This is a genomic window from Kitasatospora sp. NPDC093550 (assembly GCF_044764985.1).
Classification (GTDB): domain Bacteria; phylum Actinomycetota; class Actinomycetes; order Streptomycetales; family Streptomycetaceae; genus Kitasatospora.
On sequence record NZ_JBIWJF010000005.1, the window covers coordinates 113,838 to 169,622 of the forward strand.

Annotated in this window: 50 protein-coding genes (1 of these 50 cut by a window edge); 22 read left to right on the forward strand and 28 right to left on the reverse strand. The window is 74.8% G+C overall.

Translation table 11 applies throughout. The features are described 5' to 3' along the window. Positions 1-1,204 carry the 5' portion of an MFS transporter gene (locus ACIRD3_RS09595; protein WP_402213650.1) on the reverse strand. Its footprint begins 182 nt before the window's first position, so the window shows 1,204 of its 1,386 coding nt (coding positions 1-1,204); it begins with the start codon at positions 1,202-1,204; the stop codon falls past the left edge of the window. 22 nt (positions 1,205-1,226) lie between these two features. After that, positions 1,227-1,400 (reverse strand): hypothetical protein, encoded by a 174-nt coding sequence (locus tag ACIRD3_RS09600; RefSeq protein WP_402213652.1) that lies wholly within the window; start codon positions 1,398-1,400, stop codon positions 1,227-1,229. A 367-nt stretch (positions 1,401-1,767) separates the two neighbouring features. Here ACIRD3_RS09600 and ACIRD3_RS09605 point away from each other — a divergent pair, with 367 nt between their 5' ends. The 3 genes from ACIRD3_RS09605 to ACIRD3_RS09615 are packed head-to-tail and all read left to right on the forward strand — an operon-like array spanning position 1,768 to position 6,282. Further along, positions 1,768-4,884, forward strand: coding sequence for an adenylate/guanylate cyclase domain-containing protein (locus tag ACIRD3_RS09605; RefSeq protein WP_402213654.1), 3,117 nt, complete (start codon positions 1,768-1,770; stop codon positions 4,882-4,884). Continuing rightward, a complete protein-coding gene (locus ACIRD3_RS09610; protein ID WP_402213656.1) occupies positions 4,881-5,741 on the forward strand; it encodes a S8 family peptidase in 861 nt (286 codons plus the stop codon). Before ACIRD3_RS09605 ends, ACIRD3_RS09610 begins: the two co-directional genes overlap by 4 nt. After that, entirely contained in the window at positions 5,725-6,282 is a 558-nt protein-coding gene (locus ACIRD3_RS09615) for a GAF domain-containing protein (protein ID WP_402213658.1), read from the forward strand. The genes ACIRD3_RS09610 and ACIRD3_RS09615 overlap by 17 nt, the downstream gene beginning before the upstream one ends. Here ACIRD3_RS09615 and ACIRD3_RS09620 read toward each other — a convergent pair. The 7 genes from ACIRD3_RS09620 to ACIRD3_RS09650 form a co-directional block, all read right to left on the reverse strand. Further along, positions 6,273-7,160 (reverse strand): virginiamycin B lyase, encoded by an 888-nt coding sequence (locus ACIRD3_RS09620; protein ID WP_402213660.1) that lies wholly within the window; start codon positions 7,158-7,160, stop codon positions 6,273-6,275. The genes ACIRD3_RS09615 and ACIRD3_RS09620 overlap by 10 nt on opposite strands. 144 nt (positions 7,161-7,304) lie before the next feature. Beyond that, positions 7,305-8,381: an AI-2E family transporter gene (locus tag ACIRD3_RS09625; RefSeq protein WP_402213662.1), complete on the reverse strand. Its 1,077-nt coding sequence runs from the start codon at positions 8,379-8,381 to the stop codon at positions 7,305-7,307. A 119-nt stretch (positions 8,382-8,500) separates the two neighbouring features. Further along, positions 8,501-9,604 (reverse strand): winged helix DNA-binding domain-containing protein, encoded by a 1,104-nt coding sequence (locus ACIRD3_RS09630; protein ID WP_402213663.1) that lies wholly within the window; start codon positions 9,602-9,604, stop codon positions 8,501-8,503. After that, a complete protein-coding gene (locus ACIRD3_RS09635; RefSeq protein ID WP_402213665.1) occupies positions 9,601-10,323 on the reverse strand; it encodes a glycerophosphodiester phosphodiesterase in 723 nt (240 codons plus the stop codon). Before ACIRD3_RS09635 ends, ACIRD3_RS09630 begins: the two co-directional genes overlap by 4 nt. Then, on the reverse strand, positions 10,320-10,757 hold the full coding sequence (locus tag ACIRD3_RS09640; protein ID WP_402213667.1) for a hypothetical protein: 438 nt from the start codon (positions 10,755-10,757) through the stop codon (positions 10,320-10,322). Before ACIRD3_RS09640 ends, ACIRD3_RS09635 begins: the two co-directional genes overlap by 4 nt. A gap of 78 nt (positions 10,758-10,835) precedes the next feature. Next, positions 10,836-11,252, reverse strand: a complete 417-nt coding sequence (locus tag ACIRD3_RS09645) for a molybdopterin-binding protein (protein ID WP_402213669.1) — start codon at positions 11,250-11,252, stop codon at positions 10,836-10,838. Between the two features lie 253 nt (positions 11,253-11,505). Beyond that, positions 11,506-12,711, reverse strand: a complete 1,206-nt coding sequence (locus ACIRD3_RS09650; protein WP_402213671.1) for an ROK family transcriptional regulator — start codon at positions 12,709-12,711, stop codon at positions 11,506-11,508. Positions 12,712-12,831: 120 nt separating this feature from the next. Here ACIRD3_RS09650 and ACIRD3_RS09655 point away from each other — a divergent pair, with 120 nt between their 5' ends. From ACIRD3_RS09655 to ACIRD3_RS09685, 7 genes are all read left to right on the forward strand, one after another. Continuing rightward, complete coding sequence (locus tag ACIRD3_RS09655; protein ID WP_402213672.1) at positions 12,832-14,073, forward strand: MFS transporter; 1,242 nt, start codon at positions 12,832-12,834, stop codon at positions 14,071-14,073. 252 nt (positions 14,074-14,325) lie between these two features. Further along, the gene (locus ACIRD3_RS09660) at positions 14,326-14,886 is read left to right on the forward strand and encodes an RICIN domain-containing protein (protein ID WP_402213674.1); all 561 of its coding nucleotides are present in this window, start codon (positions 14,326-14,328) and stop codon (positions 14,884-14,886) included. A gap of 77 nt (positions 14,887-14,963) precedes the next feature. After that, complete coding sequence (locus tag ACIRD3_RS09665) at positions 14,964-15,659, forward strand: TVP38/TMEM64 family protein (RefSeq protein WP_402213676.1); 696 nt, start codon at positions 14,964-14,966, stop codon at positions 15,657-15,659. A 127-nt stretch (positions 15,660-15,786) separates the two neighbouring features. After that, positions 15,787-16,299, forward strand: a complete 513-nt coding sequence (locus ACIRD3_RS09670) for a DinB family protein (RefSeq protein WP_402213678.1) — start codon at positions 15,787-15,789, stop codon at positions 16,297-16,299. A 283-nt stretch (positions 16,300-16,582) separates the two neighbouring features. After that, positions 16,583-16,975, forward strand: coding sequence for a cell division protein SepF (locus ACIRD3_RS09675; protein WP_402213680.1), 393 nt, complete (start codon positions 16,583-16,585; stop codon positions 16,973-16,975). Between the two features lie 155 nt (positions 16,976-17,130). Continuing rightward, on the forward strand, positions 17,131-17,742 hold the full coding sequence (locus ACIRD3_RS09680; protein WP_402213681.1) for a TetR/AcrR family transcriptional regulator: 612 nt from the start codon (positions 17,131-17,133) through the stop codon (positions 17,740-17,742). Next, positions 17,739-19,331 carry an MFS transporter gene (locus ACIRD3_RS09685; RefSeq protein ID WP_402213683.1) on the forward strand — a complete coding sequence of 531 codons (1,593 nt, stop codon included), beginning with the start codon at positions 17,739-17,741 and terminating at the stop codon, positions 19,329-19,331. The genes ACIRD3_RS09680 and ACIRD3_RS09685 overlap by 4 nt, the downstream gene beginning before the upstream one ends. 87 nt (positions 19,332-19,418) lie before the next feature. Here the strand turns inward: ACIRD3_RS09685 and ACIRD3_RS09690 are convergent, their stop codons facing one another. The 3 genes from ACIRD3_RS09690 to ACIRD3_RS09700 form a co-directional block, all read right to left on the reverse strand. Continuing rightward, positions 19,419-21,941: a SpoIIE family protein phosphatase gene (locus ACIRD3_RS09690; protein ID WP_402213685.1), complete on the reverse strand. Its 2,523-nt coding sequence runs from the start codon at positions 21,939-21,941 to the stop codon at positions 19,419-19,421. 148 nt (positions 21,942-22,089) lie between these two features. Further along, positions 22,090-22,710 carry a TetR/AcrR family transcriptional regulator gene (locus ACIRD3_RS09695; protein ID WP_402213687.1) on the reverse strand — a complete coding sequence of 207 codons (621 nt, stop codon included), beginning with the start codon at positions 22,708-22,710 and terminating at the stop codon, positions 22,090-22,092. Between the two features lie 99 nt (positions 22,711-22,809). Then, the gene (locus ACIRD3_RS09700; RefSeq protein ID WP_402213689.1) at positions 22,810-24,408 is read right to left on the reverse strand and encodes a 4-coumarate--CoA ligase family protein; all 1,599 of its coding nucleotides are present in this window, start codon (positions 24,406-24,408) and stop codon (positions 22,810-22,812) included. 198 nt (positions 24,409-24,606) lie between these two features. On the opposite strand from ACIRD3_RS09700, the gene ACIRD3_RS09705 reads away from it, so the two are divergent. Both ACIRD3_RS09705 and ACIRD3_RS09710 read left to right on the forward strand, forming a co-directional pair. Beyond that, entirely contained in the window at positions 24,607-25,329 is a 723-nt protein-coding gene (locus ACIRD3_RS09705; RefSeq protein WP_402213691.1) for a hypothetical protein, read from the forward strand. Continuing rightward, a complete protein-coding gene (locus ACIRD3_RS09710) occupies positions 25,316-26,020 on the forward strand; it encodes a class F sortase (RefSeq protein ID WP_402213692.1) in 705 nt (234 codons plus the stop codon). Before ACIRD3_RS09705 ends, ACIRD3_RS09710 begins: the two co-directional genes overlap by 14 nt. Positions 26,021-26,109: 89 nt before the next feature. Here the strand turns inward: ACIRD3_RS09710 and ACIRD3_RS09715 are convergent, their stop codons facing one another. Genes ACIRD3_RS09715 through ACIRD3_RS09730 form a run of 4 tightly spaced genes read right to left on the reverse strand, consistent with a single transcriptional unit; the run spans position 26,110 to position 32,582 of the window. Further along, entirely contained in the window at positions 26,110-27,282 is a 1,173-nt protein-coding gene (locus ACIRD3_RS09715; RefSeq protein WP_402213694.1) for an acyl-CoA dehydrogenase family protein, read from the reverse strand. 12 nt (positions 27,283-27,294) lie between these two features. Next, positions 27,295-29,217, reverse strand: coding sequence for an acetyl/propionyl/methylcrotonyl-CoA carboxylase subunit alpha (locus ACIRD3_RS09720; RefSeq protein WP_402213696.1), 1,923 nt, complete (start codon positions 29,215-29,217; stop codon positions 27,295-27,297). A gap of 15 nt (positions 29,218-29,232) precedes the next feature. Continuing rightward, entirely contained in the window at positions 29,233-30,831 is a 1,599-nt protein-coding gene (locus tag ACIRD3_RS09725; protein WP_402213698.1) for an acyl-CoA carboxylase subunit beta, read from the reverse strand. Further along, positions 30,828-32,582: an acyclic terpene utilization AtuA family protein gene (locus ACIRD3_RS09730; RefSeq protein ID WP_402214031.1), complete on the reverse strand. Its 1,755-nt coding sequence runs from the start codon at positions 32,580-32,582 to the stop codon at positions 30,828-30,830. Before ACIRD3_RS09730 ends, ACIRD3_RS09725 begins: the two co-directional genes overlap by 4 nt. Before the next feature lie 434 nt (positions 32,583-33,016). On the opposite strand from ACIRD3_RS09730, the gene ACIRD3_RS09735 reads away from it, so the two are divergent. Then, complete coding sequence (locus ACIRD3_RS09735; protein WP_402213700.1) at positions 33,017-34,882, forward strand: hypothetical protein; 1,866 nt, start codon at positions 33,017-33,019, stop codon at positions 34,880-34,882. Positions 34,883-35,036: 154 nt separating this feature from the next. On the opposite strand, the gene ACIRD3_RS09740 is transcribed toward ACIRD3_RS09735, so the two are convergent. Both ACIRD3_RS09740 and ACIRD3_RS09745 read right to left on the reverse strand, forming a co-directional pair. Beyond that, complete coding sequence (locus ACIRD3_RS09740) at positions 35,037-35,774, reverse strand: alpha/beta fold hydrolase (protein ID WP_402213702.1); 738 nt, start codon at positions 35,772-35,774, stop codon at positions 35,037-35,039. Between the two features lie 79 nt (positions 35,775-35,853). Next, positions 35,854-36,588, reverse strand: coding sequence for an SDR family oxidoreductase (locus ACIRD3_RS09745; protein ID WP_402213704.1), 735 nt, complete (start codon positions 36,586-36,588; stop codon positions 35,854-35,856). Positions 36,589-36,658: 70 nt separating this feature from the next. Between ACIRD3_RS09745 and ACIRD3_RS09750 the strand changes: the two genes are divergently transcribed. From ACIRD3_RS09750 to ACIRD3_RS09760, 3 genes are all read left to right on the forward strand, one after another. Next, positions 36,659-37,597: a LysR family transcriptional regulator gene (locus ACIRD3_RS09750; RefSeq protein WP_402213706.1), complete on the forward strand. Its 939-nt coding sequence runs from the start codon at positions 36,659-36,661 to the stop codon at positions 37,595-37,597. A 140-nt stretch (positions 37,598-37,737) separates the two neighbouring features. Then, positions 37,738-38,151, forward strand: coding sequence for a VOC family protein (locus ACIRD3_RS09755; protein WP_402213708.1), 414 nt, complete (start codon positions 37,738-37,740; stop codon positions 38,149-38,151). A gap of 172 nt (positions 38,152-38,323) precedes the next feature. Then, entirely contained in the window at positions 38,324-40,750 is a 2,427-nt protein-coding gene (locus tag ACIRD3_RS09760) for an ATP-binding cassette domain-containing protein (RefSeq protein WP_402213710.1), read from the forward strand. Between the two features lie 20 nt (positions 40,751-40,770). Here ACIRD3_RS09760 and ACIRD3_RS09765 read toward each other — a convergent pair whose 3' ends face one another. The 4 genes from ACIRD3_RS09765 to ACIRD3_RS09780 all read right to left on the reverse strand — a co-directional run bounded on the left by ACIRD3_RS09765 (position 40,771) and on the right by ACIRD3_RS09780 (position 45,147). Continuing rightward, positions 40,771-41,289: a GNAT family N-acetyltransferase gene (locus tag ACIRD3_RS09765; RefSeq protein WP_402213712.1), complete on the reverse strand. Its 519-nt coding sequence runs from the start codon at positions 41,287-41,289 to the stop codon at positions 40,771-40,773. 188 nt (positions 41,290-41,477) lie between these two features. Next, positions 41,478-43,346 carry an endonuclease/exonuclease/phosphatase family protein gene (locus ACIRD3_RS09770; protein ID WP_402213713.1) on the reverse strand — a complete coding sequence of 623 codons (1,869 nt, stop codon included), beginning with the start codon at positions 43,344-43,346 and terminating at the stop codon, positions 41,478-41,480. Positions 43,347-43,570: 224 nt separating this feature from the next. Further along, positions 43,571-44,524, reverse strand: a complete 954-nt coding sequence (locus ACIRD3_RS09775) for a Gfo/Idh/MocA family protein (protein ID WP_402213715.1) — start codon at positions 44,522-44,524, stop codon at positions 43,571-43,573. Positions 44,525-44,688: 164 nt separating this feature from the next. Next, positions 44,689-45,147 carry a MarR family winged helix-turn-helix transcriptional regulator gene (locus ACIRD3_RS09780; RefSeq protein WP_402213717.1) on the reverse strand — a complete coding sequence of 153 codons (459 nt, stop codon included), beginning with the start codon at positions 45,145-45,147 and terminating at the stop codon, positions 44,689-44,691. A gap of 63 nt (positions 45,148-45,210) precedes the next feature. On the opposite strand from ACIRD3_RS09780, the gene ACIRD3_RS09785 reads away from it, so the two are divergent. Together ACIRD3_RS09785 and ACIRD3_RS09790 are read left to right on the forward strand one after the other, a co-directional pair. Next, positions 45,211-45,579 carry a VOC family protein gene (locus tag ACIRD3_RS09785; protein WP_402213719.1) on the forward strand — a complete coding sequence of 123 codons (369 nt, stop codon included), beginning with the start codon at positions 45,211-45,213 and terminating at the stop codon, positions 45,577-45,579. Between the two features lie 105 nt (positions 45,580-45,684). After that, positions 45,685-46,191, forward strand: a complete 507-nt coding sequence (locus ACIRD3_RS09790; protein WP_402213721.1) for a hypothetical protein — start codon at positions 45,685-45,687, stop codon at positions 46,189-46,191. A gap of 175 nt (positions 46,192-46,366) precedes the next feature. Here ACIRD3_RS09790 and ACIRD3_RS09795 read toward each other — a convergent pair whose 3' ends face one another. From ACIRD3_RS09795 to ACIRD3_RS09810, 4 genes are all read right to left on the reverse strand, one after another. Continuing rightward, positions 46,367-46,759 (reverse strand): sigma-70 family RNA polymerase sigma factor, encoded by a 393-nt coding sequence (locus tag ACIRD3_RS09795; RefSeq protein ID WP_402214033.1) that lies wholly within the window; start codon positions 46,757-46,759, stop codon positions 46,367-46,369. A gap of 6 nt (positions 46,760-46,765) precedes the next feature. Then, positions 46,766-46,933, reverse strand: a complete 168-nt coding sequence (locus ACIRD3_RS09800; protein ID WP_402213722.1) for a hypothetical protein — start codon at positions 46,931-46,933, stop codon at positions 46,766-46,768. A 73-nt stretch (positions 46,934-47,006) separates the two neighbouring features. Next, positions 47,007-47,888 carry an SDR family NAD(P)-dependent oxidoreductase gene (locus tag ACIRD3_RS09805; protein ID WP_402213724.1) on the reverse strand — a complete coding sequence of 294 codons (882 nt, stop codon included), beginning with the start codon at positions 47,886-47,888 and terminating at the stop codon, positions 47,007-47,009. Between the two features lie 402 nt (positions 47,889-48,290). Next, positions 48,291-48,866 carry a TetR/AcrR family transcriptional regulator gene (locus ACIRD3_RS09810; protein ID WP_402214035.1) on the reverse strand — a complete coding sequence of 192 codons (576 nt, stop codon included), beginning with the start codon at positions 48,864-48,866 and terminating at the stop codon, positions 48,291-48,293. 384 nt (positions 48,867-49,250) lie between these two features. On the opposite strand from ACIRD3_RS09810, the gene ACIRD3_RS09815 reads away from it, so the two are divergent. Continuing rightward, entirely contained in the window at positions 49,251-50,087 is an 837-nt protein-coding gene (locus ACIRD3_RS09815) for an RICIN domain-containing protein (RefSeq protein ID WP_402213726.1), read from the forward strand. Between the two features lie 18 nt (positions 50,088-50,105). Here the strand turns inward: ACIRD3_RS09815 and ACIRD3_RS09820 are convergent, their stop codons facing one another. Then, positions 50,106-50,651: a TetR/AcrR family transcriptional regulator gene (locus ACIRD3_RS09820; RefSeq protein ID WP_402213728.1), complete on the reverse strand. Its 546-nt coding sequence runs from the start codon at positions 50,649-50,651 to the stop codon at positions 50,106-50,108. A 115-nt stretch (positions 50,652-50,766) separates the two neighbouring features. Between ACIRD3_RS09820 and ACIRD3_RS09825 the strand changes: the two genes are divergently transcribed. After that, on the forward strand, positions 50,767-50,970 hold the full coding sequence (locus tag ACIRD3_RS09825) for a hypothetical protein (protein ID WP_402213730.1): 204 nt from the start codon (positions 50,767-50,769) through the stop codon (positions 50,968-50,970). A gap of 305 nt (positions 50,971-51,275) precedes the next feature. On the opposite strand, the gene ACIRD3_RS09830 is transcribed toward ACIRD3_RS09825, so the two are convergent. Beyond that, positions 51,276-52,187: a LysR family transcriptional regulator gene (locus tag ACIRD3_RS09830; protein WP_402213732.1), complete on the reverse strand. Its 912-nt coding sequence runs from the start codon at positions 52,185-52,187 to the stop codon at positions 51,276-51,278. 218 nt (positions 52,188-52,405) lie between these two features. Here ACIRD3_RS09830 and ACIRD3_RS09835 point away from each other — a divergent pair, with 218 nt between their 5' ends. Continuing rightward, positions 52,406-53,839: a TolB family protein gene (locus ACIRD3_RS09835; RefSeq protein WP_402213734.1), complete on the forward strand. Its 1,434-nt coding sequence runs from the start codon at positions 52,406-52,408 to the stop codon at positions 53,837-53,839. Between the two features lie 244 nt (positions 53,840-54,083). Then, entirely contained in the window at positions 54,084-55,673 is a 1,590-nt protein-coding gene (locus tag ACIRD3_RS09840; protein WP_402213735.1) for a TolB family protein, read from the forward strand. Positions 55,674-55,785 lie beyond the last annotated feature (112 nt).

The window sequence follows — 55,785 nt, forward strand, 5'->3', positions numbered from 1 at the left end:
CGCTCTGCACCCGGCCGATCCGGTCCGGCGGCGCGGCGAGCAGCATGCCGGAGACGAAGCCGATGCTGGCGATGGTGGACAGGCACATGCAGGCCGCGCAGAGCAGCCCGATCACCAGCGGCACCCGGGTGACCGTCAGCACCCCGGCGGTCAGCGCGGAGGCCCAGCAGGCGATCGCCACCAGGCTGCCGTCGCGCGCCCGGGCGCCCAGCTTCGGGGCGAGCAGCGCACCGGCCAGGGCGCCGGCCGCCGTGCAGGAGACCACCGTGCCGCCGCCGATCCCGGAGTGCCCGCCGTCGGAGGCCACGGCCAGGGTGGCGAACATCAGCGCGCTGAACGCGAAGTTCATCCCCAGGCCGAAGATCAGCAGCAGCGTCCGCAGATAGGGCTGCTGCCAGATGAAGGCCAGCCCGGCGGTCAACTCCCGCTTGCCGAAAACCGATCCGCTCGTCTCGGCGGGTGTGGAGCGGGTCCGCATCAGGGCCACGCACACCGTGGACAGCAGCAGTCCCACGCCCTCGGCGAGGAACGGCAGCACCGGGTGCCAGGCGAACAGCGCCCCGCCGCCGAGCGGGCCGACCAGCCGGGCCGCGGCGCCGCGCGCCTGCATCCGCGCGGAGGCCTCCCGGGCGTGCTCGCGCGGCACCACCGTGCGCAGCAGGGCGCCGGCGGCGGGCCCGTAGACGCTGGAGATCAGCGCCCCGGCGGCGGCGACCAGCAGGACCAGCGGCAGCGGCGCGCTTCCGCGCAGCACCGCCACCACCAGGGCGGCGACCGCCAGCAGGCTGCCGACGTCGCAGATCCGCATCAGCCGACGTCGCTCGATCCGGTCGGCGAGCACACCGCCGGGCAGCATGGTGAGCAGCAGCGCACCGACCGAGACGGTGCCGATGGCGCCCGCCCGGGCGGCCGACCCGGTCTCCCGCAGCACGAGCAACGGCAGCGCGATCGAGGCGAGTTGGGAGCCGAGCGAGGCCAGCAGGCCGCCGACCCAGAGCAGCCGGAAGTCCCGGTTGCGGGCGAGCGGGGTGGGCTCCGGGGCGGTGGGCGCCATGGCCGTCCTCCGTGGGGGGGTGGTGGCGGGATCGGGCCGGGGCGGTCCCGTCGTGACGGGACCGCCCCGGGGGCCTTGCTCCAGGTGCGGGAGGCCGTACGGCCGGCGGCCGGGGGCGGTGGTGCGCCCGCCCCGTGCGCGGCCCGGCATCCGGCCTGGCGACCGGTGTCGGTCAGGCGCTGGTCTCGGCGCCGCCGACGTAGCTGATCAGGCTGAAGCAGTTGCCGTCCGAAGCCTCGGCGAGGACCTTCATCGACTGCAGGTCCAGGACGTTGGCGGCGTGCGCCTCGACCTCCGGGGTCTCCTCGCCGTTCTCGCCGAGGTTCTGGTCCATGTTCTCAGCCATGGTCGAACTCCCTTCCACAGGTGGGACGCCGCAGGTGGGCCGTCACGGTGGCGGCGGGCGACCGCCCGCCGTGCCGACCATCGTCGGCGGGGCCGGCTGCGCCCGGCTTCGGGGCCGCCTGGCCACCGGTATGGCCGCAGGTCGCGGGGGTGCCGGCACCGCAAGGCGAGCGCCGCGGGGCCCTGCCGGAGACCACCGCGCCCCGCCCGGGCTGCGGCCATACCGACCGCCAAGCGCTCCCCAACCGGGCCCGAAGCCGCCCCGGCCACCCTGACCCGGAACGCCCGGACACCGCGGCGCCGTACCCGCCCGCGCCCCGTACGCCCGTACGCCCCGCCCAGCGGAGGACGACCGAAGGACGGCCACCATGCCCTGCCCACTCTGCGCCCAACTCGTCGCCACGAACGACCAGTTCTGCCCCTCCTGCGGCACGCCCCGGGCGGCCGCCCTCGACCTGGCCGCCGAGGAGCGCAAGCTGGTCACCGTGGTCTTCTGCGACCTGGTCGACTCCACCGCCCTGTCCGGCGCGCTCGACCCGGAGACGCTGCGGGAGGTGATCCTGCGCTACTTCGAGCGGATGCACCGCCAGATCGAGGCGCACGGCGGCACGTTGGAGAAGTTCATCGGCGACGCCGTGATGGCCGTGTTCGGCGTCCCGGTGATCCGCGAGGACGACGCCCACCGGGCGCTGGCCGCCGCGCTCGCCATGCTGGAGGACCTGGAGGACCTCAACACCGAGCTGGACGCCACCCTCGGGGTCCGGCTGGACGTCCGGATCGGCGTCAACACCGGCCAGGTGGTGGCGGGTTCGGACGCCTCGGCGCGCCAGGCGCTGATCTCCGGCGAGACCGTGAACATCGCCGCCAGGCTGCAGACCCGGGCCGCCCCCGGCCAGGTGCTGATCGGCCCGCAGACGCTGCGCGCGGCCGGCCCGGCCGCCCAGGTGGACGAGGTGGGCCCGCTGCAGCTCAAGGGCAAGGCCGAGCCGGTCACCGCCTACCGCCTGGTCGGCCTGGACGAGGACGACCCGGAGCTGCTGCGCCGCTTCGACGTCCCGCTGGTCGGCCGGGAGCGCGAACTGGCCGAGCTGGACGCCGCGTTGGCCCGGGTGGCGGGCGGCTCCGGCGCCGAGCTGCTGCTGGTGGCGGGCGAGGCCGGGATCGGCAAGACCCGGCTGGTGCGCGAGTGGCGCGAGCGGGTGGGCCGGCGCACCGCGCGCTGCGGCACCGCCCGCTGCCGCAGCTTCGGCGAGCAGGGCGCGCTGGCGCCGCTCGCCGAGGCCGTCCGCACCCTGCTGGACGAGCCCGAGGGCGCGGCCCCGGCCGAGGCGCTGGCCCGGCTGGACGAGGCGACCGCACCCGGCATCGGCGCCGGGCAGTCGCTGGAGCTGCTGGCCGCGATCCTGCGCGGACGCACCGTGGAGCGCCCCGCCGTGCTCGTCCTGGACGACTGCCAGTGGGCCGGCCCGGCCCTGCTGGACGCCGCCGAGCGGCTGACCGAGGTGCTCGGCTCCGCCCCCGTGCTGCTGCTCTGCCTGGCCCGCCCCGAGCTCCCGGCCTCCCGCCCGGAGCTGCCGACGCTGCCGGTCGGCGGCCTGTCCTGGGACGAATCCGCCCTGCTGGCGGCCCAGTTGACCGAGCTGAGCGCCCACCAGGACGCGGTGCCCACCCGGCTGCTGGAGCGCGCCGAGGGCAACCCGCTGCACCTGGAGGAGCTGCTGGCCGCTCTCACCGAGGCCGACGGCCCCGCGCACGCCGACGAACTCCCGCCCAGCGGGCGGGCGTTGCTCAGCGCCCAGATCGACGGACTGGAGCGCGACGAGCGCGCCACCCTGGACCTCGCCGCCGTCCTCGGCCGTGCCTTCACCGCCGCCGAGCTGGCCGAACTCACCCACGGCGGCACCGACCAGGACGCCTTCGCCGACCCGGAGGACGACGTCTTCACCGGCCCGATCGACGGCCTGCCGGCCGGCCCGCCCACCGCCGGCGACGACACCCCGCCCCGGCTGCACGCCGCGCTGGCCCGGCTGGCCGAGCGCGGCCTGGTCGAAGCGGCCGGCACCGGCTACCGGTTCAGCAGCGGCCTGGTCCAGGAGTCGGTCTACCAGTCGATGTCCAAGCGGGCCCGCGCCGAGCGCCACGAGCGCGCCGCCGACCTGCCGGCCGTCCGCGCCGCCGGGGACGCCGCCGTCGGCGGCCACCTGGAGCGCGCCCACCGCTACCGGCTGGAACTCGGCCTGCTGGACGCCCGCACCGACGCCCTGCGCACCCGCGCCGCCGCCGCCCTCGGCGCCGCCGGGGCCCGGGCCCTCGCCCGGGCCGACCTGCCCGCCGCCACCGACCTGCTGGAGCGCGCGGTCCGGCTGCACTACCCCAACGAGCGCTCCGCCGGCCCGGTGCTGCGCCGCCTCGGCGAGGCCCGGCTGGCGCTCGGCCGCGCCGACGAGGCGCTGCCCGTCCTGGCCCAGGTGCGCGACGCGGCCGCCGACCCGCTGGACGCCGCGCACGCGCGGCTGGCGCTGGCCGCCCGCGGCCTGCCGCCCGGTCAGGACCAGCCCGCCGCCACCGCCCGCGCCGTGCTGCCGCTGTTCACCGACACCCGGGACGACCTCGGCCAGGCCCGTGCCCGGCTGCGGCTGGCCGAGGAGCACCTGCTGGCGGGCCGGCACACCGAGGCCGAGCGGCTGCTCGACCAGGCGCTCGACCACGTCTCCCGCACCGACGCCGAGTTGGACCGGGCCGCGGTGCTGGCCGCGCTGGCCGCCTCGCTGCTGGCCGGCCCCGAGCCCGTGCCGAACGGTACCTTCCGGCTGCGGGCCCTGCTCGCCGACCACGGCGCCGGCCGCCGGACCGTCCGGGTCGCGCTGAACGGCCCGCTGGCCGTCCTGCTGGCACTGCGCGACCGCCCCGAGGAGGCCGAGCTGCTGCTCGCCGAGGCCAACGGCCTGGCCGGGGAGCTGTCGCTGGCCGAGGCGATGGTCGCGCTGCCCGCGCTGACCGCCCAGGCCGCGGCCGCCACCGGCCAGTCCCACCAGGCCCTGGACCTGCTGGCCGACGCCGCCGAGATCGCCCGCCGCCAGGGCACCGCCGCCCCGCTGCCCCGGCTCGCCCTCACCACCGCGCGCGTCCTGCTGGACACCGACCGCCCGGCCCACGCCGCCCGCCACCTGGACGGCGCGGACGCGGCCGGCGCGCTGCCCCCGGTGCTCGCCGTCGAACTGGACGCGCTGCGCGGCCGGCTCGCCGCCGCCCGGGGCGAGGCCCAGCCCGCGCTGGACCTCACCGCGGCCGCGCTGAGCGCCGCCCAGGCCACCGAGTCGCTGCTGCTGCAGGCGCTGACGGCGCTGGACCGCGCGCACGCCCTGCTGCTGCTGGACCGCCCCGCCGAGGCCGCCGCGGCCGCCGCCACCGCCCGGGACCGCTTCGCCGCCAAGGGCCACCTGCCCGGCATCCGGCGCGCCGAGCGGCTCGGGGGCACCCGGTGAGCGGCCCGGACGGACTGACCTGGAGCCTGCGCGACCGCACCCCCGACGAGCTGACGGTGCTCGCCGACGCCGTCGGCCCGGAGGGGGGCGGCGCCGCCCCCGCAGAGGGCACCGGCCGGGGCGTGCGGGTCTGCGTGGTCGACTCCGGCATCGAGCCCGACCACCCGCTGGTCGGCCCGCTGGAGGGCTCCTGGGCGGTGGTCAAGGACCCGGTCACCCGGGAGCTGGCCGTCCGCCCGGACACCGCGGGCGACACCTGCGGCCACGGCACCGCCTGCGCCGGCATCATCCGCCGCACCGCCCCGGACTGCGAGCTCTACAGCGTCCGGGTCCTCGGCGAACGCTTCTCCGGCACCGGCGACATGCTGATCGCCGGGCTCCGCTGGGCCGTCCGGCAGGGCTTCGACGTCGTCAACCTCAGCCTCTCCACCACCCGGACCCGCTTCCTGGAGGAGCTGCACGCGATCGCCGACGACGCCTTCTTCGCCCGCACCGCGATCGTCGCCTCCGCCCACAACACCCCGGTGGAGAGCTTCCCGTGGCGGTTCTCCTCGGTGATCTCGGTGGGCAGCCACCAGGAGGACGACCCGGCCCTGCACCTGTACAACCCGACGCCGCCGGTGGAGTTCTTCGCCCCCGGCCAGAACGTCCGGGTGCCCTGGCTCGGCGGTGCCACCATCCGCACCACCGGCAACAGCTTCGCCACCCCGTACGTGGCCGGGCTCTGCGCCCGCCTCCTGTCCCGGCGGCCGAGGCTGACCACCTTCCAGCTGAAGAGCGCGCTCTACCTCACCGCGGCCAACGTCAAGGTCCCGACCACCCCCACCCCGGAGGCGCCCGATGACCCTCAGCACTGACCCCGCCGTCGATCCGCTGGCCCGCGAACTGCTGCAGTCCGTGGTGGACGTCGCCCGGGCGATCTTCGGCGCCCAGGCCGGCTCGGTCTGCCTGCTCGACGAGGCCGCCGGGGAGCTGGTCTTCCAGGCCGTCTCCGGGCGCGGCGAGGAGTCCCTGGTCGGCCGCCGCTTCCCGGCCGGCCGGGGCATCGCCGGCTGGGTCGCCGCCTCGGGCGAGCCGATGGTGGTCGACGACCTGGGCGCCAACCGCACCTTCGACCGTGACTTCGCCGAGTCCACCGCCTACGTCCCGAACGCCCTGATGGCCGCCCCGCTCACCCACGGCAGCCGGGTCCTCGGCGTCCTGGAGGTCCTCGACCCGGCCCCGCAGGCCCGCTCCAGCCTTCCCGAGCTGGACCTGCTGGCGCTGTTCGCCCGTCAGGCCGCCGCCGCCCTGCGGGTGATCGCCGAGCGCGCCCCCGCCCCGGAGCCGGTCCCGGACCGCGCCGCCGCCCTCGGCCTGCTCGCCGACCTGGAGGAACTGCTGCGCCGTCAGCCCTGAGCCCGCCCCGGCGCGATCCGGAGGATCTCGCCGCGCTCCAGCGCCGCGTACACCGCACCGTCCGGGGCGACCGCGATGCCGTGCGGCTCGGCGCCCCCGCCCGGGATGGGGTGGCCGTCGAGCCGCCCGTCCGGGGTGAGCACCCCGATCCGTCCGGCGCCCCACTCGGTGAACCAGAGCCGGCCGTCCGGCCCGGCCGCGATCGCGTGCGGCTTGGCCGCCCGGTCGGCCAGCGGGTACTCCGTCACCGCGCCGTCCACGGTGATCCGCCCGACCAGCCCGCCGCCGATGCCCACGTACCAGAGCGCGCCGTCGGCGCCGGCGGTGATCCCCACCGGCGCGGTCCCCTCCGTGGGCAGCCGGTGGACGGTCACCTCCCCGTCCGTGCCGACCCGGGCCACCGCGTCCGCCTGGTTGAGCGTGCACCACAGCGCGCCGTCCGGCCCGGCCGTGATCATCGAGGGGAAGGCCCCTGCGACCGGCAGCGGGTACTCCGTCACCTCCCCGTCCACGGTGATCCGCCCGACGGCACCGGCGTTCATCTCGGTGAACCACACCGCCCCGTCGGGCCCGGCCGCGATCCCGTACGGCCCGGCGCCCCCGCCCGGCAGCGCGTACGAGCCGGCCGTCCCGTCCCGGTCGATCCGCCCGATCCGGTGGTCCCGCATCCGGCTGAACCACAGCGCCCCGTCCGGCCCCGCCGCGATCACCGCCGGCCCGCACTCGGGCGCCCCGAGCCCGTACCGCTCCACCGTCCCGTCACCCGCCAGCCGCCCGACCTCCCCGCTGTGCACCAGCGTGAACCACACGCCCCCGTCCGCCCCCACGGCCACCCCGTACGGCCCGGCCCCCTCGCCCGCCACCGTGAACAGCTCCATGCGCGCACCCCTCCACTCATCGCTATCGCGACTCGCGTCGCATTAGCAATGCTCGCACGCCTCCGCCCCGGGAACAACCGGATACCAGCCACCGGCCGGCCGCGGCGGCGGAGCCAGGCGCAGCGGGACGTCAGCACGGTGGCCCTACTCCGCCGCCTCGGCCGTCCGCCCGGGGAGGCCGCGCAGGACGGAGACCACGCCGGCGGCCGCCGCGCAGACCGGGACGGCGAGCAGGGCGCCGATGATGCCGGCGATGCCCGAGCCGGCCACCACGGCGACCATGATGGTGGCCGGGTGGAGTTCGACGGTGCGGCTCTGGATGACGGGCTGGAGGATGTTGCCCTCGATCATCTGCACGGCGAGGACCACGCCGAGCGCCCACAGGGCCGTCCCGAGGCCGCCGTCGGCGAGGGCGACCAGGACGGCGACCGCTCCGGACAGGAAGGCGCCGACGAAGGGGATGTAGGCGCCCATGAAGACCAGGGCGCCGAGGCCGGGCGCGCCGGGAACCCCGAGGGCGAGCAGGCCGATGGTGATGAAGGCCGAGTCGATCAGGGCGATCAGGGTGGTGCCGCGCATGAAGCCGGCCATCGCGTCGAATGCCCGCTCGGCGCAGGCGATGACGGTGTCGGCGCCGCGACCGGGCAGGTAGGAGCGGATGGCGTCGCCCGTGCGGTGGCCGTCGCGGAGGAAGAAGAAGACCAGGGCGAGGGCCAGCACCCCGCCGGTGATCACCTGGGTGAGCAGGCCGAGCCCGGAGAGCACGCCGTTGGTGAGAGTGGAGACGAAGGAGTTGGTCTCGCCCCTGGCGTTGGCGAGGGCGTGCTGGATCTTCTTCCCGAGCGGGCCCAGCCACTCCTCCAGCCGCCGACCGGCCGCGGGCAGCGCTTCGGCGATCTGCGGGGCGCTGTGCACCAGGGAGTTGACCAGCAGGGCGATCACGGCGCCGACCGCCACCACCAGGACGGTGCAGGTCAGCCCGGCGGCGAGGCCCCGGCTGAGGCCGCGCCCGACCAGCCAGGGCACCACCGGCTGGAGCAGCGAGGCGCCGAGCAGCGCGAGGACGAACGGCACGGTCGCGGCCCGCAGCTCGACCAGGGCGAAGACCACCAGCGAGGCGACGGCGATCAGCAGGATCACCGCCGCCGACCAGGCCGCCGCCCGCCGCACCGCGGGCGGCAGCATCAGGTACGGCGGGCGGCGGTCGGGCGGTCGTTCCACGGACACGGCCACCTCCGGCGAGCTCGTCGACGAGTCCGAACCGACCCATCTCAGCAGAGAACGTGACGGTCCGCCCGTTGTGCCGCCCGTCGTGCCGTGACCGCGCCGCTACGGCACCGCTACGGCACCGCCTCGATCCGGACCGTCCCGTCCCCGCCTCCGCCCGCGAAGGCCAGCACCCGCCGCGCCTCGGCCTCCGCCGCCTGCCGGTCGGCCCGCCGCAGCGCCGCGAACGGCTGGACGACGACCTCCCGCTCGCCCGTCAGCCGCCAGCTCCCGGCGACCAGGCCGTCCACCAGCAGGCTGCCCAGCACGATCCCGTTCTGGGTCATCACCCGCCCCCGGTACTCCTCGGGCAGCACCCGGGTGCGGTCGGCGTGCGAGAGCAGCAGGTTGTCGAAGGGCGCGACCAGCCGGACCGGCGCCGGGGTGTCCGGCTCCGGCCGGGGCGCCTCCGGCAGGTCGTACAGCAGCCGGCCCCGTTCGTCCCGGAAGGTCAGCAGCCGGGGCGCGAGCCGTTTCAGCACCGGGGCGAGCCGGCTGAGCCCGCACCACTTCTGGGCGTCGGCGACGGTGGCCGGGCCGAAGGCGGCGAGGTAGCGCAGGACCAGGTCGTCCGGGGTCGGCGCCGGGTCGAGCGGGCGGCCGAGCCAGGCCTCGGCGGTGGTGTGGGCGGCCGGGCCGCCGCGCCCCCACAGGCCGCGCGGCGGCACCTGGACCAGCGGCAGCCGGCAGCGGGCCGCCTGGGCGAGCGCGGCCGGATCGCGGTCCGGGCGGGTGGCGGCGAGCAGCGTGCCGAGCTGCTGGAAGGTGCGCGGCTCCTCCTCGACGTGTGCACGGGCCTCGGCGGCGAGCGCGTCCAGGTCCAGCCCGTCGAGCCGTTCGCCGTAGGTGGTGCGCAGTTGCTGGTCCAGCAGGGGCTGGAGCAGCGGGCGCAGCGTCAGGCAGTCCTCGGCGGTGACGAGGTGGATGGTGCCCCGGTGGAGGGCGATCCGGACGGCCGCCCGCCGCTCGATCAGCGCGCTCAGCGGTTCGGGGGTGAAGCCGTCGAGGCGGGCGAGCAGTCCGAGGTAGGGCGGCTGGGGTGCGGCCTGGGCCTGGAGGCCGCCGAGGTGGTGGATCATCGCCGCAGGCGTCAGGTCGGTGCGGGCGAGCAGGTGCTGACGGGCCAGCAGGGCGCGGCCGAGCGCCCTGGCGGTGAGGACGGGCCCGCGCTCGGTCACCGGCGGCCGTCCAGCACCGAGCGCAGCACGCCGATCCGGTTGGTGGTGATGGAGGCGACTCCGGTGTCCCGCAGCCTGCGCATGGTGCGGCGCAGGTCGGCGGTCCAGGTGGAGACGGCGAGGCCGGCGTCCGCCGCGGCGGCGGTGAACTCGGGGGTGACCAGGCCGAACGGCGGGTTGAGGTAGCGCGGGCGCAGGTCGGCCAGCAGGGCGGGGACGGGCAGCCGCGGCTGCTTCCAGGTGAGCGCGATCTCGGCGTCCGGGGTCAGCTCGCGTACGGCGAGCATCGCGGAGACGGGGCCGCAGAAGGCGACGTGCCGCTCGGCGCCGAGTCCGGTGACCACGGACCAGGTCGCCGCGGCCGGCCCGGGCTCGTCCAGGTCGATCAGCAGGCGGCGGTCCTCGGCGGCCTCGGACCGACCGGTGACCGCCTTGACCGCCTCGGCGAGGGTGGGGATGCCCAGCTGCCCCTGCCGCAGTCCGTCCAGCTGCTCGGCGGTGACCCGGTCGATCGACCGGGGGTCGCCCCAGAGCCGTTCCAGGGTGCGGTCGTGCAGCAGGACGGGCACCTCGTCCCGGGTGAGCCGGACGTCGACCTCGACGGCGTCGGCTCCGGCGGCGAGCGCGGACTCGACGGAGGCGAGGGTGTTCTCGCGGTACCGGTAGGGGTCGCCGCGGTGGGCGACGGCCTGCACGCGGGGGCTGCGGTGGGTGGTCATCGGATCCTCCCCGCGAGCCAGGGGGTGAGGTCGTGCACGCCGATGCCCTCGCGGTGGCTCGGCTCCCCGGGGACGGTGACGATCAGCGTGGTGGACGGCGGGAAGGTGCGCGCCTCGACGTGCACCAGGTCGGACCAGACGGCGTCCAGGAAGCCGGGGACGCGGTCGCGGTCGACGTCGAAGGCGACGCCCTCGACGGTCACCGTGACCTCGTCGTGGGTGAACAGCCGGACGCCGACCGCCGGGCTGCCGTCGAACTCCAGCAGCGCCTCGTGCGGGACGGCGTCGAAGCCGCCGTCCGCTTCGACCAGTCCGGCGAAGGTCCGGTCGGCGCCGATGTCGTGCCGGGCGCGGACGCTCCGGCCGTGCCGCCGCGCGACGGCTTCGACGGCGAGCACGGCGCTCTGGGTGGTCGGCAGGTGCGGGGGTGGCATCCGGGCCTCTCGTTCGCTTCCGTTCGGTTCCGGCACTCGTCGTCGGGACGTCGGCGGCGCACGGGCCGCCGTGGTCGGTCAGCGCCGCTCGACCATCACATTGGTCGACTTGATGACCGCCGTGGCGGGCGCGCCGGGGACGAGGTTGAGCTCCTCCGCCGACTCCCGGCTGATCAGCGACACCACCCGGAACGGCCCGGCCTGGATCTCCACCTGCGCGGCCACGTCGCCGAGCACCACGTCGGTGACGATCCCGGGGAAGCGGTTGCGGGCCGAGGACGGGCGGCCCTCGGCCTCGGCGTTCTCCGGCCGGGCCAGCTCGCGGGCGAAGGCGGCGAGCTCGGCGCCGGGGATGATCCGGTGCCCGTGCTCGTCCCGGGCGGCGGCGAGCCGCCCCGCGTCCACCCAGCGCCGCATGGTGTCGGCGCTGACGCCGAGCAGCGCCGCGGCCTCACCGATGCGGTACGGGTTGACCGGCACCTCGGGCTGGCCCATGAGCGACTCCTGACGGTGGTTCGAGGGGATCGGGGGGACGACGGGTCGGGTCGGATCCTCCCGCCGCCATCCTGCCGCACGGGCGGCGGCAACCGGAAAGCGCGGTCCGCCGGAGGGCCCACGGCTCGGGGTCGACGGCTCGGGGGCCGACGGCCCGGGGCGACGACTCGGGGCGACGACTCGGCGCGTCGACCCGGGGCGACGACCCGGGGCGACGACTCAGGTTCGAGGCTCATGATCGACGGCTCGGGGACTACGGCTCGCCGAAGAGGTCCCGGCGGACCGCGTCGCCGGCGGTGAGCACCGCCCCGGCGAGCACCGCGCCGCCGCCCGCCGTACCGGCCCGCACCTCGGTGCTCAGCGGGGAGAGCCGGGCCAGCCGACGTTCCACCCGGCCGGCCAGTTCGGGGCCGCCGGCCCGGCCGATCTCCCCGCCGAGCACCACGCAGCCGGGGTCGAGCACGACGCAGACGCTCGCCGCGCCGATCGCGATCCGCTCGGCCAGCTCGTCCAGGAAGCGGCCGGCCGCGCGGCCCTCCTCGCCCTGTCCGCCGGCCGTCGCCACCGCCGTGCGCACGACGGCTTCGGCGGCGGGTGCGTCCCCGGCCGGGTCGGCGGGCAGCCCGTGCTCGCGGGCCAGCACGCAGATCGCGGCGCTGCCGACCAGGTCGTGGAAGCCGCCCTCGCAGCTGTCGGCGCGCGGCAGTCCGACGGTGCCGGGGACCGGCAGGAAGCAGATCTCTCCGGTACCGCCCGAGAAGCCGCGGCGCAGCCGCCCGTCCAGCATGACGGCGGCGCCGACGCTGTGGCCGAGCCACATCAGCACGAAGGTGTCCCGGTCGCGGGCCGCGCCGACCCGGTGCTCGGCGCGGCCGGCCAGGTTGACCTCGTTCTCCAGGATCACCTCGGTACCGGGCAGCTCCCGGAGGGCGGCGAGGAGTTCGGCGTGCCAGCCGGGGAGGTTGCCGGTGCTCTGCAGCCGTCCGGTACCGGGGTCGACGAGGCCGGGGGCGCCGACCGCGACGGTGTGCAGCCGCTCGACGCCGGCGCCGCGCGCGGTCTCCCGCAGGGTGGCGGTGATCGCCGCGGCGGTGTCCGGTCCGCCCTCGCCCTGGACCGGGACCTCGGCAGTGGCGAGGGCGTGTCCGGCCAGGTCGGCGACGACGAGGCTGACGCCGCCGGAGCGGACGTCGAAGGCGGCGATGTGCGCGCGGGAGGCGACCAGCGCGTAGACCCGGGCGTTGGGGCCGCGCCGCTGTTCCCCGCGTTCGCCGACGACGGCCACCAGCCCGGTGCGCTGGAGGCGTTCGAGCAGGTCGGCGACGGTCGGCCGGGACAGGCCGGTGAGGTCGCGGAGCTCGGTCGCGGTCAGGGGGCCCTGTTCGAGCAGGAGGTTGAGCGCCAGCCGGTCGTTGATCGCCCGGGCGGTGCTCGGCGTGGCCGTACGCACGGTGGTCATGACCGGTCATCCTTTCAGAGTGTTTCTATCAGGGTCCCTTCCTGATAGTTTATCGAACCGTCCGGCCGAGCGGCCCGACCGCACCGTCCGACCGCACCACCCGCCCGGGAGGGACCACCGATGACCCGCACGCCCGCACCGCCGCCGGAACCGCTGACCGCCCCGCGCCGGGCCCGGGCGAGCATCGCCCTGGTCTTCGGCGTGCACGGCGCCGTCAGCGGCAGCTTCGTCACCCGCATCCCGTGGATCCAGGACCGCCTGGACCTCTCCGCCGGGCAGCTCGGCCTGGCCCTGGTCATGCCCGCCGTCGGCTCCTCCCTCGCCATGCCGCTGGCCGGCCGCTTCGTGCACCGCTACGGCGGGCGGGCGGCGGTGCGCGTCCTGATCGCGCTCTGGTGCCTGGCCCTCGCCCTGCCCGCGCTCGCCCCCTCCCTGCCGGCGCTCTGCGCCGTCCTGCTGGTGTACGGGGCCGCGGCCGGCACGGCGGACGTCGCGATGAACGCGCAGGGCGTGGAGATCGAGGAACGGCTCGGCCGCTCGATCATGTCCGGCCTGCACGGCATGTGGAGCGCCGGCGGTCTGCTGGCCTCCGGCTTCGGCATCCTCGCCGCCCACCTCGACCTCGACGCCCGGCTGCAGCTGGCGGTCACCTCCCTGGTCCTGCTCCTCGTCGGCCAGGCGGTCTGCCGCGGCCTGCCCGACCTGCGGGCGCAGGAGGGCGCCGAGGAGCCGCCGCGGTTCGCGCTGCCGCCGCGCAGCTCCCTGGTGATCGGGCTGGTCGGCTTCTGCGCGGTCTTCGCCGAGGGCGCCTCGATGGACTGGAGCGGCGTCTACCTGCGGGACGTCACCGGCGCCTCGGCCACCGTCGCCGCCGCCTCGTACACCGCTTTCTCGCTCACCATGGCGGCCAGCCGTCTCGCCGGGGACGCCGTGATCCGCCGCCTCGGCGCCGTCCGCGCCACCCGGATCAGCGGCGCCGTCGCCACCGCGGGCGGCCTGCTGGTGGTCGCCGCCGACAGCCCCGCGCTGGCCATCCCCGGCTTCGCGCTGATCGGCATCGGCATCGCCGTCGTCGTCCCGCTCGCCTTCGCCGCCGCCGGCCGGATCGGCCCGAACCCCAGCCAGGCCATCGCGGGCGTCGCCACCGTCACCTACACCTCCGGCCTGATCGCCCCCGCGGTGATCGGCGCCCTCGCCCAGGCCACCTCGCTGACCGTCTCCTTCGGGCTGGTCACCGCCCTCGCCCTCGCCCTGCTGCTGGGCGCCGGCGCGCTGCGCCGGGCCGAACGGCACTCCCCCGGCGAGGACGTGACCGCACGGGAATCGGACCGCACGTCCGGAAAGGACCTCTCCACGATCTGACGGGGAATCTTGCGGGAGTTCCCCCGGCAACCCGAACGCTCCGGGCGCGGCCGCGCCCGGAGCGTTCGGGGGCGCGCCGTACGGCTTCTTCGAGCTCCCGGCCGTCGGACGCTCCGCCGTCGCCCCGGGCTCCTGGCGACGCCTGCTAGGTTTCCTCGCCGGGCCGCGCTGAACCGCCGTCCCACTGTCGGCGCGCCACCGGGCGTCCGCTCGGCGGCCGACACTCCATGACCACGTCCCAGGGGGGAACACATGACCGCCGCACCCGACCGAACCCGCCTCCGAACCGCCGTCGGCGCACTCGCCGCCGTCGGCGCACTCGCCGCCGCCGGCGCCCTCGCGCTCGCGGCGGCCACCCCGGCCGTCGCGGAGGTGAGCGCGCCGGGGACCGAGGACACCCCGCGGGTGATCACGGCCTTTTCCGGCAAGTGCCTGGAGGTCGCCGACTGGCGCACCGACGACGCCGCCCCCGTCCGCCAGTGGAGCTGCACCGGCGGCGCCAACCAGCAGTGGATCTGGGGCGCCGACGGCCGGCTCGTCAACGCCCACAGCGGCAAGTGCCTGGAGATCCCCGGGTTCAGCACCACCTGGGGCACCCAGGCCGACCAGTGGGAGTGCGACGGCGGGGCGAACCAGCAGTGGAAGATGGTCATCCTTCCGCGAACGGCCACCTTCTACCTGCAGAACGTCGCCAGTCAGCTCTTCCTCGACGTCTCCGGCGGCAGCACCGCCGACGGCGCCCCGGTCATCCAGTGGCAGCCGACCCAGTCGGCGACCAACCAGTACTGGCGCTACGACCCGCCGTGGCGCTGACCCGGGAGCCCCGGCCGGGCCTGCCAGGACACCGGGCCGGGGCCCGGGCAGCCCGCCGCCCCGGTTAGGCTCGGGCGGTGCCCCAGCCAGAAGCCACCCCCGCACCGCCCGCCGCACCGCGTTCGTCCCGGTGGCGGCCGGCGCTGCTGATCGTGCTGCTCGGCGCGGCGGCCGGGTCGCTGCTGCTGTGGAATCCGACGCAGCTGCTGTCCGGCGACCTCGCCGAGCGGATGCCCGGGTACTGGCTCGGCCCGCTGTTCGCCCTGGTGTACGCGGTGGGGACGGTGGCCTTCGTGCCCCGGCCGGCCCTGAACGCGGCGGCCGGACTGCTGCTCGGCGTCCAGCAGGGCGTCGCGATGGCGGTGCTCGGCACCACGCTGGGCGCCGCCCTCGCCTTCGGCCTCGGCCGGGGGCTCGGGCGCGACGCGCTGCGTCCGTATCTCAGGGGCAGGGTGCTCGGCGCCCTGGACCGGCGGTTCACCGAGCAGGGGTTCCGCAGCGTGCTGGTGCTGCGGCTGCTGCCCGGCGTGCCGTTCCAGGCGATCAACTACGGCGCCGCCTTCTCCGGGACGCGCTTCCCGCACTTCGTCCTCGCCACCGCGGTCGGCTCGGTGCCGACCACGGCGGTGGTGGTGACGGCGGCGGCCACCGCGGGCCGGCCCGGGTCGGCGGGCTTCCTGCTGTCGGCGGGCGTGCTCGCGCTGCTGGGGCTGGGCAGCCTGGCCGGGCTGCTGCGGACGGCCCGGGCCCGCCGCCGGGCGACCGCCGCCTGACCGGCGGGCCGCCGGCCTGCCTGGCCGGCTGCCCTGTCCGGTCGGCTGCCCACCCGACCGGGCGAACGGGCCGAGGCGCGAACAAATCGTTCGCGCGGGCGCGGCGCCCGACGCCAGGATGGCCGCCATGACCGAATCGAACCCGCGGATCGACCCGCCCATGGCCGCCGACGAGGCCGCCACCCTCACCGCCTTCCTCGACTACCACCGCAGCACCCTCGCGCGGAAGTGCGAGGGCCTGACCGACGACCAGCTGCGCCTGCGCTCCGTCCCGCCGTCCAACCTCTCGCTGCTCGGCCTCGTCCGGCACATGGCCGAGGTGGAGCGGTACTGGTTCCAGAGCGTCCTGCTCGGCGCGGAGATCGTCGGCCACTTCTGGACCGAGGCCGATCCGGACGGCGACTTCGACCACGTGGACACCGCGGACGTCGCGGCCGACTTCGCCACCTGGCGCGCCGAGGTGGACGCCGCCCGCAGCGCCGCGGCCGGTCTGCCGCTGGACACCGTCGGCAAGCGGCTGCGCCGCGGCGAGGAAGTGACGCTCCGCTGGATCCTCGCCCACATGGTCGAGGAGTACGCGCGGCACAACGGCCACGCCGATCTCCTGCGCGAATCGGTGGACGGCTCGACCGGCGAGTGAGTCACCGCGTGAAATCGTTCCCGCATTGTTGACAGAAGGTCAATTAACCGGTGACCGCTACCGATATGGTCTACGCGCGCAACCGTACGACCGTCCGCCGCGTCTGCTCTCTTTGCCCGGGTCCGCCCGGGTTTCCGGCGCGGCACGACTCGTACGGGGGTCGCGAGCGGGCACGGGACCGGTGAACAGTGCGATACTCGGACAGTTCCGACGAGTGGATGACGTGTCAAAACACGACACGCACCCCCGGGGGACCAGACGGGACGAGGCAGGGAGGCGCGGCATGGGAGCACTTCGCGACGAGCACCACAACGGGTGGCTGATGCCCTCGGGGAACTACCCGGCCGCGGTGTACGACGACGAGTGGGTGGATCAGGAGACGGTGCCCTCCGTCGCCGCGCCCGCGAAGATCGTCTCCCTGCGGCCGACGGGCTTCGAGGCGGCGCGCACGGTCGGTGAGCACATCCGGGCGAGCATCCCGGTGGTCATGGACCTCACCGAGATGGAGGAGGCCGAGGCCAAGCGCATGGTCGACTTCGCCTCCGGGCTGATCTTCGGCACCCGGGGCGGCATCGAGCGGATCGCCCGCCGGGTCTTCCTGCTCACCCCGTCCGACGTCGAGGTCACGGTGATCGACCGCCCGATCGACGACACCGGCTTCTACAACCAGAGCTGAGTCGCGGCGCCCGAGGGCGCAGCGGCACCCCGACCGGGGACGGCACCCGCCGTCCCCGGTTTTTTGCTGCCCGAAGACCGTGCCACCGGCGATCCATCTGAGACCCAGGATTTTATTTTGAGACATCCATGTCTCATCTGCACTACACTCGATTCATGGCCACCGACCGCGACACCGTCCTCGAAGCCGCCGTCGGCGTGCTTTCCCGCCGCCCGACCGCCCACCTGGACGAGATCGCGCGCGCCGCCGGCATCAGCCGCGCGACGCTGCACCGGCTCTTCCCGGGGCGCGAGGCGCTGATCCGCGAGGTCGGCCTGCTCGGCCTGCGCCGCTTCGCCGCGGCCCTGGACACCGCCGGGGTCGAGGAGGGGGACGCCGAGGCCGCGCTGCGCCGCCTGGTGCACGCCTCGGTACCGGACGCCATGCTCTGCGCCTTCCTGGCCGGCGAGAACCAGCTCTACGAGCACGACGACATCAACGACCTCTGGGAGCTCCAGATCGCCCGGCTGCACGCGCTCTTCCTGCGCGGCCAGCAGCAGGGCGCGTTCCGGATCGAGCTGAGCGCCGCCTGGCTCAGCGAGGCCTTCTTCGACCTGGTGGCCGGCGTCGGCTGGGCCATCCAGGACGGCCGGCTCGCCCCGCGCGACGCCGCCTTCTCGCTCACCGAGCTCTTCCTCGGCGGCGCCCTGCGCAGACCGGGCGCCGCCGCCCCCGCCCCCACCACCCCCAGCACTTCGGACCGCAGACCGGACACCGATACGCCATGAACACGCCCCTGACCGCCCGCCAGCGCTGGACCGGCCTCGCCGTCCTCGTCCTGGCCGTCACCGTGGTCGCGCTGGACGCGACCGTCCTCTCCCTCGCCATCCCCTCGATCAGCGAGACGCTGCGCCCCAGCGGCACCCAGCTGCTCTGGATCGGCGACTCCTACTCCTTCGTCCTGGCCGGCCTGCTGGTCAGCATGGGCGCGCTGAGCGACCGGATCGGCCGCAAGCGGCTGCTGCTGGCCGGTGCCACCGCCTTCGGCGCCGCCTCGCTGCTGGCCGCCTACGCGCCGAGCGCCGGCTGGCTGATCGTGGCCCGCGCGCTGCTCGGCGTCGCCGGGGCGACGATCATGCCGTCCACGCTGTCGCTGATCCGCAGCCTCTTCCCGGACGACCGGGAGCGGGCGACCGCGATCGGCGTCTGGGGCGCGGCCGCCACCGCCGGCGCCGCGCTCGGGCCGGTGGTCGGCGGGGTGCTGCTGGAGCACTTCTGGTGGGGGTCGGTGTTCCTGCTGAACATCCCGGTGCTGCTCCTGCTGCTGGGCTTCGGCCTCTGGCTGCTGCCGGAGTCCAAGGACCCGAAGCCGGGCCGCTGGGACGTGCTGAGCGTCGCGCTGTCGATGGCCGGGGTGATCGGCGTGGTGTACGCGGTCAAGGAGGCCGCCGCGCACGGGGTGGCCCGCTGGGACGTGCCGGTCGCCTTCGTCCTGGGCGCCGCCGCGCTGACCGCCTTCGTCCGCCGCCAGCTGCGGCTGGAGACCCCGCTGCTCGACGTCCGGCTGTTCCGCGACCGGCGCTTCACGGCGGCCGTCTCGGCCTCGCTGATCTCCCTGGTCGGGCTCTCCGGCGTGATCTTCGTGGTCTCCCAGTACCTGCAGCTGGTGCGCGGCTACCAGCCGCTCCAGGCGGGCCTGGCCGAGCTGCCGGCCTTCGCGGGCTCGGTGGTCGGCGGTCTGCTGACCGCCCGGGTGGCCCGGCGCTTCGGCGCCCGGACGGCGCTGACGGCCTGTCTGCTGGCGATGGGGCTGGGCGTCGGCGCGCTCGGCTGGTTGGAGCAGGACACCACCTACCTGCTGCTCGCCGCCTCCTTCCTGCTGGTCGGCACGGCCGAGGGCGTGGTCTACACGCTCGGCGCCGACCTGGTGCTCGGCGCCGCGCCCGCCGACAAGGCCGGGGCCGCCTCGGCGGTCTCCGAGACGGCGTACGAGCTGGGCACCGCGCTCGGCATCGCCCTGGTCGGCTCGGTGGTCGGCTCGATCTACGCCAACGGGCTGGTCGTCCCGGCCGGGACGGACCCGGCCGCCGCCGCCCGGGCCGGCGAGTCGCTGGGCTCGGCGGTCGAAACGGCCCAGGGACTGCCCTCCGAGGTGGCGCAGCCGCTGCTGGCGAGCGCGAAGCAGGTCTTCGTCGGCGGCATGAACAGCGCCGGGCTGCTGGCCGCCGCGCTGCTGGTCGGCGCGGCCGTGATGGCCTGGCGGCTGCTGCGCGGGCTGTCCGAGCCGGACGCGGCCGCCGGAGTGCCGGCCGAGGCCGCCGAGGCGCCCGCGCCGAGCCCGCACAAGGCCCCGAGCCCGGAGAAGGCCCGGGTCTGACCGGCCCTCCGGCAGCCTCCGGCGGTCCCTCCGACGGAACGGCCGTTCTCCCCAGGAGAACGGCCGTTCCGTCGTGGGCGGCCCCGGCTACTTCGCCCCGAAGGGCAGCTCCAGCTCGGCCCAGACCACCTTGCCGTCCCGGGTGAGCCGGCTGCCCCAGCGCTGGGCCAGCTCGCTGACCAGGAACATCCCGCGCCCGCCCTCGTCCTGCTCGGCGAAGGGGCGCAGCTGCGGGGTCTGACCGCCGGCGTCGGAGACCTCGACGGTGAGCACCCGGTCGCGGAACAGCCGCAGCCGGCGCGGGGCGTCGGCGTGCAGCAGGGCGTTCGTGACCAGCTCGCTGACGAGCAGTTCGGCGTAGTCGGTCAGCGCCGTGAGGCCCCAGGCCTCCAGGGTCGCGCGGGTGAAGCGACGGGCCTTGCCGGGCAGCCGGCCGCCGCCGCTGAGCGGGAGGGTGGCGATCCGGTCGGCGGGCAGCGGCAGCACCCGCGCCATGATCATCGCGATGTCGTCCTCGGTGCCGTCGGTGACCAGCGCCGCGAGCACCGCGTCGCAGCTCTCCTCCAGGGTCCGGCCGGGCCCGGCCAGGGTGCGGGCGAGCAGGTCGATCCCGGCGTCCAGGTCCTGGCCGCGCCGCTCCACCAGGCCGTCGGTGTAGAGCGCGACCATGCCGCCCTCGGGGATGCTGAACTCGATCGACTCGAAGGCCACCCCGCCGACGCCCAGCGGCACGCCGGGCGGCACCTCGACCTTCTCGGCGGTGCCGTCGGGGGCGACCCGGACCGGCGGCAGGTGCCCGGCCGCGGCGACCTGGACGGTGCGCTCCAGCGGGTCGTACACCGCGCAGATGCAGGTGGCGAACTGGCCCTCGCCGATTCCCGAGGCGGTCTCGTCCAGCCGGGTGAGGACCTGCTCGGGCGGCATGTCGAGGGTGGCGAGGGTCCGGGCGACGGTGCGCAGCTGGCCCATCGTGGCGGCGGCCCGGATGCCGTGGCCCATCACGTCGCCGACCACCAGGGCGACCCGCCCGCAGGACAGCGGGACCACGTCGAACCAGTCGCCGCCGACCTCGCTGACCACGCTGCTGGGCAGGTAGCGGTAGGCGATCTCCAGGCCGAGGGTGCGGTGCACCTCCTGCGGCAGCAGGCTGCGCTGCAGGGTGAGGGCGGTCTCCCGCTCGCGGCGGTAGAGCCGGGCGTTGTCGAGCGCCAGGGCGGTGCGGGCGACCAGCTCCTCGGCGAGGGCGACGTCGGCGGCGGTGAAGGGCTCGGGGTTGCGCATCCGGATGAACTCGGAGCCGCCGAGCACCATGCCCCGGGCGGTGATCGGCACCATCAGGTACGAGTGGATGCCCGCCGCCATCCCGGGGGCCACCCGGTCGTCGCTGGAGACCAGCCCGCGCAGCACCTCCTCGTCCACCTGGGCCCGCAGCAGCGGCTTCCCGCTGCGCAGGCACTGGGTGTAGCTGCGGTCGGGGGCGTACTCGGAGGTCTCGCCGACGACGTCGACGGCGCTCGCGAGGCCGGTCTCGTAGGACTCCCCGACGGCGACGGCGCGCAGGGTGACGGTCCGGTCGGCGGGGATCGGGGTGGGCTCGGCGCCGCGCAGCACCGGCTCCAGCAGGTCGACGGTGGCGAAGTCGGCGAACCGGGGGACGACGGCCTCGATCAGTTCCTCGGCGGTGCGCTGGAGGTCGAGCGTGGTGCCGATCCGGGCGGTGGCCTCCGCGATGGTGGCGAGCCGCTCCTGGGCCCGGGCGGCGCGGGCCTCGGCCTGGAAGCGCTCGGTGACGTCGATGATCGAGGAACAGACGCCGAACACCCGTCCGGTGGAGTCCTCGAGGCGGAAGTAGGAGGCGGACCAGGCGCGGTCCCGCTTGGGGTCCCCGGGGACGCGGCCGTGCGAGCGGGCGTCCACCACGGGCTTGCCGGTCTTCAGGACCTGCCGCATGGTCTGCTCGATCTCGGCGGTGTTGATGCCGGGCAGGACCGCCGATATCCGGCGGCCGAGGTGGGCGGCGACCGGGACCCCGTTCATCCGGGCGAGCGCCTCGTTGATCCTGACGAACCGCAGGTCGGTGTCGTAGACGGCCATGCCGATCGGGGAGCGGCCGAAGATGCCGTCCAGCACCGCGAGGTCGGCTTCGACGGCGTGCAGGGCACGGATGTCGGAGGCCGTGGCGAGCAGCAGCAGGGTGCCCGCCGGGCCGGCTACCGGGTAGGCGCGGAACTCCAGGTCGACCGTGTGGCCGTCGCGGTGGCGGACCGGGAAGACGCCGGACCAGCCGGAGCCGCCCATGATCCGTTCGAACAGCGCGAGCACCTCGGCGCGGTCGCCGCCGTCGGTGAGCAGCTCGGCGGCGTAGCTGCCGACGGCTTCCTCGGTGGTGTAGCCCAGCAGGGCCTCGGCGTCCTCGCTCCAGTGCAGGATCAGGCCGTCGGCCTGGAGCAGGGCCGTGGCGAGCGGGACGACCCGGTGGCCCTCGGTGCGTGTGTCGTCGGTAGCCGGCCCGCCTCTGCGGGCGCCTTCGGGACGTGCCCCCTCGGGACGTGCCGCGTCGCCGCCCGGTGCCGGGTCGGCGGCGGTCGCGTCCCACTCGTGTCCGTGCATGATCAGGCAGCACCCCGGTTCGGCTCGTGCCCGGCCGGGTGGGCCTCGCGGTCCGTGCCGGCCGGGGTTCTTCTCCAGACTGCACGGACATCGGTCGCCCGGCGACCCCTTGGTCAGGGGTCGTCCGGCCGCTCGGGATGTCCGGGCGTCATGGGCGTACCGGGCGCAGCGTACTCTCCAGAACGCCCGCCCACTGCCGGATCACTCCGGATCGTCGGAGGCTGTCGTCGGTGAGCAGGTTGGCCAGGCCGAGGCCGCGGGCGAGGTCCAGCGTGGCCTGCACGGATTCGCGCACGCCGGGGCGGCTCTCGTCGGCGTCCAGGAACTCCACCGCGGCCCGGTGGGCCTCCCGCCCGACGTGGCCCTCCAGCGCGATGATCCGCTCGCGCAGCGCCTGCTCGGTGGCGGCCGCGGTCCACAGGTGCAGGGCGGCGCGGAACAGCGGGCCGGTGTAGAGGCGGACGATCATGTCGACCACGGCGCGGGTGCGGTCGGGACCGGCGGCCGGCAGCTCGTCCGCGTGGGCGCGGACGGCTGCCAGCCGCTCGGCGGTGACGTGCTCGACGGCCGCGGTGAAGAGGTCCTCGCGGGTCGGGAAGTGGTGCTGGGCCGCGCCCCGGGAGACGCCGGCCCGCTCGGCGACGACGGTGACGGTGGAGCCGTGCCAGCCGAGTTCGGCCAGGCAGTCCACGGCCGCCGCGAGCAGCCGGGCCCTGGTCGCGCGGCTGCGGTCCTGCTGGGGGGTGCGGGCGGTGGCGTGGCTGGTCATGGCGGTGGGCGGCTCCTGTTCCGGAGGGGGGCGCGGCGGGTCGATCCTCACAGACGGGCGGCGGTGTCCGGCGGCCGGGGGCCCGGCCCGCGGGACGCCCTACCGGACGGCGGCCCGCTCGGCCTCGCGGGCGCGCAGTTCGCGGCGGAGGATCTTGCCGGCCGCGGACTTGGGGACGGCGTCCACGAACTCCACCGCGCGCACCTTCTTGTACGGGGCGACCAGCGCCGCGACGTACCCGGTGACCTCCTCGGCGGTCAGCTCGCTGCCCTCGGCGCGGACCACGAAGGCCTTGGGGCACTCGGTGCCCTCGGCGTCCGGGACGCCGATCACGGCGGCGTCGGCGATCTGCGGGTGGCCGAGCAGCACGGCCTCCAGTTCGGCGGGGGCGACCTGGTACCCCTTGTACTTGATCAGTTCCTTGACCCGGTCGACGATGTGCAGGTACCCGCGTTCGTCCACGTAACCGACGTCACCGGTGTGCAGCCAGCCCTCGGCGTCGATCACGGCGGCGGTCTCGCCGGGGCGGCCGAGGTAGCCCTTCATCACCTGGGGCCCGCGGATCAGCAGTTCGCCGCGCTCACCGGCGCCGAGGTCGCCGTCGGAGCCGTCCAGGGCGACGACCCGCAGCTCGGTGGAGGGGACCATCCGGCCGACGGAGCCGAGCGAGGGTTCGCTCTCCCGGGGCGAGACCACATGGGTGACCGGCGAGAGCTCGGTCATGCCGTAGCCCTGGAGCAGGTGCGGCAGACCGAGGCGGCGGGCGCAGGCGGCGGCGAGCTCGCGGTCCAGCGGGGCGGCGGCGCACAGCAGGTACTCGACGGAGGAGAGGTCGAAGCGGTCCACGGCCGGGTGCTTGGCCAGGGCGAGGGCGATCGGCGGGGCCACCACCAGGGCCTGCACCCGGTGCTCCTCGACGGCGCGGCAGAACTGCTCCAGGTCGAAGCGGGGCAGCACCACCACGGTGGCGCCGCAGCGAAGCGGCTGGTTGAGCAGCGCCGCGAGGCCGTAGATGTGGAAGAACGGCAGCACGGCGAGCACCCGCTCGCCCACGGCGGGGCGGTAGAGGGCGTCGCACTGGGCGAGGTTGGTGGCGATCGACCGGTGGGTGAGCATGACGCCCTTGGGCAGGCCGGTGGTGCCGCTGGAGTAGGGCAGCACGGCGACGTCCTCGCCCGGGTCGAAGGCGATCTCGGGGGCGGGGCCGGGCGCGGCCAGCAGGTCGGCGAGCGAGCGGTGGCCGTCGGCGCCGTCCAGGACGACGATCTCGGTCAGCGGGTGGTCCTGCTCGCCCAGCAGGTCGGCGGCCGCGCGGGCGGTCGGCAGGAAGGGGGAGACGGTGACCAGCCGGCGGGCGCCGCTGTCGCGCAGCTGGCCGGCGAGTTCGGTGGGCGTGGCGAGCGAGGAGACGGTGGTCACGGTGGCGCCGGCCCGGGTGGCGCCGTAGTAGGCCATCGGGTAGGCGATCGAGTTGGGGCTGAACAGGGCGACCACGTCGCCCCGGCGCACGCCCGATCCGGCCAGTGCGGCGGCGACCCGTTCGACCGCGTCGGCGAGCCGCGCGTAGCTGACCCGCTCCCCGGTGAGGCCGTCGATCAGGGCGGGCCGGTCGCCGTACCGGGCCGCGGCGCCGAGGACCGCGTCATGGATCGGCAGGTCGACCACGGGGACGTCCGGGAACTCGCTACGGAACACCAAGGTAAGCCTCCAGTAAGGAAGTTGACGCGGCAACAAAAGCTGCGAGGGCGCGTTCAGGAGCATACGGACAGTGCGGGGCGGGGCTGGGCCATTGTGGGGAACCGGGGGCGGGGCTCGCGTGGCGCAGTTGCTCCGGGGGGCGCCTGCCCGGACGGTGTTGCACCACGGCCGCCCGCCCCCGGGAGCGGCCCCCGGACCATGGAGCACCCCACCGTGCGCACCACCTCCCCTCCCCTGCCCCCGGCCCGCCGGCTGCTCGCCGCCGCGGGCGCCGCGCTCGCGCTGACCCTCGGCGCGGCGCCGGCCGCACTGGCCGCGCCGGGCGACAACGGCGACGTGAAGATCCACAACGACACCACTCCGGTGGCCGACACCCGCGACGAGCCCAAGGTCTGCCGGTTCTACCTGGACGCCTTCGACTTCGACACCGTCCAGCTGGTGACCTGGACCATCTCGCAGCAGCCGCCCACCGGCAACGCCCTGGTGCTGGCCGGGTCGATCGTCCTGACCAACGGCACCGGCAGCACCCAGACGTACAGCCTTCCGGACGGGCACTACAAGCTCGAATGGACCTTCGTCGGCGAGAACGGGAACGCGAAGCAGAAGGTCTTCGACGTCTCCTGCGCCACCTCCTCGCCCTCGTCGTCCCCGTCCTCGTCGCCGTCCTCCTCACCCTCCTCCTCGCCGTCCTCGTCCCCGAGCGGCTCCCCGAGCTCCTCGCCCTCCCCCGGCCACTCCCCGAGCCACTCCCCGAGCCACTCGCCGAGCGGCGGCCCGCACGGCGGGGTGGGCACCGGTGGCGGCGGCACCTCCGGGGCGAACGCCGCCGAGGTGATCGGCGGCGTCGCCCTGGTCGTCGGTGCCGGCGGACTGGCCGTCCGCGCCATGCGCCGCCGTCCCGGACCCAATGCCGAATCCTGACCGTCCCGCCCGCGCGCCCCGCGGCGGCCCCGGCCCCGCCCTCTGGCGGGCCGGGGTCGCCGCGCTGGTGCTCGCGGCCTGCGGCACCTGGCTGGTCCACGACGGCGCCGCCGGCCGGCACGGACCGCCGCTACCGCCCGCGCCCTCCACCCCCGCCGGCTCACCGGCCGCCGGGGCGGCACCCGCCACCGCGCCCACGCCGCCCCCGGTGCCCGCCGCGCCGCCGCTGCCGGCCTCGGTGCCGACCAGGATCCGGATCCCCGCGATCAAGGTCGACGCTCCGGTGACCGGCCTCGGCCTCACCGCCGCGCAGCAGTTGGCCACCCCGCCGATGGAGCAGCGCAACCTGACCGGCTGGTACCGGGACGGCGCCGCGCCCGGGGCCGGCGGGAACGCGATCGTCGTCGGGCACGCGGACAACCGCAGCGGGCCGGCGGTCTTCTACCGGCTCGGGCTGCTGCGCCCGGGCGACACCGTCGAGGTGGTCCGCAAGGACCGGCACACCGCCGTGTTCACCGTCGACTCCGTCCGGGTGTTCCCGAAGCAGGACTTCCCGGACACGCTGGTGTACGGCGGCGGCAGTGCCGACCGCGCGGAACTGCGGCTCATCACCTGCGGCGGGAAGTTCGACCGGAAGACCGGGTACGAGTCCAACACCGTGGTGTTCGCCCACCTGTCGGCGAGCCGCTGAGCTGCTGAACCGCTGCACCGCTGCACCGCTGCACCGCCGGGCCCCGGCACGACCGGGCCGCCGGGCCGCCGTCGGGACGGCGCGGCGGTTCAGTACGACTTCGGCAGGCCGAGGGTGTGCTGGGCGACGTAGTTGAGCACCATCTCGCGGCTGACCGGGGCGACCCGGCCGACCCGGGTGGCGGCCAGCAGCGCGCCCAGCCCGTACTCCTGGGTGAGGCCGTTGCCGCCGAGGGTCTGCACGGCCTGGTCCACGGTACGGGCGGCGGCCTCGCCGGCCGCGTACTTGGCCATGTTGGCGGCCTCCCCGGCGGCGACGTCCTCGCCCGCGTCGTAGAGCAGCCCGGCCTTCTGGGTCATCAGCCGGGCCAGCTCGATCTCCACCGCGCACTGGGCGAGCGGGTGGGCCAGGCCCTGGTGGGCGCCGATCGGGGTGGACCAGACGGTCCGGGTCTTCGCGTACTCGACGGCCTTGCCGAGGGCCTGGCGGGCCAGGCCGAGCGAGAAGGCGGCGGTGAGGATGCGCTCCGGGTTGAGGCCCGCGAACAACTGCAGCAGACCCGCGTTCTCGTCGCCGACCAGGGCGTCGGCGGGCAGCCGGACGTCGTCCAGGAAGACCTGGAACTGCTTCTCGGGGGCGACGAGTTCCATCGGGATCGCCCGGTACTCGAAGCCCGGGGTCTCGCGCGGGACGACGAACAGGCAGGGCTTGAGCGTGCCCGTACGGGCGTCCTCGGTGCGGGCGACGAACAGCACGTCGTCCGAGTGGTCGATGCCGGAGACGAACACCTTGCGGCCGGTGAGCAGCCAGTCCTCGCCGTCGCGGCGGGCGACGGTGGAGATCCGGTGCGCGTTGGAGCCGGCGTCCGGCTCGGTGATGCCGAAGGCCATCCGACGGGTGCCGTCGGCCAGTCCGGGCAGCCAGCGGCGCTTCTGCTCGTCCGTGCCGTAGCGGGCTATGACCGTGCCGCAGATCGCCGGGGAGACGATCAGCAGGAGCAACGGGCAGCCGGCGGTGCCGAGTTCCTCCAGGACGATGGCCAGGTCGGTGATGCCGCCGCCCCCGCCGCCGTACTCGGCGGGCAGGTTGACGCCGAGGTAGCCGGCCTTGCCGGCGTCGGCCCACAGTTCGTCGGCGGGTTCGCCGGCCCGGGCCTTGGCGAGGTAGTACGCGGAGCCGTAGCGGCGGCCGAGGTCGCCGACGGCCCGGCGCAGGGCCTGGCGCTCGGGGGTTTCGAGGAGCTGACTGCCGGTGGCGGACATGCGGGTCCTTCCTCAGGCCTCTTGGGGGGACGTGACGACGGCGAGCAGGGCGCCGAGTTCGACCTGCTGCCCCGGAGTGGCGCGGAGTTCCGAGAGAGTGCCGTCGGCGGGCGCGGTGACGCTGTGCTCCATCTTCATCGCCTCAAGGAACAGCAGCGGCTGCCCGGCGGTGACGGTGTCCCCGGCGGCGGCGGTGATGCGGACGACGGTGCCGGGCATCGGGGCGAGCAGGGCGCCCGGCTCGGTCTGCGCGGTGGGATCGGGGAAGCGGGGCACGGCGGTGAGGGCGGTCGTGCCGTCGGGAGTCTCGACGTAGACGTCCTCGCCGTAGCGGGCGACGCGGTAGGTGCGGCGGATGCCGCCGTGGCGGAGGGTGACGGCGTCCGGCTCGTGCGCGACGAGGGCCGTGTCCGGGTGGTCGTCGGCCCGCAGGCCGTCCCGGGTGAGGCGGTAGCGGACCTCCAACTCCTCTGCGTCGGCCGTGCGGTAGCGCTTGACCTGCGGCTGCGACGGCAGGTTGCGCCAGCCGGACGGCAGAGGGGTGCGGCGCGACGCGGCGTCGGCGAGGGCGGCGGCCAGGGCTGCCCGGGCGGCGCCCTTGTCGTCCGGGGCGGTGAGGTCGGCCGCGTGCTCGGCGAGGAAGCCGGTGTGCAGGCGGCCCTCCAGGAAGGCCGGATGGCGCAGCGCGCGGACGAGCAACTCCCGGTTGGTGGTGGGTCCGTGGAGCCGGGCGCGGGCGACGGCGTCGGCGAGCCGGCGGGCGGCGGCGGTGCGGGTCGGGGCCCAGGCGATCACCTTGGCGAGCATTGCGTCGTAGTGCGGGGTGATGGTGCTGCCGTTCTCGACGCCGGAGTCGAGGCGGAGAGTACCGATGAACTCCTCGTGTGGAACGGTGAGTTCGAAGTGGTGCAGGGTGCCGGTGGCGGGGCGGTGGTCGTGCGCCGGGTCCTCGGCGTACAGGCGGACCTCGATCGCGCAGCCGTCCGTGGGCGGGGGTGTGGCGGCGAGCTTCTCGCCCTCGGCGACGGCGAGTTGGAGTGCGACGAGGTCGAGTCCGGTGACGGCCTCGGTGACCGGGTGTTCGACCTGGAGGCGGGTGTTCATCTCCAGGAAGTGGAAGCGGCCGTCCTCGGAGAGGAGGAACTCGGCGGTGCCCGCGCCGACGTAGCCGATCGCGCGGGCGGCGGCGACGGCCGCCTCGTGCAGCGCGGTGCGCGCGCCGTCGGGGATCCCGGGCGCCGGGGCCTCCTCGATCACCTTCTGGTGGCGGCGTTGTAGCGAACAGTCGCGGTCGCCGACCGCCCAGACCGTGCCGTGCGCGTCGGCCATCAGCTGGACCTCGACGTGGCGTCCGGCGGGCAGGTAGCGCTCGCAGAACACCTCGTCGGAGCCGAAGGCCTTGGCCGCCTCGGCCTTCGCGGCTTCGATCTCGCCCGGCAGCTCCGCCAGCGAGCGCACGACGCGCATGCCGCGTCCGCCACCGCCGGCCGCCGCCTTGACCAGGAGCGGCAGGTCCGCCTCGGTGGGCTCGGTCAGGGCGTCGAGGACGGGCACGCCCGCCCGCGCCATCAGCCGCTTGGCGGCCGTCTTGGAGCCCATCGCGGCGATCGCGGCGGGCGGCGGGCCGATCCAGGTCAGGCCGGCGTCGAGCACGGCCTGCGCGAACTCCGCGTTCTCGGACAGGAATCCGTACCCCGGGTGGACGGCGTCGGCGCCCGCGTCGAGGGCGGCCCGGACGATCAGGTCGCCGCGCAGGTAGGTGTCGGCGGGCGCGGCGCCGGGCAGCCGGACGGCGGCGTCGGCCTCGCGGACGTGCGGGGCGTCGGCGTCCGGGTCGGAGTGGACGGCGGTGGTCGCGATGCCGAGGGCCCGGCAGGTGCGGAAGACCCGGCGGGCGATCTCGCCGCGGTTGGCGACCAGCAGGTTGGTGAGCATTGTCAGGTCCCCTCACTACATCCGGAAGACGCCGTAGCCGCGCGCGCCCTCGACCGGCGCGTTGTGGATCGCGGAGAGGCACAGGCCGAGGACCGTCCGGGTGTCGCGCGGGTCGATCACGCCGTCGTCGTAGAGCCGGCCGGACAGGAACACCGGCAGCGACTCCGCCTCGATCTGCTGCTCGACCATCGCGCGGATCGCCGCGTCCGCGTCCTCGTCGTACGACTGCCCCTTCGCGGCGGCCGACTGGCGGGCGACGATCGACAGCACCCCGGCGAGCTGCTGCGGGCCCATCACCGCGGACTTGGCGCTCGGCCAGGCGAACAGGAACCGCGGCTCGTACGCCCGCCCGCACATGCCGTAGTGACCGGCGCCGTAGGAGGCGCCCATCAGCACGGAGACGTGCGGCACGGTCGAGTTCGCGACGGCGTTGATCATCATCGCGCCGTGCTTGATGATGCCGCCCTGCTCGTAGTCCCTGCCCACCATGTAGCCGGTGGTGTTGTGCAGGAACAGCAGCGGGGTGTCGCGCTGGTTCGCCAACTGGATGAACTGGGCGGCCTTCTGGGACTCCGCGCTGAACAGCACGCCCTGCGCGTTCGCCAGGATCCCGACCGGGTAGCCGTGCAGGCGGGCCCAGCCGGTGACCAGGCTCGGGCCGTACAGCGGCTTGAACTCGTCGAAGTCGGAGCCGTCGACGATCCTGGCGACCACCTCGCGCGGGTCGAACGGCACCTTGAGGTCGCCCGGGACGATGCCGAGCAGCTCCTCCTCGGCGTACTTCGGCGGCTCGGCACGCACGTCCGGGGCCGGGCCCGGCTTGCGGTGGTCGAGCCGGGCGACGGTCCTGCGGGCCAGGCGCAGCGCATCCGCCTCGTCGACGGCGAAGTGGTCGGCCAGGCCGGAGGTGCGGGCGTGCATCTCGGCGCCGCCGAGCGACTCGTCGTCGGCCTCCTCGCCGGTGGCCATCTTGACGAGCGGCGGGCCGCCGAGGAACACCTTGGCGCGCTCCTTGACCAGCACGGTGTGGTCGGACATGCCCGGCACGTACGCGCCGCCGGCCGTCGAGTTGCCGAACACCACGGCCACGGTGGGGATCCCGGCGGCGGACAGGCGGGTGAGGTCGCGGAAGAGGGCGCCGCCGGGGATGAAGATCTCCTTCTGGCTGGGCAGGTCGGCGCCGCCGGACTCGACCAGGTTCACCAGCGGGAGGCGGTTGTGCAGTGCGATCTCGTTGGCGCGCAGGGCCTTGCGCAGCGTCCACGGGTTGCTGGCACCGCCGCGCACGGTGGGGTCGTTGGCGGTGATCACGCACTCGACGCCCTCGATCACCCCGATGCCGGTGACCAGCGCGGCGCCCACCGGGTGGTCGCTGCCCCAGGCGGCGAGCGGGGAGAGCTCCAGGAACGGCGAGTCCTCGTCGATCAGCAGCTCGATCCGCTCGCGCGGCAGCAACTTGCCTCGGGCGTGGTGGCGTTCGACGTACCGGGGGCCGCCGCCGGCCAGCGCCTTGGCGTGCTCGGCGTCCAGCTCGGCGAGCTTGTCGAGCATCGCGGCGCGGTGCTCGGCGTACTCCGGCCCGGCCGGGTCGACGCGGGTGGGCAGGACGGTCACAGCGGCGTCTCCGGGGTGTCGAGGAGGGCGGTCGGGATGTCCAGGTGGCGCGAGCGCAGCCACTCGCCGAGGGCCTTGGCCTGCGGGTCGAAGCGGTGCCGGGCGGCGGCGCCCTCGCCGAGCAGACCGGCGACGGTGAAGTTGACCGCGCGCAGATTCGGGAGCAGCTGCCGGGTGACGTCCGACCCCGCCGTCTCGGGCAGGAGTTCACGCAGCCGGTCGACCGTGAGGGTGTGCGCGAGCCAGCGCCAGCCCTCTTCGGTACGGGCCCAGATCCCGAGGTTGGCGTCGCCGCCCTTGTCGCCGCTGCGGGCGCCGGCCACCAGGCCGAGCGGGGCCCGACGGGTGGGGCCGGGCGGCAGCGGCTCGGGCAACTGCGTTTCGCCGCCTCCGCCTTGGGCGGTGAGCGGTCGGTCGCGGGGCGATAGGTCGCAGGAGGATCGGTCGATGGGTGATCGGTCGCGGGTCGGTCGGTCGCGGGTCGGTCGGTCGCCGGCCGAGCGGTCGCTGACGGGCGCGGGCGGCACGGCGATCCGGCGGCCGTCCGGCAGCACGGCGGTGTGCTCGACGGCCTTGGCGTCGACGTACGCGGCGGTGAACACCCCGTACGGCGCGCCCGGCCCTGGCGGGGCGGTGAGGTGGAAGCCGGGGTAGCCGGCCAGACCCAACTCCACTGCGGCCTTGCCGAGTTCGCGGCCGACCTTGGCCGGGTCGGCGTCCCGGGCGGTGAGCCGGAGGAGCCCGGAGGCGGCCTCCTCGGTCGGAGCGTCCGGGTGGTCGGTGCGGGCCAGCGTCCAGCGCAGCTCGGCCGGGCGGGCCGCGGCCGGCAGGGCCTGGGCGAACTGCCGTCGCACCAGGGCCGCCTTGGCCTCGATGTCCAGACCGGTGAGGACGAAGACCACCTCGTTGTGGTGGCCGCCGAGCGCGTTGAGCCCGACCTTCAGGGTGGACGGCGGGGCCTCGCCCCGGACGCCGTCGATCCGGACCCGGTCCGGGCCCTCCTCGGCGAGCCGGACGGTGTCCAGCCGGGCCGTGACGTCCGGGCCCAGGTAGTGCGATCCGCGCGTCTCGTAGAGGAGTTGGGCGGTGACGGTACCGGTGGTGACGGCGCCGCCGGTGCCCGGGTGCTTGGTGATCACACTGGAGCCGTCGGCGTGCAGTTCGGCGAGCGGGAAGCCGGGGTGGGTCACGTCGTGCTCGCGGAAGAACGCGTAGTTGCCGCCGGTCGCCTGGGCGCCGCACTCCAGGACGTGCCCGGCGACGACCGCCCCGGCCAGGGCGTCGAAGTCCGTCGGCGCCCAGCCGAAGTGGGCGATCCCGGGCCCGACGACCAGCGCCGCGTCCGTCACCCGGCCGGTCACCACCACCTCGGCGCCCTCACGCAGACAGGCCGCGATGCCGAACGCGCCGAGGTAGGCGTTGGCCGCCAACAACCCCTGCGGCAGGCCGAGTTCCTCCCGGCGCGGCAGCAGGTCGTCACCCTCGACGTGCGCGACCCTCGCCTCCACCCCCAGCCGCCGGGCCAGCTCGCGCAACTCCTCCGCCAGCCGGGCCGGGTTGAGGCCACCGGCGTTCACCACGATCGACACCCCGCGCTCGCGGGCCAGGCCGAGGCACTCCTCCATCTGCCGCAGGAAGGTCCGGGCGTACCCGCGCGACGGGTCCTTCAGCCGGTCCCGCGCCAGGATGAGCATGGTCAGCTCGGCCAGGTAGTCCCCGGTGAGCACGTCCAGCGGCCCGCCGGTGAGCATCTCCCGCACCGCGGCGAAACGGTCCCCGTAGAACCCCGAGGCGTTGCCGATCCGCAGTACCGTGCGCTCGCGCACCAATGCGCCTCCCCTGCCGGTGAGTTGGCGGCGCCCCCACACGAACGCCGCCGGGCAGCAGCGTGGCACCGGGCAGAGAAAAAAGCAATCACGCCTGCTTGTTTTCCTCCGAGCGGACAGACGCGTCCCGACCCCCGGGTCCGCAAGGTGCTGCGCCGGGTCACCGGGCCCGGGCCGCCCGCAACGGTCGGGCAGCGCAGGTCAGGAGACGGACGCGCGGCGGCCCCGGTCCGGGCCCGGGCCGCACGTCCGGCTTCCGCAGTCGCCGTGCGCGGCCCCTGGGCCCGGCGTCGCCCCGGCGCTACAGTGCCCACACCGCAGACGGGCTTGCGGACGGGCGCGGGTGGGAGGCGGCGGGGATGGGCTCGGGGGTCCTGGCGAAGCTCGGCGGAGGGATCGGCGGGCGGACGGCCGCGCTGATCGTCACCGGAGGACTGACGGCGGCCGGAGCAGGCGTCTGGTGGGCCGTCCACGGCCCCACGCTCCAGGTGGTGCAGCGCAGTGCGCAGGTCGTGGTCGCGGGCGGCGGCGAACAGGCCGCGGTGGCCGGATGTGCCAAGCACGAGACCGCGCTCGGCGGCGGGTACGCCGTCGACGGCGCCGGGTTCCCCACCACCAGCGAGTTCGCCGGCAGCTCCGCCTGGCTGGTGTCCGCGTACAACCCCGGGGACACCTCCGTGACCCTCACCACCTACGTGCTGTGCGTCAACGCGCCGGTGGAGTTCGCCCCGCGCGGCGAGTACACCCAGCGGGCGCACGCCTTCCAGGACCGCGTCGGCGACAAGATCGGAGGCGGCGACCTGACCGAGCGGGGCCCGTTCGCCGGACTGACCTCGAGGCCGCTGGCCCAGCCCGACTGCGGCGGCGGCGGGTTCATCGAGCTCGGCGCGGAGTTCCGGGCCACCCGCCTGGTCACCGGACGGCCGGTGGCTCCCGTGCCACTGGCCGAACTGAACTCGGCCGCCGCCGACATCGGTTCCAGCATCCCCATCTACTTCGCCGCCAAGACCAACCCCGGGACGGCACTCAGCACCCGCCCGTTCCCCCTGGGCAACAGTGAGGGCGCGGAGCGCATGACCCAGATCGTCGACCCCCAGCCGTCCGAGGCCAACTACGCGGTGGGTTTCCGGCCGATCTGCGCCAAACTGCCCTCCGCCACCATCGTGACCAGCGCGGCGGACGTTCCCGCCGGTGGAACCGCCGGGGCCGCCGTCGCCTGCCCCAAGGGCCGCTTCGTGGTGGGCGGCGGGTTCAGCTTCCGTGAGAAGTCGGTCGGTGGGGCCGAGCGCTTCCACAGCGACGGCTGGCTGTACGCCCCGGCCTCCGGGCCCACCCCCGGCGCCAGCGGGCACGCCGTCAAGGACTGGCGGATCACCGGCCGCAACCGGCAGCAGGCCGGCGCCCAGTACGAGGACTCGGTGTGGATCGAGCACAGCGACCGCGAAACCGCCACCGGCAACGTCTACCTCGACAGCCACCCGCACAGCCCCGACGACCAGCTCCTGCGCGGCACCACCGCACCGGACAGCCAGCACATGGTCGCCGCCGCCGTCTGCGCCACCATCGACGCCGAACCCACCGAGCCGGGCGCGGTCCACGTCGCCACCGGGCTGCCGCAACCGCCGCCCGCCGTGGACGTCCCGGGCGGGATCGCCTCACCCACCGCCGTGGCGACGCTCCCGCCCTCCGCCTCGCCGTCGACCGCGCCGTCGACCTCGCCGTCCGAGTCTCCGCAGTCGCCGCAGTCGCCCTCGCCAAGCCCCTCCACCGCGCCGAGCACCCCGTCCAACCGGCCCGGCAGCCACAGCCCGACCGGGGCCCCGCCCAGCACCCCGTCCGGTCAGCCCGGCGGCCACAGCCCGACCGGAGCCCCGCCGACCACTCCGAGCAGCTCACCCACCGCGAACCCCGAACCGCAGCCACCGGCCGTCACCATCGAGCAGCCCGCGTCCGGCGGCACCCTGCGGCGTGGCTGCGAGGAGCACGTCAGCGGCACCGCCCGCACCCGGCCCGGCAACCAGCCGATCACCGACCCGCAGGCCACCACCTGGCAACTGATCGGGCCCAACGGACCGTTCACCCTCGGCCACGGCACCACCGCCACCTTCACGGTCCCCCTGCTCGCCGACGGCACCTATCCGCTCGTCCTCACCGCCCGTGACTCCGCCAACGGCCTCACCGGCCGGACGCAGATCAACGTCCGCATCACCGGCTGCCTGCGCTGAGCTGCCCGCACCGAGCCGCCCGCCCTGAGCCGCACCGCTGCCGCCGTGGCCCCGGCGGGAACTGCGGGAACTGCGAGAACTGCGGGAACTCTCGGGCACGCCATGCCGACGTGGGGTCGCGTGGTCCCCCACCGCGCATGGGCGCGGCCCTGACTCAGAGCCTGCTCAGCGCCGCCTTGACGAGGTCCGCCGTGCGGCGCGGCTGGGCGATGAAGGCCGCATGGGAGCCGTCGACCTCCTCGGTGGTCGCGCCCATCCGCTCGGCCATGAAGCGCTGGGCCCGAGGGGAGAGGGCGTTGTCGTGCCGGGCGATCTGGTACCAGGACGGGACGGTCTTCCAACCGGCCGCGGTGGCCTCCTCGGTGAACGCCGCCGCCGCGATCGGCCGTTGGGCCAGGCTCATGGCCAGGGCCGACTCGGCGGGAAGGTCGGCACAGTACGACTCGTGGAAACCGTCCGCGTCGATGTACAGGTCCGGGCCGCCCGCGGCGCCGTACGCCTCGTAGGAGGTCGGCCGTACGGTCTCGGCCAGCATCGAGGGCGGGAAGCCGGCACCGAGGCCGGCGCAGCTCTCGCCCTCGTCGAGGCCGAACGCGGCGAGGTAGACCAGACCCGCCACGTTGTCGAGGCCCGCGGAGGCCTGGGTGATCACGGCACCGCCGTAGGAGTGCCCCACCAGCAGGACGGGGCCGTCGATGCCACCGACGACCGCGCGGATCACGGCCGCGTCGCCGGCCAGGCCCCGCAGGGGGTTCGGCGGCGCGACGACGCGGTGCCCGACGGCCGTCAGCTCGCGGATCACGCCGGTGAACCCGGAGGCGTCGGCAAAGGCTCCGTGCACCAGGACGACCACGGGCGCGCTCGACTCGGTCGGCTGGACGGTTTCGGACATGGGGCGGACTCCTTGGTGCGGTAGCCGTGGATCGCTACGGGGGTGACGGGGGTGGCTGAGGGGGCGGCGCGGCCGGCTCTCACCAGGGAATCGGCCCGTCCTCGGTCAGGAAGGCGCCCGTCGGGCCGTCCTCGCCCGCGGTCGCCAGGTCGACCGCGACGGCCGCGCCCTCCTCCGCCGTGCGCATCCCGGTGTGGCGGTTGAGGTCGGTCGCGCAGTAGCCGGGACTCACCGCGTTGACCAGGATCCCTTCGGCACGCAGTTCGTTGGCGTAGAGCACGGTGATCGCGTTCAACGCGCTCTTCGAGCTGCAGTAAGGGAGGAGGACCGAGGTGTAGGCGGACCACGGGCTGCCCGGGTCGGCCAGGTGGGCGAGGGAGCCGAGTTCGCTGGACATGTTGACGATGCGTGCGGCGGCGGAGCGGCGGAGCAGCGGGAGCATGGCGTGGGTCACCGCGATGACGCCGAACACGTTGGTCTCGTAGACCTGCCGGACGGTGGCGGCGGGGGTCGCACTCGGAGCCTGCCCTCCGGCGGCGATCGCGGCGTTGTTGACCAGGATGTCGAGGCGGCCGAACGTGGCGTCGATGTGCTTGGCGGCGGCCTGGACGGAGGTCTCGTCGGTGACGTCCAGCGGTACGAACCGTGCGTCGGCGCCGTCGGCGCGAAGCTCCTCGGCCGCCGCCTCGCCCCGTTCGGCGCTGCGGGCGCCGATCAGCACGGTGATGCCGAGGGCTGCGACCCTGCGCGCCGTTTCCTTGCCGATGCCCTTGTTCGCACCGGTGATCAGAGCGGTCTTCTGTGAAGTCGTCATGGCCCCAGCCTCCCCTCGCCCACGGGCGGAAGGGAAAGACCGGAAGACTCTGGATCTATAGTCCACGGATATGAGTGAGCTAGAGGTGCGGGAGCTGAGGTACTTCATCGCGGTCGCCGAGGAACTGAACTTCAGCCGGGCCGCGCAACGCCTGGGGATGGCACAGCCCCCGCTGTCGAAGGCGATCGCGCAGATGGAGTCCCGGGTCGGCGTACGCCTGCTGGAGCGCACCACCCGGCGGGTGAGGCTGACCACCGCCGGTCGGGTGCTGCTCGACCAGGCACGGATCGCGGTCGACGCGGTGCACGCGGCGGCCCGGCGAGCACAACGGGCCGGTCAGCCGACACCCAAGCTCGTCGTGGCGGTCAAGCCGGAAGGCGATGCCGGGCTGCTGCGGGAGGTCCTCGCCGCCTACCGGGGAACGGGTTCGCACCTGCCGCCGCCCGAAGTCGTCGTCGCCGGCAGCGGGGAGCCGATCGCCATGCTGCGGGACGGCCGTGCCGATGTAGCGGTGCTGCGCAGCCCGTTCGACGGTCGAGGGCTGGATTCCCAGACGCTCGTGGTCGAGCCGCGACTGGCCGTTCTCCCCGCCGGGCATCCCCTGGCCGCGCGCCGGCGACTGCGGCCGGCCGACCTCAAGGGCGAACCGATCCCGCGCTGGAGAGGGGCCGCTCCCTCCGACACCGCCTACTACACGGGATGCGACGGAGCGGAAGCGGGTGACGGCCACACCGGCTCGGCGCCGGCCGGCACTCCGGAAGGGCCGCTCGTGGCCAGCGTCGAGCAACTCCTGGAGGTGGTCGCGCTGGGCCAGGCGGTGGCGTTCCTGTCGCTCTCGACCACCGAGCGGCACCAGCGCCCGGACATCGCCTACCGGCCGGTCGACGGCCTCAGCCCCAGCACGGTCGTGGTCGCCTGGCCCGAGACCTCGCGATCCGCGGCCGTCGCCGCCTTCGTCCAAGCCGCCCACGACGTCGCCGCGAAGGCGCTGCGCGCGCTCCCCGGCTGACCGGAGTCGGGCCCGTCCGCCCGTCCGCCCGTCCGCCCGGGCGGACCGATCGGGAGCCCGGGCGGACCGATCGGGGGCTCGGGCGGACCGATCAGGATCGGAGAAGCGTCCCGGGCAGGCCCGCGCCTAGCGTTGCGGTCATGAGCGACATCACCATTCACTGGACCTTCCTCCCGCACACCGACCCCGAGGCCTCCCTCGCCTTCTACCGCGACCTGCTCGGCTTCGAGGTCCGCAACGACGTGGGCGGCGGCGCGATGCGCTGGCTCACCCTCGGCGCCCCCGGCCAGTCCGGCGTCTCCGTGGTGCTGGAGCCGCCGGCCGCCGCCCCGGGCGTCACCGAGGAGGAGCGCGACACGATCACCGAGATGATGGCCAAGGGCACCTACGCCCGGCTCGTCCTGGCCACCGCCGACCTGGACGGCGTCTTCGACCGGCTGAAGTCGGGCGGCGCCGAGCTGGTGCAGGAGCCGACCGAATCGCCGTGGGGCGTGCGCGACTGCGCCTTCCGCGACCCGGCGGGCAACTTGATCCGCTTCAACGAGGTGCGCTGATTCGGCGGGGTGCGCCGACCGCACCCGCGGGCCCGCCCCCGTGCCGTACCTTGACGGCGGGGCGGGCCCCACCCGACCGGCCCGTCGGCCGCGCGCCCCGCCCGACGCACCGCCCGACGCACCGCCCGACGCCCGCCCGCCCCACCCGAGATCCAGGGAACGAGAGAGAGCCATGCCCAAGAGGACGGACGCGCACCCCGCGCCGCACACCGCCGACAGCCACGACCTGATCCGCGTCCACGGCGCGCGCGAGAACAACCTCAAGGACGTGAGCGTCGACATCCCCAAGCGCCGCCTGACGGTCTTCACCGGTGTGTCCGGCTCGGGCAAGAGCTCCCTGGTCTTCGACACCATCGCCGCCGAGTCCCAGCGGCTGATCAACGAGACCTACAGCGCCTTCGTCCAGGGCTTCATGCCCACGCTGGCCCGCCCCGAGGTGGACGTCCTGGAGGGCCTGACCACCGCGATCATCGTCGACCAGCAGCGGATGGGCGCCGACCCGCGCTCCACCGTCGGCACCGCCACCGACGCCAACGCGATGCTGCGCATCCTCTTCAGCCGCCTCGGCACCCCGCACATCGGCTCGCCCAAGGCCTACTCCTTCAACGTCCCCTCGGTCAGCGGCGCGGGCGCGGTCTCGTACGAGCGCGGTGGCAGGACTGTCAAGGAGAAGCGCAGCTTCAGCATCACCGGCGGCATGTGCCCCCGCTGCGAGGGCCGGGGCAGCGTCTCCGACATCGACCTCACCCAGCTGTACGACGACAGCAAGTCGATCGCCGAGGGCGCGATCACCATCCCCGGCTGGAAGACCGACAGTTGGTGGACCGTCGGCGTCTACGCCAACTCGGGCTTCCTCGACCCCGACAAGCCGATCCGCGAGTACACCGCGAAGGAGCTGCAGGACTTCCTCCACCGGGAGCCGACCAAGGTCAAGGTCAACGGCGTCAACCTCACCTACGAGGGCCTGATCCCCAAGCTCCAGAAGTCGATGCTCGCCAAGGACAAGGACGCGCTGCAGCCGCACATCCGCGCCTTCGTCGAGCGGGCCGTCACCTTCACCGCCTGCCCGGAATGCGACGGCACCCGGCTCAGCGAGGCCGCCCGCTCCTCCAAGATCGCCGGGATCAGCATCGCCGACGCCTGCGCGATGCAGATCAGCGACCTCGCCGACTGGGTCCGCGGCCTCGACGAGCCCTCGGTGGCGCCGCTGCTCAGCACCCTGCGCCAGGCCCTGGACTCCTTCGTGGAGATCGGCCTCGGCTACCTCTCGCTCGACCGACCCTCCGGCACGCTCTCCGGCGGCGAGGCGCAGCGGGTCAAGATGATCCGCCACCTCGGCTCCTCGCTCACCGACACCACGTACGTCTTCGACGAGCCGACCACCGGCCTGCACCCGCACGACATCGACCGGATGAACAAGCTGCTGCTGCGCCTGCGGGACAAGGGCAACACCGTGCTGGTGGTCGAGCACAAGCCGCAGACCATCGCGATCGCCGACCACGTCGTGGACCTCGGCCCCGGTGCCGGCACGGCGGGCGGCACGGTCTGCTACGAGGGCGGCGTCGACGGGCTGCGCGACAGCGGCACCGTCACCGGCCGCCACCTGGCCGACCGGGCGCCGCTGCGGGAGAGCGTGCGCAAGCCCACCGGGACGCTGGAGATCCGCGGCGCGAACACCCACAACCTGCGGGACGTGGACGTGGACGTCCCGCTCGGAGTGCTCACGGTGGTGACCGGGGTCGCGGGCTCGGGCAAGAGCTCGCTGATCCACGGGTCGCTGTGCCGGTCGTCGGGGGCGCCGGACGGGGGCGCGGTCGACCGGGGCGCGGTCGACGGGGGCGTGGTCTCCGTCGACCAGGGCGCCATCAAGGGCTCGCGGCGCAGCAACCCGGCCACCTACACCGGCCTGCTGGAGCCGATCCGCAAGGCCTTCGCCAAGGCCAACGGCGTCAAGCCGGCGCTGTTCAGCGCCAACTCCGAGGGCGCCTGCCCGACGTGCAACGGCGCCGGGGTGGTCTACACCGACCTGGCGATGATGGCCGGGGTCGCCACCACCTGCGAGGACTGCGAGGGCAAGCGCTTCCAGCCCGCGGTGCTGGAGTACCGGCTGGGCGGCCGGGACATCGCCGAGGTGCTGGCGATGTCCGTCACCGAGGCCGAGGAGTTCTTCCGGACCGGCGAGGCGAAGCTGCCGGCCGCACACCGGATCCTGGAGCGGCTGGTGGACGTCGGGCTCGGGTACGTCAGCCTCGGCCAGCCGCTCACCACCCTCTCCGGCGGCGAGCGGCAGCGGCTCAAGCTGGCCACGCACATGGCGGACAGGGGCGGCGTCTACGTCCTGGACGAGCCGACCACCGGCCTGCACCTGGCCGACGTCGAGCAGCTGCTCGGGCTGCTGGACCGGCTGGTCGACTCCGGCAAGTCGGTGATCGTGATCGAGCACCACCCGGCGGTCATGGCGCACGCCGACTGGATCATCGACCTCGGCCCGGGCGCCGGCCACGACGGCGGCCGGGTGGTCTTCGAGGGCACCCCGGCCGAGCTGGTCGCCGACCGTTCCACCGCGACCGGCGAGGCCCTGGCGGAGTACGTCGGCTGAGCGGCGCGCCGCCGGGGGTGTCAGACGAGCGGGAGGGCCATCTCCAGGATCCGCGCCGAGGAGTCCAGCACGTACGGCGTGGCACCCCCGGTGTACGCGAACCCGCGCCGGACGTAGAAGGCGGCGGCACGGGGGTTGGCCTCGTGCACCCCGAGCAGCATCCGCTCGGCGCCCTGGTCGCGGGCCCAGGCGAGGGCGGCGTCCAGCAGGGCGTCGGCCACACCGCGCTCGCGGCCGCGGTGCGCCGGGTCCACCCAGACGCCGATCAGGTCCACGGTGCGGGGGTGCTGCTGGTTCGGGACGGACAGCATGGTGCCGACCCACTCCCCCTCGGCGTCGACGGCCACCAGGCCGACCTTGCCGGGTTCGTTGACCCAGTTCGTCCGGGCCCGCCAGTTGCCCTCGCCCTGGTGGCTCGCGTACTCGTGGGTCTCACCGAACGCCATTGGCGTGTCGAGGAGTTGGGCCAGGCGCACCTTCCGCAGGCGCTGCCAGTCCTCACGGCCGATCCGCTCGATCCGGTACTGCACGGTCTCCACGGTCTCCCCCGTCACCCGACGCCCCGAACGGCGCTGCCTCCGCCGCCGGTGATCACCGGCGGCGGAGGCAGGATAGCCGCAGTGCGCGTCACGGCCGACGCCGCGGCCCGCGCATCGCCGTTCACGTCACGCCCGACGCCGCGGCCCGCGCATCGCCGTTCACGCCCCGGCCGGCACGGCGGCTCGCGTCACGGCTTGATGCGGACCACCTGCGGGTCGTGGTCGCTCGCCTGCTGGGCGAACTCGGAGTTGATGTGCACCACGTCGTACTTGGCGTAGCCGACCTCGGGGCTGACCAGGATGTGGTCCAGCACCTGCGAGTTGCCCTGGTAGACGTAGGAGTACTGCTCGGTCTCCGGCAGCTCGTTGACCAGGTCGCGCAGCACGCCGCCCTTGGTGAGCGCGGCCAGCGCGGGCGAGAACTGGTAGTCGTTGAAGTCGCCGAGGGAGACGACCTTGGCCTCCTTGTCGGCGGCCAGCAGCTGCGCGACGAAGGCCTGCTCGAGGGTGGCCTGCTTGACCCGCTGCACCTCGGAGCTGCGGGTCGGCTGCTGGAAGCGGCTGTCGATGCCCTGGTCGCCGCCCTTGCTGTTGAAGTGGTTGGCGATCACGAAGACCTTCTGGCCGCGGAAGGCGAACTGGCCGACCAGCGGCTTGCGGCTGGTGGTCCACGCCTCGTCGTTCGGCGCGATCCGGCCGGGCGAGGCGGTCAGCGCGGCGGCGGTGCCGGTGCCGGTCACGCCGACGGCGGTGGTGGCGTCGCCGCCCGGGATGTCGGTGAAGGAGACCCGCTGCGGGTTGAACAGGAAGACCTGGCGGATGTTGCCGCCGGGCTCGCCGCCGTCCTTGCCGTCCTGCGGGTCGATCGAGCGCCAGTCGTACGCCGGGCCGCCGGCCGCCTTGATCGCGGCGATGAACTTGGCGACGGTCTGGCTCGCGTCCACCGTGCCGTCGTTCTTGGAACCGTTGTCGTCCTGGATCTCCTCCAGGGCGACGATGTCGGGCGAGCGCAGGTTGGTGACGACGCCCTGGGCCAGCGCGGCGAACTTGGAGTCCGGGTTGTTCGGGGCCAGGTTCTCCACGTTGTAGGTGGCGAGGGTGAGTTCGCGGTCGCCCGCCTGGGCGGTGACCTCGCGCTGCAGGTGGTTGTCCTTCAGCGTGCCCATCGGGCCGGCGACGAGGGTGTAGCCGCCGAAGGCGTTGTAGTCCAGCGGGCCGGTGGTGGTGCCGGTCAGCTCGTCGCCGACGTTGGCCACCGGGAACACCTGCTGCGAGGCGGGCGCCTGCTGCTGGATCATCAGGCGGCCGACGTTGGGCTCGCGGTAGGACTCGTACAGCACGCCGCCGCGCTTGCTGCGCTGGTCCTGGCGGTCGGCGGCGACCCACAGCTCGTTGTACTTGTCGGTCGCCTGGACCACCCGGACGTCCTTGACCTGGACGAGCATGCCCTCCAGGGACTCGTAGAAGTCCAGGGCGTACTTCTCCGGGTCGAGCTTCACGCCGTCGATGCTGCCGTCCGCGCCGGCCGCCGGGCTGTAGGTGCCGGGGATGTTGCGGGTGTCGACGACCACCGGGGCGGGCAGCGGGTTGCCGGAGGAGACGACCGTGACGCCCGGGGCGGAGATCTCGGTGAGGGACTGCGAGCCGCCGGAGTAGTTGGGGTAGTACTCGGTGACCTTGCCGCTCACCAGCACCGAGTCGCCGACCTTGACGGTCGGGTTGCCGCCAGTGAAGACGAAGACGCCCTCGCTGGTCGCCGGGTCCGCGTCCGGGTTCGGGTCCTGGATCCAGAAGCCCTTGGAACTGCCGTACGCGCGCACACCGGTGACGATGCCGGGCACACCGGTGACGGGCTTGCCGGCCTGCGGGGATATCCGGGTGGTGCCCTGGACGTCGTGGATCCGCAGCGGGCCGGCCTCGGTCGGGGCGGGGGTCGCGGCACCGGCGGCGTTGGCCGCCGGCAGCGGCACGAGCACCAGCGAGGCGGCCAGCGAGGCCGGGATCAGGGCGGCGCGCAGCAGGCTTCTGTGCGGGCGGGAGGCGGGGGCGGTGGTCACCGGGGCAGGACTCCTAGCTCCGTCGTGCGGCACGGGTGGTGGCACGGCGGTCCGGGCGGAGGCGCGCTCGATGCGCGCGCTACTCGCGTAGAGGGAGCGGGGGACGGACACCCGCCCCCCGCGGCGCCCCTCAAGATACGCGCGTAGAAAAAGCCCCGACAAGACCTCGTCGGTGAACTGTCCGTTCCGTCCAGGTGACTTGACTCACGGTCAGTCCGGGCTGCTCACAGGCCGCTCCCAGCCGACTCCCAGGAAGCCTCGATCCGCGCCACGACCAGCTCGCACAGCTCGTGGGTGCGCAGCGCGTCACGGGCGTCGAGGGTCTTCCCGGTGCGGACGGCGTCCAGGAACGCCAGCACGCACTGCTCGATGCCGCGCTGGCGGGCGACCGACACCCAGTCGCCGCGGCGCCGGACGGTCGGCTGGCCCCGGTGGTCGATCACCTCCGCCAGGTTGCGCACCTCCCGCTTGGAGTCGCCGCCGGACACCTCCAGCACCTCCTCCGTCGAGCCGGAGAGCCGGTTCATGATGCCCAGCGCGGTGAACCCCTCCCCGCCGAGGGTGAGCACCACGTGCTCGACCAGCCCGTTCCGGCTGCGGGAGCGGACGTCCACGTGCTCGATCTCGCCCGGCACGAGGAAGCGGAGCAGGTCGACGACGTGGATGAAGTCGTCGTAGACCAGGGTGCGGGCGGCCTCGGGCAGGCCCTCGCGGTTCTTCTGCAGCACGATCAGGTCCCGCGGGCGCTCCTTGGCCTGCACGTAGCCGGGCGCGTGCCGCCGGTTGAAGCCCACCATCAGCGAGCGGCCCGTCCGGTCGGCCAGGTCCACCAGGCGGCGGGAACCGTCCAGCGTGTAGTCCAGCGGCTTGTCCACGTAGACGTCGACGCCCGCCGTCAGCAGCCGCTCCACGATCGGCACGTGCTGGTCGGTGGCCGCGTGCACGAACGCCGCCCGGATCCCGCTCCCGATCAACTCCCCGAGATCGGTGAACCGCTTCTCCGCCGCGACCCGGTACGCCTCACCGATCCGCTCCAGCTTCGCCCCGTCCCGGGTCATCAACCGCAGGTCCAGCCCCGGCAACGCCCCCACCACCGGCAGATACGCCTTCTGCGCGATGTCCCCGAGCCCGATCACCCCGACCGGGAGCAGGCCGCCAGCAACAGAGGTCGAACCCATCCCCATCTCCCTACGCAGGCGCCGACACCATCACCCCCACCCTATGCACTCGCTCCCGCACCCACCGAACCGGCGCCGACCGCTGGACGGGGTGACCACGGCCGAGCGGATCGGCGGGTCAGCGGGCCACCGCTCGCCTGCGAGGGTGTGCGCCCGGGGAGCGGTCAGGCGCCCCCGGTGTCGCCACGGAGGGAATGGATCATGCTCCGCAGGATCCGGAACGCCTCGGACTGCTCGGTGTCGGTCAGGCCGGCCAGCATGCCGGCCTCGACGGACCGGACGGCCGCGCTCGCCTTCTCGAGGCTGCGTCGGCCGCGTGGCGTGAGCCGCGCGGGGAGCGCCTTCCCGACGGGTGCCTCCGCGGGCCTGGTCACGTAGCCGTCCCGTTCCAGGGCCTGGAGCAGCACGTTCATCGTCTGCCGCGTCACGAACGCGCCCCGCGCGAGCTCGGAGTTCGACAGGCCCGGTCGTTGCGCCAGCAGTTCCAGGCAGGAGTAGTGGGTCACGCTCATCCCGAGCGGCCGCAGCACTTCCTCCATGGCCACCCGCAGGGCGCTCGACGCCTCCTTGAGCAGGTAGCCCAGGGACGTCTCCAGGTCGACGCCGACACCTTCTTGACTCATGTCAGCATTCTGACATACGTTGCCGCATGTCAGAAAACTGACATGCAAAGAAGGAGTGCCACCATGCCCGCCACCGGCCCCGACTTCATCTCGCTCCAAGTGCGCGACCTCGCCGCTTCGCAGGCGTTCTACGAGCGGTACCTGGGCCTCGTCCGCTCGCCGGCCGGGCCCCCGCACGCCGTCGTCTTCGAGACGAAGCCGATCGCGTTCGCCCTCCGCGACGTCGTTCCCGGCACCGACCTCGCATCCGTCGCCCAGCCCGGCATCGGCGTGGCGATCTGGCTCCACGCCACCGACGTCCAGGCCGTCCACGACGCGCTCGTCGCCGACGGTCGCACCATCGTCTCCGCACCGATCGACGGCCCCTTCGGCCGGACCTTCACCTTCGCCGACCCCGACGGCTACCAGGTCACGCTCCACGACCGCGCCTGATCGGCCGAAAGCCGCCGAGACGGCGGTCACCCCCGACCGAGGGCACTACGATCAACTTCGTATGCCGAACATCGGTACGACACGTGAACAGCAGGGGGGACCACCATGGAACGGACGAGGACGCGCACGCTCACCGCAGCGGCCGGGGTGCTGGGGGTGGCACTCGCGTTCGCCGGGACGGCATCGGCGCAGCCCGCCGACCCGGTACCTGACTCGACACCGGCCGCAGCTTCGGCCTCGGACTCGGACTCGGCCTCGGACGAGCCCTTCGGCGAGCCGGGGACGGGGCGGATCCTGCCGCCGGCCCCGGACGAGGACACCATGTTCGCGATCCCCGACTGGATCGGGAACGGCGGCGCGGTGACGGCCTCGGTGATCGAGTCGCTGCCGATCGCCGTCACCGTCGGCTGCCAGGGCGGCGGTTCGGTGCAGGTGCACGTCGGCGGCCTGGCTCCGGCCGACTTCACCGTGCAGTGTCCGCTGGACTCCGTCGGCGTCGGCTCGGTGGACATCCCCGCCCGCCCCGGCCGGGACTTCCAGTTCACCGTGCACACCTCGGACCCGTCGATCCACTGGGGCATCAACGCCCTCCAGATCCGCCCCGCCCACTGACCCGGCCCCCGCCCGCGGGCCCGGGGCCCAACCCCGGACGCTCCGGAAGCCGGTGCCGGCCGCACCCGACGCACCCCACCCCGGGTGCGCGGTTCGCGGTCGGCGGTGACCACTCCGCGAGGCCCGCGCCGAATCCTCGGCGCGGGCCTCGCGCGCGTTCCGGACGGACGGAGTGTCAGCCCCGGGGGCGGCGGACCGCCAGCTCCCGTCGCAGCGCGCGCAGGGCGTAGTGCGTACGGGACTTGACGGTGCCGGGTGGGACGCCGAGCTCCTGCGCGGCCTCCTCGCCGGACCGGTCGCGCAGGTGGATCCGGACGATCACCTCCCGGTGCTCCTCGGAGAGCCGGGTCAGCGCCGAGCGGACCGCCTGCCGGTCGACCACGCGCTCGGCCAGGTCACCGTCGGCCGCGTGGTGCAGCAGCTGGCTCGGCACCACGCCCACCGGCACCGAGCGGTCGCGGCGGTGCATGTCGACGGACAGGTTCCGCGCCACCGTGTACAGCCAGGCGAGCAGTCGCTCCTCGTCCTCGGGATCGCCCTGCGGCGGCCGCGCCCAGGCCCGCAGCAGGGTCTCCTAGACGATGTCCTCCGCCCGGTGCAGGTCGCCGCGGGTCAGCCGGGCCGCGTACCGCAGCAGGAGGCCGCGGTGCCGCTCGGCCGTCGGCACCGCGGGAGCGGGGACGGGGCCGGAGCCCGAGCCGGAAACAGGGACGGGGACGGCCGTGTCGTGGCGCTCGGTCATGCTCCCTCCCACCGGATCGGGACGGGCGGACGGGTGCTGCGGGCGCCGGGGGTCGGCGGTGCGGAGGGTCGGGTCACGCGAGCGTCCATCGGCCCGCGTGCTCCCGGCTGAGCCGGAGGACGTCGGCGGTGAGCCGGGGGTCGGTGCTCGCCGGGGGGACGGGGACGGGTCGGGCTTCCGGGCCGATGAGCAGACCGGTCCGGCCGTCGAGTGAGGGGTCGGTGGCGGCGAACACCGAGGAGCGGGCGGCCTCGGCGGCCGGTCCGGCCGTCGAGCGCTCGAAGCGCCGGCGGACCAGCGGCCACAGCAGGCGCAGACCCGGGGAGACGATCGTCGGCGAGGCCATGGTGCCGTTGGTCATGCTGGTGGCGGCGCCGCCCGGGTCGGCCGCGAAGACGCTGACGCCGCTGCCGCGCAGGCGCTCGGCCAGGTCCAGCGTGTAGGCGAGGTTGGCGAGTTTGGCCCGGCCGTACCAGTGGAAGCCGTAGTAGCCGCCCGGGGGCTCGACGGCGGCGAAGGTGCGCTTGGCCACCTTGACGGCGCCGGAGCTCACGTTCACGACCCGGCTCGGTCCGCCGGCCCGGAGCTGGTCCAGGAGCAGCTCCGTGAGCAGGTACGGCGAGAGGTGGTTGACGGCGAAGGAGGCCTCGATGCCGTCCACGGTCCGCTGCCGCTGCGCGAACATCGCGCCGACGTTGTTGACCAGGACGGTCAGCGGGCCCAAGGCGGCCAGGTCGAGGGCGAGGCCCCGCACGGCGCCGAGCGAGGACAGGTCGGCCGCGATGAACCTCGGCCGGCTGCCGGTCGCCACGGCCGAGATCCGGTCCACGGCCTGCAGGCCGCGGTCCTCGTCGCGGCCGATCACGGTGACGGCGTAGCCGCGTTCCGCGAGGCCCAGCGCCGTCTCCAGTCCGATACCGCCCGTCCCGGCGGTCACCACTGCCTGGCGTTCCATCAGCTTCGCCCCTTCTCCACTGCGACAGATCAACCGGATAGCTATCCGGTTGACGGGTCACACGCTAGCACGAGCGGATAGCTATCCGGTTAATTGCTCGTCGTGCTGCCCCACCAGCCGTATCCGCATGGGCCCCACCGCGCACACGGATGCCGTCGACCGACGGCGGCGTCGCGGCCGGGCGCCGAGTCGATGCCGGAGGACCCGGGCGCGGAGGCGGGGTGAACGTCACCGTAGGCAGCGCCCGATCCCCTGTACAGCCGGAACAGCCCTCCCGGGCAAGCACGTTCGCGGTCCGTAAGATTCGGCGACCGCCACACGGCGACGGGCGTACGACCGCCGCACGACGGCGAACGACGGCCGCACGACGGCCCGGTCTCGCCCTCGAGCCGGTGACCCGCGTCAGCGCGGAGGACGCAACCCCTCGACGAGGACCCCGAGGTAGACCTCGACCCGCGCGGGGCCCTGGTCGCCGCTGCGCAGGGCGTGCTCGATCCCGCAGAGCAGTCGGCGCACGTCGCCGGGCCCGATGTCGCCGCGGACGGCGCCCTGCAGACGAGCCCGGTCGAGCAGGCTCGCGACGGCCTCGTCCAACTCGGCCTTCATGGCCGAGGTCTGTGCCTCGGCGTCATTGGCGGACTCCAGCACGGCTCCCAGGCCGTCGTCGTGCAACGCCTTGAGGAGCGTGAAGCGCAGCAGTCGGTGCAGCCCCTCGGAGGCGTCCTCCTCGTCGGCGGCGGCGCGGGCCTCGTCGACCAGCTCACGGAACCGCTCCACCAGCAGCGCCTCGCGCAGCGCCTGCGGGTTGGGGAAGTGCCGGTAGACGGTTCCCACACCGACCCCGGCCAGCCGGGCGATGACGTTGAGCTGCAGCGTGTCGTCCCCTGCGGCGAGTTGCTCCCGGGCGACGCGCAGCACCAGGGCCCGGTTCCGCGCGGCGTCCGCCCGCAGCACCGGTTGCCGTCCCTCGTTCGCCATCACGGCCCCAGCATACGCAGCCCCGCCGCGCGGCCGTTCGGCCGCTCGTCGCCCGCCCGTGGTGCCCGCCCTTGGTGCCCGGAGCCGGCAGAACTGTCGGTACCCGGACCGAAACCTTTCGCCGCCGTCCGGGCCGACGCCGGCGCCGCCGGCCCACGGGCACCACCGCCGGGCCCGGAGCCGTCGCCTCGCCCGTCAACGGCCCGAAGCACCGTCACCCGGGCAGATCCCCGAGGCACCGACCGTCATCCACCAGTGGTCCGGCACCCTAGCGTGACCGTGGACAGGGGTCGACAGGCACGGCCCCGCCGGGCGGTCCGGCCCCGTCACGGGGAGCTCCGGCCGCCCGCCCACCGGGGAACGGCACGGCAAGGAGGACGTCGGATGACGCTGCGCAGGACGACCACGGAACGGACCGGACGGACGACCCCCTCCGACCCTCGGCGGGACCGGCCGGGCACCGCCCGCGCGGCCGCCGTCCTCCTGCCGGGCCTGCTGCCGGGCCTGCTGCTGATCGCCGGCTGCACCGGCGGCCCCGGCCCTGCCGCGGGCCCGTCGGCCGCCCCGGGCGTCCACGCCGCCGACAACCGGGCGGCGGCGGCCCCGCCCGAGGCCTCCCCCGCCGGACCGGAGGCCCTGTCCGACGACGTGCTCCCGGGCGGCCTCGGCGATCCGGCCACCGCGCCGACGGGCACCCCGGCGTTCGACCCGGACGGCCCGCGCACCCCCTCCTACGGGGGCCTCGGCACCCTGGCCTCCTGCGCCTCCGGACGCCGCCTGGCCGTGCTGGACGCCCCGCCCTCCGACGTGCCGGACGGGGCACCCGTCGGTACCGTGGCACCGACCGGAGGCAACGGCGAGGAGTGGCTCGTCTGGACCGAACCGGACGGCGGCCTGGCCCTGCAGTCCCTGCTCTCCAGCGGTGCGCCGGTGCCCCGGCTGATCACCGTGGAGCCCACCGGCACCGTGGCCGTACGGGACGACACCCCGGCGGGCGCCACCGGAGCCGACGCCCAGCGCTGGCAGTTCACCGACCGTCGGCCGGCTCCGGACGCCGCTCCGGCGGACGGCTCCGTCACCGACTGCCTGCTCATCAGGACCCAGGACGGCACCCGCTGCCTGCTCGACCAGGGCGCCGACGCGCCCCTGACGGCCGGTGCCTGCTCCTCGCCCCTCGCCTGGTGGCGCCCGCAGGGACTGACCGGCCCGACCGGCACCTGACCGGCTGCCGCAGGGGCCTCAGCCGGCCGCCAGCAGGGACTCCGCGATGGTGCGGGCCCGCCAGGCGGCGTCCGGGGTGCCCTCGCGCAGGGCGGTGACGATGGCGCCGTCCATCAGGAGGGCGAACTGCTTGGCCCGCTCGTCGGGCCGGGGGATGTCCGCGTCCCGCATGAGCTGCTCGACCAGCTCGATGACGCGCCGTTTGTGCAGCGCCGCCATCTCCCGGGCCGGGCTGGCGCGGTCGGCGATCTCGGTCATGGTGTTGATGGCGACGCAGCCCCGGTAGTCCTGCGTCGAGAACCGTTCGGCCAGCGCGTCGAAGACGTGCAGCGGGTGGCCGCCGTGGGCCGCGACCCGCTCGGCGAGCCAGCTGCGGAACCGCTGGTCGCGCCCCTCCAGGACGGCCGTCACCAGGGCCTCCTTGCCGGTGAAGTGCCGGTAGAAGGAGGCCCGGCCCACACCGGACTCGGAGAGGATGCGCTCCACGCCGACCGCGTGGATCCCGTTGGCGTAGAAGAGGGTCTCGGCCGTGCTCAGCAGGCGCGCCCGTGCGTTGACTGCCATGGGAGCGATCCTAACCGCCCTTGACGCCAAACGGCACCGATCGGTACCGTCTTCGACGTCAGAACGGAACCGATCGGTACCGTTTGCGGGGGACAGCCGTACAGCGGGGGGACGCATGGACGAGGACTGGGCCGAGGGCTCCGTCGACCTGGTCGACGGCTACGCGGTGGTGGACGCCGCCGACCGGGCGGTCTCCTCGGTGCCCCGCGCACTGGTGGCGTTCCAGGGCGGCTTCGTCAAGCTGCGGATCCCCGGCACCGATACCGTTCAGGTGGTTTCCGCCCCGGCCGTCCGCCTGATCACCCTCACCCACGGGTGACCCCGACGGTCGGATGATCCGACCGCCCCTCCCTGGACCTGCGGCTGCCCGGCCGCCCGGGCCGGGACGCCACGCCACCTGCACACGGCGCGGCCGCCCGCCCCGGGACGCCGGGCAGCCGCACGACCGTGTCCGGAACCACCCGAGGGCCCCGGGGCGTCTCTGACACTTCCCGCCGGATCCGCCGCGAATTTCGGACCCGGCCCACGCCAAGCCCTCCAGGCCCCGCCCGCCCGTCGTCCCTCGACGCCCTACGCGCCCAGCATGCCCGGCACGCCCTACGCGCCCGCCACGCCCGGAACGCCCTACGCGCCCGCCGCGGCCGCCTCGGCGAGGGCGTCCAGGACCGGCCGGATCAACGGGTGCCCGTCCGCGCCGGCCCGCACGGCGGCGAAGACCCGACGGGTGGCGAGCTCGCTGTCCACCGGACGGACGGCGACCTGCCCGAGGTCGACCCCGCGCAGCGCCGAGCGCGGGACGAGGGCCACCCCGGCGCCCGCCGAGGCGAGCGCCACGACCGCCCGGAAGTCGTCCGAGGAGTGCAGCAGCCGGGGCTGGAACCCGGCGTGCTCGCAGGCCAGCAGCACCACGTCGTGGCAGGGGTTGCCCGGGTAGGGCCCGATCCAGGGCTCGTCGGCCAGCGCGGCGACGGCGAGCGGGCCTGCCTCGCCCGCCAGCCGGTGGCCGAGCGGGAGGACGGCCTCGAAGGGCTCGGCGTACAGCGGCACCCGGGTCAGCCGGGCGTCGTCGGCGCGCGGCGCGCCCCGGTACTCCACGGCCACCGCGAGGTCGGCCCGGCCCTCCAGCACCATCGGCAGGCTGGCGTCGCCCTCGGCGTCCAGCACCTTCAGCCGCACCCCCGGCGCGCGCTCGGCGAGCAGCCCGATCGCCGGCGCCAGCACCAGTCCGATGCCGGTGGCGAAGGAGGCCACGGTGACCTCCCCGGAGACGCCGGCGCTGTACGCGGCGAGGTCGGCCTCGGCCCGCTCCAGCTGGGCCAGCACGACATCGGCGTGGCCGAGCAGGATCTCCCCGGCGGCGGTCAGCCGCACCCCCCGGCCCTCGCGGGCGAGCAGGTGGTGCCCGGTCTCCTGCTCCAGGGCGGCCAGTTGCTGGGAGACCGCGGAGGGGGTCAGGTAGAGGGCGGCCGCCGCGGCGGTCACGGTGCGGTGGTCCGCCACGGCCCGCAGGGTCCGCAGCCGTCGTGCGTCGATCACAGGCCAATTCTGCCAGCGTGGCGGAGCGAACCCGCCGGGGTCGTCCCCGCACCGCTTTCCGGGAGGAGGCGGTTCCGGTCGCCGGTACCACCGGTGACGTATTTCCGGCCGAGATCGCCGCAGTCCGTTGACCGCCGGGCCGAGCGGCGCTTGGCTCGTGCCCGACCGGGCCGCGGGGGTCGAGCGGGCCCGACACCGTCATCTGGGGAGGATGATCGATGACCACCGCACGCACCCGCCGCCGGCTGGCCCGCACCGCCTGCGTGCTGGCCGCCGTCACCGCGGTCGGCGCCGCGATGCCCGCCGCCGAGGCCCGGCCGCCCAAGGGCGACACCGCCCGGGTCAGCGAGGGACCCAAGGGCGAGGGGCTGAACGGCGACTCGTACCAGCTCGGGGTGAGCTCCGACGGCCGCTCGGTGCTGTTCAGCTCGACGGCGACCGGTCTCGCCCCCGGTCACGCCGACGGCTCGGAGGGCCTCTACGTGAAGGACCTCCGCAACGGGCACGTCGAACAGGTCGACCTGGCCGACGACGGCTCGCAGCTGAACGCGCCGGCCGCCAACGCCACGATCAGCGGCGACGGCCGGTTCGTGGCGTTCAGCACCGCCGCGACCAACGCGGTGCCCGGCCAGCAGAAGCACGAGACCGACGTCTTCGTGCGCGACCGGTGGACCGGTCGCACCGAGCTGATCAGCGTCGGCACCGGCTCGACGGCCGACGACCAGTCGATCCGCAGGGCGAGCGACCCCAGCCTGAGCCGGGACGGCCGCTTCGTGGCCTTCGCCTCCGACCGCACCGACCTCGGGGGGACGGTCAAGCGCGGCAAGGCGAACATCTACGTCACCGACCGCTGGACCCACACCACCCGGCTGATCACGGTCGGCTACGACGGCACGCCGGCCGACCAGCACTCCTCCGTGCCGACCCTGAGCGCGGACGGCCGGACCGTCGGCTTCACCTCGCGGGCGGGCAACCTCGTCCCGTCCACGGAGGAACCGGCAACGGCCGGCACCGGCGCCCCGGCCGACGGCACCCCGACCGCCGACGGCTCCACCGCACCCGCACCCTCCACCGGCGCCCGGCCGCACCTGGCGGTGCCCAAGTTCTTCCCCTTCTACGTCTGGGACGCCCGCACCGGCCGGATCAGCGCCGCCAGCTACGACGAGACCGGGGCCTTCCGGCCCACCGGCCAGGACGGTCGGATCAGCCCGGACGGCCGCTACGCCGTCTACAGCGTCCCCCAGCCCGGCGGGCGGCCCGGCTCGCACGGGATCCATCTGGTGGTCTACGCCCGCGAGTTGGCCACCGGCACCGTGACCCAGGTGAGCACCCCGCTCCCCGGCACCACCACGGACCTCTCCTCCTACGAGCCCGTCATGACCGACGACGGCCGGTGGGTGTACTTCACCTCCGACGTCGAGACCCTGGTGCCGGGCGACACCAACCAGCAGTCGGACGTCTTCCGCCACGACCTGTGGACCGGCCGCACCGAGCGGGTGAGCCTCACCCGGGACGGCGCCCAGAGCACCGCCTCGTCGTTCACACCGTCCGTGGACGCCTTCGGGGACACCGTGGTCTTCAACGCCACGGACGGCGACCTCGTCCCGGGCGACGCCAACAACGTCACGGACGTCTTCCGGCGCCGCCTCTGACGGCCTGACCCGACGGCCCGACCCGACGGCCTGACCCGACGGCCCGAACCGACGGCCCGGACCGATGGCCTGAACCGGCGCCTTCCCTGGCCTGACTCCCGTGCGGAATACGTTTGTTGACGTATTTTCCGCCGAGATCACCCGGGGCCGTTGACCCGTCGCGCCTCCCGGCGATTGGCTCTCCTGGAGCCCGTCGCCGGGAGGGAGCCCGGCGCCGCGGCGATCACAGGGGAGGACCACGCCCATGACCCGCAGCACCCGAACCACCCGCAACCGGTGGCTGGTCGGCGCCGGAAGCGTCCTGGCGGCCGCCGCCGTCCTGGCCGCGGTCGCCGCCCCGGCCCAGGCCGCGCCGGTGCCGCCCGCGACCGTCCAGGTCAGCGTCGGGCTGAACGGCGCGGTGCCCGACAACCAGTCGTGGAGCCACGGGGTCAGCGCGGACGGCCGCTACGCCCTGTTCACCTCCTGGGCCACCAACCTGGTGGCCCAGCCCGCGAAGACCGCCCGCGACGCCTACGTCCGCGACCTGCGCACCGGCCGCACCGAGCGGGTCAACCTGGCCGCCGACGGCTCGGCGCTGAGCGGCTTCACCGACTACGTCGGGATCAACGCGGACGGCCGCTACGTCGTCTTCGAGAGCGACGCCGAGAACGTGGTGCCCGGCCTGCAGGTCCAGGGCCGCACCGAGGTGTACCTGCGCGACCGCGCGACCGGCCGCACCGAGCTGATCAGCGGCGGCCTCACCGGCGCCGACACCGACAAGTTCCACGCCTCCTACGCGCCCTCGATCAGCGCGAACGGCCGTTACGTGGCCTTCGTGTCGGCTCGCACCGACCTGGTCCCCGGCATGCCGGGCGGCGCCGCCACCCCGTCCCTCGCCACCCCGTCCCTCGCCAGGCCGTACACCTGGGACTACAACATCTACGTCACCGACCGCTGGACCGGGACGACCCGCCTGGTCTCCCTCGGCGCGGACGGCAAGCCGGGCGACAGCATGTCGCTCAACCCGACGATCAGCGCGGACGGCCACACCGTCGGCTTCACCTCCTTCGCCTCCAACCTGCTGCCGGCCGCGCAGACTCCCGCCCCGGCCGCACCCGCCCCGGCCACCGCGTCCCCTGCCGCACCCGCCCCGGCCGCCGCCGACGTCGAGCCGGCCCCGGGCACCGCCCCGGCCCTGCCCCGCAGCGCCCGGGAGGGCCTGGCGAAGTCGAACCTGGCCCTGCCGACCACCGGCACCTACTACACGGCCGACCTCCGGACCGGCCGGATCTCCGCCGCGAGCATCGGCCCCGACGGCACGCCCGGCGCGGCGAGCTTCGACGCGACGATCAGCCCGGACGGGCGGCGCGCGGTCTACGCCCTGCCCGAGCCCGGCGGCTCGACCAACGGCCACCGCTACCACCTGGTGCTGTACGTCCGGGACCTCCGGACCGGCGCCGTGACGAAGGTCAGCGGCGGCCTGCCCGGCACCACCTCGGTGGGCACCTCCGACCACGGCCGCATCACGGCCGACAACCGCTGGATCTACTTCTCCTCCGCCGCCGACAACCTGGTGGCCGGCCCGCAGCACCCGGGCTGGGACGTCTACCGCCAGGACCTGCGCACCGGCCGCACCGAGCGGGTCTCCACCGCCCCGGACGGCTCCTTCGGCAACGGCTCCTCGGTCGACCCGTTCGTGGACGCCCACGGCGACACCGTGGTCTTCGGCTCGACCAGCGGCAACCTGGTCGGCGGCAGCACCGGCCCGGCGGGCGACTACCAGGTCTTCGCCCGCACCGACGGGCACCACGGTGACAACGACGACCAGGGCCAGGACAACGACGACGACTGATCGAAACGGCGGCGACGGCGAGCGCCCCGGGAACCGCGACGGGGGCGGGACGTCGGCCGGGCCGGCGTCCCGCCCCCGCAACGGGAGGGTGGGGCAGGTGGTTGGGGGCCGT

Bases quoted from the DNA above. Each gene is read 5' to 3' on its own strand.
- ACIRD3_RS09600 (WP_402213652.1), bottom strand. From the start codon at position 1,400: ATGGCTGAGAACATGGACCAGAACCTCGGCGAGAACGGCGAGGAGACC.
- ACIRD3_RS09605 (WP_402213654.1), top strand. From the start codon at position 1,768: ATGCCCTGCCCACTCTGCGCCCAACTCGTCGCCACGAACGACCAGTTC.
- ACIRD3_RS09615 (WP_402213658.1), top strand. From the start codon at position 5,725: ATGACCCTCAGCACTGACCCCGCCGTCGATCCGCTGGCCCGCGAACTG.
- ACIRD3_RS09620 (WP_402213660.1), bottom strand. From the start codon at position 7,160: ATGGAGCTGTTCACGGTGGCGGGCGAGGGGGCCGGGCCGTACGGGGTG.
- ACIRD3_RS09635 (WP_402213665.1), bottom strand. From the start codon at position 10,323: ATGACCACCCACCGCAGCCCCCGCGTGCAGGCCGTCGCCCACCGCGGC.
- ACIRD3_RS09640 (WP_402213667.1), bottom strand. From the start codon at position 10,757: ATGCCACCCCCGCACCTGCCGACCACCCAGAGCGCCGTGCTCGCCGTC.
- ACIRD3_RS09645 (WP_402213669.1), bottom strand. From the start codon at position 11,252: ATGGGCCAGCCCGAGGTGCCGGTCAACCCGTACCGCATCGGTGAGGCC.
- ACIRD3_RS09650 (WP_402213671.1), bottom strand. From the start codon at position 12,711: ATGACCACCGTGCGTACGGCCACGCCGAGCACCGCCCGGGCGATCAAC.
- ACIRD3_RS09655 (WP_402213672.1), top strand. From the start codon at position 12,832: ATGACCCGCACGCCCGCACCGCCGCCGGAACCGCTGACCGCCCCGCGC.
- ACIRD3_RS09660 (WP_402213674.1), top strand. From the start codon at position 14,326: ATGACCGCCGCACCCGACCGAACCCGCCTCCGAACCGCCGTCGGCGCA.
- ACIRD3_RS09670 (WP_402213678.1), top strand. From the start codon at position 15,787: ATGACCGAATCGAACCCGCGGATCGACCCGCCCATGGCCGCCGACGAG.
- ACIRD3_RS09675 (WP_402213680.1), top strand. From the start codon at position 16,583: ATGGGAGCACTTCGCGACGAGCACCACAACGGGTGGCTGATGCCCTCG.
- ACIRD3_RS09680 (WP_402213681.1), top strand. From the start codon at position 17,131: ATGGCCACCGACCGCGACACCGTCCTCGAAGCCGCCGTCGGCGTGCTT.
- ACIRD3_RS09685 (WP_402213683.1), top strand. From the start codon at position 17,739: ATGAACACGCCCCTGACCGCCCGCCAGCGCTGGACCGGCCTCGCCGTC.
- ACIRD3_RS09690 (WP_402213685.1), bottom strand. From the start codon at position 21,941: ATGCACGGACACGAGTGGGACGCGACCGCCGCCGACCCGGCACCGGGC.
- ACIRD3_RS09695 (WP_402213687.1), bottom strand. From the start codon at position 22,710: ATGACCAGCCACGCCACCGCCCGCACCCCCCAGCAGGACCGCAGCCGC.
- ACIRD3_RS09705 (WP_402213691.1), top strand. From the start codon at position 24,607: ATGGAGCACCCCACCGTGCGCACCACCTCCCCTCCCCTGCCCCCGGCC.
- ACIRD3_RS09710 (WP_402213692.1), top strand. From the start codon at position 25,316: ATGCCGAATCCTGACCGTCCCGCCCGCGCGCCCCGCGGCGGCCCCGGC.
- ACIRD3_RS09715 (WP_402213694.1), bottom strand. From the start codon at position 27,282: ATGTCCGCCACCGGCAGTCAGCTCCTCGAAACCCCCGAGCGCCAGGCC.
- ACIRD3_RS09720 (WP_402213696.1), bottom strand. From the start codon at position 29,217: ATGCTCACCAACCTGCTGGTCGCCAACCGCGGCGAGATCGCCCGCCGG.
- ACIRD3_RS09730 (WP_402214031.1), bottom strand. From the start codon at position 32,582: ATGCTCACCGGCGGGCCGCTGGACGTGCTCACCGGGGACTACCTGGCC.
- ACIRD3_RS09735 (WP_402213700.1), top strand. From the start codon at position 33,017: ATGGGCTCGGGGGTCCTGGCGAAGCTCGGCGGAGGGATCGGCGGGCGG.
- ACIRD3_RS09740 (WP_402213702.1), bottom strand. From the start codon at position 35,774: ATGTCCGAAACCGTCCAGCCGACCGAGTCGAGCGCGCCCGTGGTCGTC.
- ACIRD3_RS09745 (WP_402213704.1), bottom strand. From the start codon at position 36,588: ATGACGACTTCACAGAAGACCGCTCTGATCACCGGTGCGAACAAGGGC.
- ACIRD3_RS09750 (WP_402213706.1), top strand. From the start codon at position 36,659: ATGAGTGAGCTAGAGGTGCGGGAGCTGAGGTACTTCATCGCGGTCGCC.
- ACIRD3_RS09755 (WP_402213708.1), top strand. From the start codon at position 37,738: ATGAGCGACATCACCATTCACTGGACCTTCCTCCCGCACACCGACCCC.
- ACIRD3_RS09760 (WP_402213710.1), top strand. From the start codon at position 38,324: ATGCCCAAGAGGACGGACGCGCACCCCGCGCCGCACACCGCCGACAGC.
- ACIRD3_RS09775 (WP_402213715.1), bottom strand. From the start codon at position 44,524: ATGGGTTCGACCTCTGTTGCTGGCGGCCTGCTCCCGGTCGGGGTGATC.
- ACIRD3_RS09780 (WP_402213717.1), bottom strand. From the start codon at position 45,147: ATGAGTCAAGAAGGTGTCGGCGTCGACCTGGAGACGTCCCTGGGCTAC.
- ACIRD3_RS09785 (WP_402213719.1), top strand. From the start codon at position 45,211: ATGCCCGCCACCGGCCCCGACTTCATCTCGCTCCAAGTGCGCGACCTC.
- ACIRD3_RS09790 (WP_402213721.1), top strand. From the start codon at position 45,685: ATGGAACGGACGAGGACGCGCACGCTCACCGCAGCGGCCGGGGTGCTG.
- ACIRD3_RS09800 (WP_402213722.1), bottom strand. From the start codon at position 46,933: ATGACCGAGCGCCACGACACGGCCGTCCCCGTCCCTGTTTCCGGCTCG.
- ACIRD3_RS09805 (WP_402213724.1), bottom strand. From the start codon at position 47,888: ATGGAACGCCAGGCAGTGGTGACCGCCGGGACGGGCGGTATCGGACTG.
- ACIRD3_RS09810 (WP_402214035.1), bottom strand. From the start codon at position 48,866: ATGGCGAACGAGGGACGGCAACCGGTGCTGCGGGCGGACGCCGCGCGG.
- ACIRD3_RS09815 (WP_402213726.1), top strand. From the start codon at position 49,251: ATGACGCTGCGCAGGACGACCACGGAACGGACCGGACGGACGACCCCC.
- ACIRD3_RS09820 (WP_402213728.1), bottom strand. From the start codon at position 50,651: ATGGCAGTCAACGCACGGGCGCGCCTGCTGAGCACGGCCGAGACCCTC.
- ACIRD3_RS09825 (WP_402213730.1), top strand. From the start codon at position 50,767: ATGGACGAGGACTGGGCCGAGGGCTCCGTCGACCTGGTCGACGGCTAC.
- ACIRD3_RS09835 (WP_402213734.1), top strand. From the start codon at position 52,406: ATGACCACCGCACGCACCCGCCGCCGGCTGGCCCGCACCGCCTGCGTG.
- ACIRD3_RS09840 (WP_402213735.1), top strand. From the start codon at position 54,084: ATGACCCGCAGCACCCGAACCACCCGCAACCGGTGGCTGGTCGGCGCC.